Source organism: Sediminicola arcticus (assembly GCF_040566695.1).
Classification (GTDB): domain Bacteria; phylum Bacteroidota; class Bacteroidia; order Flavobacteriales; family Flavobacteriaceae; genus Sediminicola; species Sediminicola arcticus.
Window position 1 is genome coordinate 57,672 of the sequence record NZ_JBEXAE010000009.1, and the last position, 42,118, is coordinate 99,789.

Consider the following 42,118-nt stretch of genomic DNA (forward strand, 5'->3'; position numbering starts at 1 on the left):
AGATTTTAGCACCTGTAGATGGTAAAGTTGTTGTTATTGAAGAAGTAGAAGAAACAGAATTCTTTAAGGACAAAAGAAAACAGGTATCTATTTTCATGTCCCCTATTAATGTTCATGTAACCCGCTACCCAGTTAGTGGAACGATTAAATACTCCAAATACCATCCAGGAAAATATTTAGTCGCTTGGCATCCAAAAGCGAGTACTGAAAACGAACGAACCACAGTTGTCATAAGAACTCCAAAATTTGGTGACATTTTATACAGACAGATCGCCGGGGCAATGGCCAAAAGAATTGTTAATTATGCCATTGAAGGTGAGAGTGTTCGGCAGGGTGAAGATGGTGGTTTTATTAAATTTGGTTCTAGAGTAGATTTGTTCTTACCTTTAGATTGTCCCATTACCGTAAAATTGAACCAAAAAGTTACAGGAGCCAAGACCTGTATTGCCATACTTAAAAGTCAGGATGACGAGTGATAAATTAAATATTAAATTTTCCAAGGCAGTAGCCTTTGTGAACGACTTTACGGAACCTCTCCCTGCTGATCTTCTATTAAAGCTTTACGCCTATTACCGCATTGCAAATGAGAATTTCAACCACCCCGGAAGCAGCACTCCTCTAATCAACGCTTTTAAGTCAAATGCACTTATACAAGCTCAGAATGTAAAACCAAAACAGGCCATGAAACTCTATATTGCCCTTGTTGATAAGGAACTTAGGAATAAGGTGTAGTTCTACTTTCAAATCGAATGTTTAAGCAACAATAGGAGCATCTAGCTTTTCTTTATCCAAATAAGTAAAGTATATTCCACAAAATATGGTGGCCAAAAAATAACCCATCATCACAAATTTACCAATAGGCATAAGGCCGTTGACCCCAAACCAATCCCCGCTATAAAGGATAAACCCAAGACCAAACAATCCTCTTGCCACTTCAATATAAATAGCAATTTTACTCCTATCCATTAAGGAAGAATATCCATAAATGCCCACAAGTACAAAAGCGCCGAATAGCAATAGCCCTTCAAAACCAATATTACTATAATTATAAAGCATAAATAGTAAAAGAAGTACACTGAATAACAATTGAAAAATTATATAGCCCTTAAGCTTCAAAGATGCTGCTGTATTATATCTTTTAAATTGATAAACATCCTCTATTATGGTTATGGGATATTTTTCTATAACATCTATTGGCCTCCATCCCGTAGGCATAAACCAAATTCTTATTTTATCCCAATAGTTGCTAGTTCTCCAAGCGTCCTTTAACAAGTTCCAAAAATGTTGAAAATTAATATGCACCGGATTCCATGTTGCAGCCTGTTTTAAAACCCCATATTGAGGTGGCGTATCTTCCATTTCTTCCTGAAAAGTTCCAAACATCCGGTCCCAAACAGACAAAATCTGACCGAGGTTTTTGTCGATATACTCTGGATTAATAGCATGATGAACCCTATGCTGGGAAGGTGTTACCAAAACGTATTCTACCCAACCCATTTTACCAATATGTTGGGTATGATACCAAAATTGGGCAAATAAATGTACTGGAGCCAAAATAGCTATTACTTTATAAGGCACACCCAATAGTGCCGCTGGTAACAATAGGATAGAGAAATACCCAATAAGATTGGATATCGGTTGTCTCAGAGCGCAGGCAAGATTAAATTCCTCACTACTGTGATGAATGACATGTTGATTCCAGAAGATATTTATTTTATGACTTAGTCTGTGGTTCCAGTAGCCCGCAAAATCCAAGATTATAAAAGCTACCAACCAAACCACCCACGAAGCTCTGATCTCTGTAATAGCCAAATGTTCCAATAAAAAAGGATAACTAATAACAATAAAGGCAAGACCAAGGGAATCCTTAATGATATTGGTAAGCCCTGAACTGATGCTCGAAACTGTATCCATGACCTTGTACATCTGATTCTTTATGAAATACCCATAGGATATTTCTACCGACAGAAGAATAATAAAAAAAGGAATAGCATATAACAATGCCTTGGCATAGGTTTCCATAGCAGGATACTGTTTCAATAGTCCTAAATATACTAAAATACTTTTTTATGGTTATTATATATTTTCTTACTTAAATACTATCTTGTATTTAACTTACTTTTAAAATAAACCCCTGATCATGGACATTCTCAATTTTTATACGGACATCTTTGCTGAGATAGCCACGTAAATGAGATATAAATACATTTAGGCTCTTTCTATTAAAGTAATCACTTCCCCCATAAATGGATAAGAATCTCCTTATGGGTGCAGAGTTTGTTTTGATGGTTCACTAAATAAACCAAAAGCTCGTTCTCTCTACCCGTTAATGATAAAATCTCTTTATCAAAAATCAATTCCTGGTTGACACTGTTAAATTGATATCGGCCAATCGTATAATTTTCTTTTTCTTGTGAAACTATGGGTTGTTTTACAAGTCTAGACAACAAATTTTTAATCCGCACCACAAGTTCCTCTTCGTCAATTGGTTTTTTGAGATAATCCAAAGCCCCCAAGGCAAAACCCTTCAACACATCAACTTTGAATGATCGGGCCGTTAAGAAAATAAAAGGAAGCTCGGGAGCTATAACCTGAATTTTTTCTGCCAGCGTAAAACTATCCATTTCAGGCATCATGACATCCAAGATAGCTTTCCACAACAAGCTTTTCGAGATCCTTTTTGATAAGGAGGTCTTTAAGTTGTTTCAGCTTTTTCTGAAGGGCTTTGATACAGCTTATTTCATCATTTGTTTGCGCGGTTACACAGGTGTTCATTAAATCCTTGTGGTCATACTTTTTGAACCATTGATTAATAGTACTGGCTTGCACTCCGTACGTTAATCCAATTTGTCTTTTGGAGTGGTTACCTTTGGCAAGTTCTGCCAATACTTTGAGTTTAAAGCTTTCGCTGTAACGTCTCATGTATCCGTCATTTTTATAAATCTACAATTGATTTTTTGTATACATATTTCAGGACGAGTCACTTGGAAACGTCCTATCCATTGAGCCTGGTGTTGCTTATATGAAAAATAATTTTACTTTAACCCTCAACCTTCCGTTTGCTTTACGAAGGGAAGGTCCTCAAAGTGTTACAGACAGACAAACAGAGATAGCCACTGGTCAGCCAAGAAGCGGTGATGCCGCCTTTGCTGATTATCTTATAAATTTGGGGATATCTTATAGATTTTCCAAAAAACAGACTCTTGAACTGGATCCGTCCCTTCAGGATACGTTTAAGTAAATCAACTTAATGCTACCAATCTATTGGCCTGTAATCTTTTAGAAACTTGCCTGTCCAATGCTTACCAGTATTAATTCCATCAATTAAAGGATCCAATACTCTGGCAGCTCCATCAACTATATCAAGCGGAGGTTGAAAATCATGAACCTCCACTTTTCTTTTGGAAAGTTCCACTGGATCTTCATCGGTTACCCAACCTGTGTCAACTGCATTCATATATACACCGTCCTTGGCAAAATCGAGAGCAGAAGTATGGGTCATCATGTTTAAGGCCGCTTTCGCCATATTAGTGTGCGGATGACGGTCTTCCTTGTAAAAACGATGGAATTTACCTTCCATGGCTGATACATTGATAATATGCTTTTTCCCCGTGTTTTCCTGACGCATCAATCTAGACAGTCTATTGCACAAAACAAAAGGGGCTATGGCATTGACCAGCTGAACCTCTATCATTTCAGGAGTTTCTATTTCCCCTAATTTTAAGCGCCAGCTATTGGTCTTTCTCAAATCTACTTGCTGCAAATCTGCATCTAACTCCCCTTCAGGAAATACTTCTTTAGCAGAAAGTGAATTATCGAAACTATAAGGTATTTGTGATAATTTGGCAGAAGCACGTATTCCGATTCCAGGTTCCGGAGCATGCCAAGTGACTGGTAAGGCGTTATTCTCTTCGGAGGAAGCCCCTATCCCTAATGACTTTAACTCTTGTAAACAATAATTATGATCGGATAATACTTCTTTTGCAAATTTCGGTAATGACTCAAAAGGAATCTCCTCGTTAATCATTAGATGCTGATAAAACCCTGCAGGTCTCCTTACCGTCTGAGCTGCATTATTAATCAGAATATCCAATCTATCGTATTGTTGTTCTATGAAATTGCAGAAAATTTCCACACTCGGGATATGACGTAAGTCCAGACCATGGATCTTTAGTCGATCTCCCCATTGCATAAAATCCTCTTCTTTTGAAAAACGCAAGGCTGCATCCACTGGAAAACGTGTAGTAGCAATTACTGTTGCTCCAGAGCGTAAAAGAATTAAAGCAATATGGTATCCTATTTTTAAGCGTGATCCAGTAACTAAAGCGACTTGGCCAGTAAGCTCCGCCGTTTGAAATCGTTTGGCATAATTGAAGTCCCCACAATCCTGACACATAGTGTCATAAAAATGGTGCAATTTGGTGTAGACCGTTTTACAGACATAACAATTTCTTGGTGATTCCAATTCCCTTTCTTCTAACTGCTCCTTTGAAGGAGCCGCCAATAATTTGGGAGCCACAAATACTGTTGCCTCCCTTGCACTCCGTATTCCTGTTTCTTTACGGGCATGTTTGTCCCGTTCTATCATTTTTCTTTTGGTTGCTTTGGCAGAATCTTTTTTGCGTTGTTTAAATTCATGCCTGTCAGGTCTGGAAAGGGTTCCTGCTGCTTTCAACAGTGCCACCCTTTTATCTTCTGGCAATTCCAATATCTGATGCGCATTGTCCACCAATCTATCCAAAATAGAAATACACTGTTCTATTTCCTTAAGACTCACCTCAGAAGTCATCAATTTCTTTAGCTCTTTTGGGTTTATAATACTCATATAATCAGGATTATTCCAATCTTTTAAAACGGTGCAAATGTACAGTTAAAATCAACTTCATTGGCGATAAAAACAAATCAATATATGTATTAAGAAATTGTATTTATTACCTTGAAGAAGCTGCTCTGGAAGATTATCTTAGATTGAAATAAAATTGAGGCTATCCTTGTTTTTTAATTGGGCCCTATCATGATATGTGCCCTATATGTACCTGGATCCATTAGCCAAGGCATACCAGGGGCATGCGGCTTATCAGGAAGTCCAGTAGACTCCGTGGTGGCAAAAGGAATATAGATGACATACCTAAACTTCCCATTTTTTAATTCTCCAGTAGTTTTGTCATATCCTTCCTCATCTCCAGAATAAATATATAACATACTGGGGTCTTTTGGCATTTTTAGTTTTCCCGCAGCAACCTCTGCCCCCCTTATATCAAATTTTTCTTTAGCATCCATACCCTTAGCGCCCAACTTCCGCCCCCGATTCATAAAAGGTTCCAATTGATCGGAATAACAAGCTACATTAATCCCATCCTGATTAGGATTATCTGCAATGCAAACCAAATTGTTGGTACCTTCCCGTAAGACTACAAAATTTCCTTGAGGATCATAACCATAGACCATGGCACCACCCTTTTTTTCATATGGTGCTGGTAGCACAGCTGTTTTAATTTGAATCTCTTTTGGTACTATTTGAGTTTTTGACTCTTGTGCCGCTACTATAGACATCATAAGGCCAAATGCTAGGGTGAGTACAGTTTTCATTGGAATAGTGTTTCCTTAAAGATACTCATCCCCTTTGAATTTTTCAAAAAGGAAGCCTTTTATTTTATATAATCAGCACAAAATAAGATACTTATCTTAAAGTATAAATAGATAAACCCCCAATAAAAATAAAAAATTAATTCATCGTATTTAAAGGGCTATCTTATTAATGGTAAATTCAATTTCTGAGATTTCCCCTTTTACCTCGTTGATTCTAGAATTCGTGTAGTATAAAAATCCATTATAAATACTAAAGGTATCTGCCCATTTTACGACATCCCCTTCCAATAAGGTTTTTAGATCTCCCGAAGGGGTCAAATAGTTTATTTTGTTGTGTTCCAAGTCAGCCAAATACAAATTGCCCTTATCATCAAAGATCATCCCATCGGGAGCTCCTGTCTTTTTTATGAACTGAACCTCTGTATGGATAGGATTTTTATCTGAAGCCAAAACCTCGGTATCAATAGCATAAAGACTATAACCCGTTAAGGCATGATAGTATAATTTATTGTTCTTGGTATCTAACGCTATTCCGTCTGAGTTAATGGTATTGTTCCATTGGCCATTATCAAAGGTAAGATGATCCATTTCGGCCATAGTGGAGGGATGATCTCCCAATACCCTTTTGCTTTTACCAGAGACAATATCCAACACCAAGAGTCCTCCGGCACCCGAATCCGTAAAATAAATTTTACCATTCTTTTTATCCACCCGAAGATCATTGATATAGGAATTAGGTTTTGCGACACCTTTAGGAATTATATAAATATTCACCAATGCATCTGTCTCCAAATTAAACACAAAGACCCTAGGTTCGTCCAAAATAGGCTCAAACAGAGCACTACGGGTATCCAATACATATAAAATATTTTCAAAGGCTACCACAGACTGCACTCCGACAAAAGCGTTTGGTGTAACTTCCTCTCCAATTTCCCACATATTCATCTCCTTATTAGGATAAGGTGTATAAGAACCATCTTTTCCATTGACCTCCACTACGGAAAATGGAACTCCTTTACGCCATCTTGGAAAGTTTGCGAATATTCTCCCTTTGTCACTAACGGTAACACCCGTAACCTGTTGCCCTTTAAAAATAGCAACTTCTTCTATGCTCTGCACCGCTTCGGATTGCAAATTGCTATCTACTTTAGGCTGCTCCTTTTTTGTTTTTTCTCCACAAGAACAAAGAACTATGGCGGAGAGTAATGCAACTATTTTTTTCATAACACTAACGTAACGAGGATGATGATGATGATGATGATGATGATGGAATGTGCCTATAAAACTTAACGTAGTTTTATAGGCACATGAAAGAAAGTTCAACACCTTGGTCAATTACATTCCAAAGCATAAGAATCTGTTTGATCTTTGGTCCATTGAGATGGGATATTGCTCAATGTTTCCTCATTAACCTTAATGCAGTCAAGTGGATTTTTCTCAACAGAAAAAGTATTTAATTGCAAATTGTTAGGAATCTTTGAGATATCAATATTCTGCACTGCATTATCGGTTAGTCTCAATAATTGAAGGGCAGTATTATCTGCAATATCCAATATTGTGAGCGCATTGTTAGAGACCTCTAATTTTTCCAAAATGGTCAAATTGGAAACATTTATACTGGTCAAACCATTATTTTCTATGAACAGGAATTTTAAGCGTGTATTTTTAGATACGTCTAAGGTGGTGATTTGATTGCCATTTACCCCTAGATTTTCTAAAATTGGAAAATCTGCAATTCCCGTCAAATTTGTGATTCCTTTGTTGTTCATTACTAGAGAAGTGACCATTTGAATGTCACTTTTATCCACAAAGCCATCTTCTACATCATCAATCCGCAATTCAATTAGGGCTCGTTCAAAGGCCATATCTGGAATCTGAGTTCTAGCAACAGGTGGGAGCATTTCATTTTCTTGGATTGCATTATTATTATCACTAGAGCAATTGCTCAATAAAAGCACAAAACAGCCCAAAAGTAGAATGCGAATGTTTCTCATCATTTTTTCTTTAAATATATCACAACCTACTTAAAATGTGATCTTTATTAGCTTTTTGTTATGATATTAGAATGTATTATGCCAAACTTGCCAAACTCTTTTCCAATGTTTCAATTTTGGCAACGGCATCGGCTTCTTTTTGACGCTCTATAGCAATTACCTGATCTGGTGCATTACTAACAAAACGCTCATTAGAAAGCTTCTTTTGCACAGACACTAAAAATCCTTTGGTATACTTCAACTCCTCATGAATTTTTCTTATTTCCGCTTCAATATCAATAGCCCCGCTCATCGGAATAAAATATTCATTGGATTTTACCCTGAAAGTTAAGGCGCCGTCCAAAGGAGTCTCCATGTAGGAGATTTTTACAACATTAGTAAGTTTCCGAATTATAACGTCCCAATCTTTTGCAATTTGACCTTCATTTAATACAGACAGCTCTAACGACTCCTTCATTGGAATGTTTTTTTCCTTCCTAATAGTTCGGACTCCAGCAATAACTTCGGCTGCAAAATCGAATCCTTCTATAAGACCATCATTCACCGTGTTTTGCTTTGGCCATTTTGCCACTACTAGGGCTTCCTCTGGTGAACGCTCCGCTATATGCTGCCAAATTTCTTCCGTTAAGAAAGGCATGAACGGGTGCAATAATTTTAGGTTGTTCTCAAATATTCCAATAACTGCATCAAAGGTGATTCTATCTATAGGCTTTTGGTAGGCAGGCTTAATAATTTCTAATAGCCAGGAACTATAATCGTCCCAGACCAATTTATAAATGGCCATCAGGGCATCAGAAATTCTGTATTTATTGAAATGGTCCTCTATCTCTAATAAGGTCTTATTGAATTTGGAATGATACCATTCAATTCCCAATTTGGAGGCTTCCGGCTGCGGCAAATCTGCGACCTCCCATCCTTTAACCAACCTGAAGCCATTCCAGATCTTATTGGCAAAGTTTTTACCTTGTTGACAAAGTGCTTCATCGAACATTAAATCATTTCCAGCAGCAGAACTCAATAAAAGTCCGACCCTCACTCCATCAGCACCGTAATCTTCTATCAATTGCAAGGCGTCTGGAGAATTCCCTAACGATTTGGACATCTTACGTCTTTGCTTGTCCCTTACTAAACCAGTTAGGTATACATTTTCAAAAGGTTTCTCTCCTCTGTACTCATATCCAGCAACTATCATTCTGGCCACCCAGAAAAACAATATGTCCGGACCGGTCACTAAGTCATTTGTCGGATAGTAATATTCAATTTCTTTATTCTCTGGTTCCAAAATTCCGTTAAACACACTAATTGGCCATAGCCAAGAAGAAAACCAAGTATCTAGGGCATCCTCGTCTTGTCTTAAATCCTTGCTGGTCAAGGCAGTGTTTCCTGATTTTTTCTTAGCAAACATCAAAGCATCTTCCTTGGTTTCGGCTACCACAAAATCGTCTTGCCCGTTTCCAAAATAATAGGCCGGGATTTGTTGTCCCCACCATAATTGTCTAGAAATATTCCAATCGCGAATATTTTCCATCCAATGACGATACGTATTTTCAAACTTTTTAGGGAACAATTTTATTTCCTCATCCTCTAAAACTGCTTTGATGGCAGGCTTTACCAAATCTTCCATTCTAAGGAACCATTGGTCAGACAAACGGGGCTCTATAACTGCCTTGGTTCTTTCAGAAGTCCCCACCTTATTAAGGTGTTGCTCTGTTTTTACTAAAAACCCTTTTTCTTCCAACTCTTTGGAAATGTCCTTTCGTACCACGAATCGGTCCAGGCCTTCATAATGAAGGCCATAACTGTTTAAGCTGGCATCGTCATTAAAAATATCTATGGTTTCTAAGTTGTGTTTTTCCCCTAATTCCTTATCATTAATATCATGGGCGGGAGTCACTTTTAGGCATCCAGTACCAAATTCCACGTCTACATAATCATCCTCTATGATTGGGATGACCCTATTGCAAATAGGCACAATTGCTTTTTTACCTTTTAGGTGGTTATAACGTTCATCATTTGGATTGATACAGATGGCGGTATCCCCTAATATGGTCTCCGGTCTGGTAGTAGCGATGGTCACCGTTTCATCCGAACCTTCAATGCTGTATTTCAAATAATATAATAACCCTTGTTTTTCCTCATAGATCACTTCCTCATCGGAAAGTGTTGTTTTAGCTTCCGGATCCCAATTCACCATGCGATACCCCCTGTAGATCTGACCTTTATTGAATAAGTCCACAAACACCTTAATGACGGAAGCCGACATATTGTCATCCATTGTAAACTTGGTCCTATCCCAATCACAAGAACAACCCAATTTCTTCAACTGCTCCAAGATTACGCCTCCATACTCGTTAGTCCAATCCCAAGCATGTCCTAAAAATTCCTCTCGAGTTATATCGGCCTTATTGATTCCCTTTTCTTTTAATCTAGCCACTACTTTAGCTTCTGTGGCTATGGAGGCATGGTCTGTTCCGGGAACCCAACAAGCATTTTTGCCCATAAGTCTTGCCCTGCGTATCAAAACATCCTGAATAGTATTGTTCAGCATATGACCCATGTGCAGGATTCCAGTAACATTTGGAGGGGGAATTACAATGGTGTAAGGCTCTCGTTCATCTGGGACGGAGTGGAAATATTTGTGTTCCATCCAGTACTCATACCAGTGGTTTTCGGCCTTTTGTGGCTCATATTTTGATGGGATCTCCATTATTTGGTATAGTTTTTGTCTTACCCATTACAGGTATTGTTCAATTTATATGAATAGGTAATGTTAACTCAATACATCCATTGCTCATTTTATAAGTTGGAAATACGAAACAAAAATAAGTAACGTTATTACATAACAAAAGAATTTTGGAGGTTGATGTGAAAACATTTACATTTGAAATTTACCCAAAACTAAAAATGATGAAAAAAATAGTACTATTATTATGTATTGGACTATTAGGAATTAGCCTAAATGCGCAGGATAAAACTGCAAAAATTAAGTTCAATTCGGATACCGTAGATTACGGTATGGTGGAAAAAGGTAGTGATGGAGTTCGCGCTTTTGAATTTACAAATACTGGAACTGCTCCTTTAATCATCAGTAAAGTTAGTTCTAGCTGTGGGTGTACCATCCCGAAAAAGCCAGATGGACCTATAATGCCAGGGGAGAAAGGTGAAATCCAAGTAAAATATGACACCAACAGGGTTGGTCCTATTAGAAAAGCAATAACGGTCATTTCCAATGCAGATGAGCCAACAATCATCTTAAAAATTAAAGGCGAAGTAAAAGCCTAATACATATTAAATTATAATAAAAAGAGCCTGCTATAGCAGGCTCTTTTTATTTAAAAACTTTTTTCAACACAAATGAAAATAACAAATCCTTATTGTATCGTTCTATAACCAACTTCACCCTTTTTCCCTCCCTTTCATTCATCATTTGAAGCACTTCTTGGAGCTTGTACTTGTAAACACTCTTGCCGTTGACTGTGAGTATAAGGTCTCCCTCCTGCAATCCTGCTTCATAAGCTGGACTACCTGCTCTTATTGAAGAGACCACTATTTCCGGTACCAAACTTAATCTCGTCCTTCCCTCCATTAATATTTGTACATTCCCAAATGATTTTTCATCTCCTTTTACAATACCCCTTGAATCTGTAAGTTGTTCTGCAATAAAACGCATTCCTGCGTGCATGAGCTCTATACCACTAAGGTTATAATGAAAGGGCGTCTTAAAATTACTATTCCTTTTAATGAAGATCTCATTTTTAGTATAATTGAATACGATGTTAAATCTTTTTAAAATTTCCCCACCAATACTTCCATTCCGCTCTCCTAAATTTTTAATAGAATTAAAAGATTCCATATCAGGAAATGCAGTTTTCGGCCCCTTTAGACTATAACTCCCCAACCTAAATCCTTCTACCATGGTCCGCTTGCCAAATATATTACCACTTAATCCTTTTCCTAGATAATCCTCATAGTGCTTTTCAGGAATATCCAAGCCCTTAGCCTTATCTTCAAAAAGCCATATGGCATCTGAGCTACCAGTATCCACTAACAACCTGACAGGTATTTCCAATTCGTTCCCCATATAAACCTTACCATCCACATAAGCCTTTTTATTTTCAATAATTAGAGGAATCCTTTCTTGGTTTTTTTTGAGCGTAGCCTCGTAGATCTTCGGATCATGAAATTTAATGAATTTAGCCCCGTAATTTATTTCTACCACAAAATCCTTAAAAAGATCATAGCCAATAATTCCGTGTACTGGGATACCCAAACTAGGGGAAAAATTCATGTCCTTATCTAGAACCACATACAATTTCTGACTTCTATTTGCAATGGAATTTATTCTAAAGGTATTACCATCTGAACTAAGCCCTTTCATGGCAGCTCCTTCACCTAAACCCTTGATCGTTATCTCCTTAACGTTTTTAATTTGTATGGAATCCTGATTGGAAATATTAAACAATATAGGAGTGCTTACTCCTGAATCTAGAAGAAAGGACAGCTTTGCCCCATTCACCTCAACAGGAATAATCATTAAATTATTGATAAGCTCGAACTTTACTTTTTGAAATTTCTTCCCTTTCTCCAATTTAAATCCTTGGGCGAAGGAAATAAATGGAAAACAAAAAATAATAAGTGCTATGTTTTTTAAAAAGTAACCCAAATTTTAGTATTTAATCTCTATAAACCTTTTTAAATTAGTGAATTAACTATAGCCAGCATAATATATTAACATTTAACTGATGGAATAAATTAAATCTAATCTTATTGCTTGGTATGGTTTGATTTCTCATTTTTGTGGAAAATTTGAATTCATGCCGACAATTTCTCAAAAAGGGTTATCCATGCCCGAATCTCCAATTAGAAAATTAGTGCCATTTGCTGAAGAAGCAAAAAAAAGAGGCATCAAGGTTATACATTTAAATATTGGGCAACCAGATATAAAAACCCCAAAAGTAGCATTGGATGCTGTTAAAAACAACACCCTTGAGGTATTGGAGTATAGCAGAACGGAAGGTTCAGAAGAATACCGTGAAAAATTGGCCAAATATTACGCAAAATATGACATCCATGTCTCCGCTTCTGAAATAATCATTACAACAGGTGGTTCTGAAGCTTTGGCATTTGTGATGGGAAGCATCATGGACAATGATGACGAAATCATCATCCCAGAACCTTTCTATGCCAATTACAACGGATTTGCAACCGCAGCTGGAGTTAAAGTAGTACCAGTTGTTTCTAAAATCGAAAATAATTTTGCTTTACCCCCCATAGAGGAGTTCGAAAAACTTATTACCCCGAAGACGAAAGCTATTTTGATCTGTAATCCTGGAAATCCAACGGGCTATCTTTACAGCAAAGAAGAGATTGAAAAATTAGCGGTAATCGCAAAAAAACACAATTTGTTCCTAGTTGCCGATGAGGTTTATAGGGAATTTACGTACGAAGGTAAAGAACATTATTCCGTACTACAAGTAGAAGGCCTAGAAGAAAATGCTATTGTGGTAGACTCTGTATCTAAAAGATATAGTATGTGCGGTGCTAGAATAGGTTGTTTGGTTTCTAAAAACAAGGAAGTCATTAAAACAGCCATGAAATTTGCCCAAGCGAGGTTATCTCCTCCTACCCTTGCACAAATAGCCTCCGAAGCAGCACTAGAGACCCCTCAGAGCTACTTTGACGATGTTAAGGTAGAATATGTATCGCGCAGAAACCTACTTATTTCCGAATTAGAAAAAATAAAAGACTTAAAAGTAGCCAAACCTCAAGGTGCGTTTTATTGTATAGCAGAGCTTCCTATAGCAGATGCAGACCATTTTGCACAGTGGCTTTTAGATTCTTTTGAACTTAATGGCGAAACGGTAATGGTGGCACCTGCCGCTGGTTTTTATGCTACTGAAGGCCTAGGAAAAAACCAAATAAGAATAGCCTATGTCTTGGATAAGGAAAGTATCACTAGGGCCGTTCAAATACTAAAGACAGCATTGGAAGTCTATAAAGGATAATGACAATACAAGAGAACATATCCTTAAAACCATTCAATACCTTTGGTATAAATGCCAACGCAAGATTCTTCTGTGAGATTACCTCCTTAGAAGAATTGCGGGAAGCCCTTAGCTTAGATGGCTATCCAGAAAAAATCATCTTAAGCGGTGGCAGCAATATGCTAATCACCCAAGATCTGGACGCTTTGGTACTTTATATTCATATCAAAGGAATTGAGATAGAACAAGAAGGCACAAACCATGTCTTAATAAAAGTAATGGCCGGCGAGAACTGGCACGAAATGGTACTTTGGACCTTGGACCACAATTATGGAGGACTTGAAAATTTATCTTTGATACCCGGGTTTACAGGTACAGCCCCTATTCAGAATATTGGCGCTTATGGGGTGGAATTAAAGGATTGTTTTATAAGTTGTGAAGCAATGGATACAGACACTTTGGAACTCAAAACGTTTACAAAGGACCAATGCAAATTTGGGTATAGAGACTCCTATTTTAAAAATGAAGGCAAGGGTAAGTATATCATTACTTCCGTGAAATTTAAATTGACAACAAAAGATCATCGGCTGAATACCTCTTATGGGGCTATCGAAACGGAAATGGAACAACAGCAGGTAGTAAATCCTACTATCAAAGATGTTTCCAATGCCGTTGTAGCCATCAGAAAAAGTAAGTTGCCCGATCCCAAAGAATTGGGAAATAGCGGTAGCTTTTTTAAAAACCCAGTGCTCACCAAAAATGAGTTTGACCTATTTATAAAACAGAACCCAGAAGCACATTATTATAAGTTATCAGATGAGGAGTACAAGGTTCCCGCAGGGTGGCTTATAGAACAAAGCGGTTTCAAAGGAAAGAGATTTGGAGATGCAGGTGTACATAAAAACCAAGCCTTGGTCTTGGTTAATTACGGTAATGCCAGCGGAAAGGAAATCATTGAATTGGCCCAGACGATCCAAAAAAAGATATGGGACAACTTTCAAATTGAAATTGTGCCTGAAGTTAATATTATAAATAACCCCCGATGAAAAAATCAACGGGGGTTAAACCAAACCAAACTAACCAAACTTAAATGTACAATTACCAGTTGTACACTTACCTTATTAAAAACAGGTTATAAAATTATGTTTAACCATCAATTTTATACCTTAGCGTCTAAATGTATTTACGGTACTAAAGAACACTTGGATTTTTCAATAGCGTTAAAATTCTCTAAACGCATATAATTTTATGAGCGTACTTCTTGAAAAACATATTGTTGAATTATTGCAGGAGAGAAATGAAAAAGCTATTTCACTTCTCTATGAACACTACGGTGACACCTTATTTGGAGTTGCCTATAAAGTAGTTAAAGATCATGACCTCGCCCAAGATATTGTTCAAGAAAGTTTTGTGAAAATTTGGAAAAAATCCGACTCCTATGATTCTTCCAAAGCCAAGCTTTTCACGTGGCTGTTTCGCATTACCAGAAATACCGCTATTGACAAATTGAGAAGTGTTCAAACAAAAACTGACAAGGAAATCCAAATGGATGTTTCCGACGTATATAAAATAGGCGTAGATAGCACTAAGCCTGAGCTAATGGACGTTCGAGAGAATTTGGACAAATTGGAACCAAAGTATCAAATTGTATTAGATGCCTTATTTTTTCAGGGAATGACGCAACAAGAGGCCAGTGACGAACTGGATATACCTTTGGGAACTATTAAGTCAAGATTGAAAATTGGGCTTCGGGAATTAAAGAAAATTTACGGCTCTTCTATGGTGCTGTTGTCTCTAATAAGTATGTTGTCATGAAAGAAAAAATAAAAATATTCCTTGATTCCGATCTGTTGGAAAAATACCTAATCGGGGTAACTTCAAAAGAAGAAACGTTACAGGTAGAAAGATACGTAGCTATGTATCCAGAAGTAAGGGAAATGTACCTTGAGCTTCAGGAAAATTTAGAGGTCTATTCAAAATTACACGCTGTTAAAACACCAGATGGTCTAAAAGAAAAAATCTTGAGCAGCATTAAGACCCAAAATTCTTTGAGAAAAAGATTCACAAGGTACGCCATTGCTGCTAGCGTTGCCGTATTCATATTTGCAGGATCTTCTTACTTCTTTTGGAACCAGAATCAAAGTCTTATGGAGGAAAACACCATTGTTTCCAATAAAATCAAGTCGCTTGAGGAAGACATGAGGGAACAACTAGAGGATGTAAGGAACCAATTTATTGTACTCAACAATCCTTTGACTAAAAAATATACCGTAAAAGGGAATAAAAATGCTAAAGACCTGAAGGCCATAGCCTATATTAATCCTGTAAAAAAACTATCCTTTATAAACGTGAGGAACCTACCCCTACTACCTGAGGATAAATGTTTCCAAATGTGGGCAGAGGTCAATGGCGAAATGGTAAACCTTGGCGTTATCAAAGAAATTACGGACAAAGACAAAATGTTAGCTCTTCCGTACGCTGATAATGCCATAGGGTATATTACCATTGAACAAAAAGGAGGCAATATGGCTCCCACTGTCGAAAATATAGTAGCCAATATCACGTATTAAATAGTTCAAATCTTAAAGTAGTTCTAAATACACTTTTAGAGGCCATTAATTTTATATCTTTGACCAAAATTTAGATATGAAACTATTACTATTGACTATTGGTCTATTAGCTATAGGATTTGCTGGAATAGCAATAAAAATATGGTCTAAGAAAGATGGAGAATTTGCTGGTACTTGTGCCAGCCAAAGTCCTTTTTTAAATCAGGATGGAGAAGCTTGTGGCTTCTGCGGGAAATTACCGAGCGAACAAGACTGCAAAAAAGATACAGCTACGGAAATTCAGTAGTGTACCTTCTGCCTATTTTTAAGAACTCCATTTGGACAAAATTAAAGACACCCTTAAAATCACCATTGAAAAGGCCAAGCTGGGGAATCAGATAGCCTTTAGTACCTTATTGGACACTTTCTGGAATGATGTCTACGGTTTTCAGCTTATCAGGACCAGAAACGAAAATGACGCAGAAGACATCACCATCCAAACATTTTCAAAAGCTTTTGACAAAATTGATACCTACGATGACACCTACGAATTCAAAACCTGGTTGATCACCATTTCCAAGAATTTACATGTTGACCTCATTCGAAAAAGGAAGCGGAATATTTTTGAAAATTCTGGTAACAGTAGTATTGAGGCCATTCAAAGAGTTTTGGATGATGCCCCATCAGCGGAGGACCAGCTGATTAGGGAGCAGGACCTGGCCACCCTTTTATATTACATTAAAAAACTCAAGCCCCACTATCAAAAAATAATCAACCTTAGGTACTTTAATGAAATGAGTTATGCCGATATTGCGGTGGAACTTAAAGAGCCCCTCAATAATGTAAAGGTAAAATTACTCCGTGCCAAGAAATTATTAGCAGAGGTCATCCAGAACAAAAAATAAGGGCTTATCGCCTATCTTTTACTTATTGTGTTGCTAATTTATTAACATCCCGAAAATAATAAAGTATTATAATTTTTGGTTCCTCTTCCAATATGAAATAATACAAATACCATTTCGTACCTTTATAAAAAATTTGAGCATGAGCATTGAAACCGTAGAAAGTGTAAATCCACCTAAAGGCAAACCAAAATGGCTACGTGTAAAACTCCCCACTGGGAAAAAATATACCCAACTAAGGGGACTCGTAGACAAATATAATCTACATACCATATGTACTTCTGGAAGCTGCCCCAATATGGGGGAATGCTGGGGAGAAGGTACAGCAACCTTTATGATCTTAGGTAACGTTTGTACCCGATCATGCGGATTCTGCGGCGTAAAGACAGGCAGGCCTGAGGATGTAGATTGGGAAGAACCAGAAAAAGTTGCCCGTTCCATAAAAATAATGGGAATAAAGCATGCCGTAGTTACCTCTGTTGATAGGGACGACATCAAAGACATGGGTTCTATTATTTGGGCTGAAACAGTAAAGGCAATCCGAAGAATGAACCCAAACACCACCTTGGAAACCCTAATACCTGATTTTCAAGGAATAGAAACTCACATAGACCGCATAATAGCTGTCTCTCCAGAAGTTGTTTCCCATAATATGGAAACGGTAAAAAGACTAACTAGGGAAGTACGTATCCAAGCCAAATACGAAAGAAGTTTGGACGTTTTGAGATATTTGAAGGATAATGGTGCCAAAAGGACCAAATCTGGAATAATGTTAGGCCTTGGAGAATTGGAAGAAGAGGTCATAGAGACTATGGAAGATCTCAGAAAGGCAAATGTAGATGTGATCACCATAGGTCAATATTTACAGCCGTCTAAGCGACACTTACCCGTGAAAGAATTTATTCTTCCAGAGCAATTTAAGAAGTATGAAGAACTAGGGTTGCAAATGGGCTTTAGACACGTAGAAAGTGGTGCATTAGTCCGCTCGTCTTACAAGGCGCATAAGCATATTCACTAATAAAAACTACATAAAGTATTAAATACATCCCGCTAATGCGGGATTTTTTCAAATGAAAAAAGTAAATATTGGTATAAATGGTTTTGGAAGAATAGGAAGAACGGTCTGCAGGTTAATATTAGACAATCCGCACCTAAACGTTGTAGCAATTAATGATCTGGCAGATGCCAAAACATTGGCTCATTTATTGAAATACGACAGTATCCATGGAGTATCCTCCAAACAAATTGGACACGATGGGAACTCTATTTTGGTGAATGATAAAAAAATAGCGTTGTTAAATCATGACCATCCTAAAAAAATAGATTGGTCAACATATGGGGTTGATATTGTCATCGAGGCCACTGGAAAGTTTAAAACCCAAGCCGACCTTCAGCATCATTTGGACAACGGATCAAAGAAGGTCATCTTATCCGCACCACCTTTGGATGAAAACATAAAAATGGTAGTCTATGGTGTAAACGAAGGCATTATTACAAAGGATGACCATATCATCTCCAACGCCTCTTGCACCACTAACAACGCAGCTCCCATGATCAAGGTCATCAATGACCTTTGTGGGGTAGAACAAGCCTATATCACTACGGTACACTCCTATACTTCTGATCAAAGTCTTCATGACCAACCTCATCGAGATCTGAGAAGATCTAGGGCGGCCTCTCAATCAATTATACCCACAACTACTGGAGCGGCAAAGGCATTAAACACTATTTTTCCAGATTTAGCGAACGTTATAGGAGGATGTGGGATACGCGTTCCTGTGCCAAATGGTTCATTGACTGATATTACCTTAAATGTAAAAAAAGAAACCTCTATTGAGGAAATCAATTCGGCATTTGAGAAAGTATCCCATAAAGAATTAAAAAATATTCTATTTTATACGGAAGACCCTATAGTTTCCATTGATATAAACAATAGTTCTTATTCTTGTACGTTTGATTCTCAGATGACATCCGTAATTGGAAAAATGGTTAAGATCATTGGTTGGTATGACAATGAAACGGGATACAGTTGCAGAATTATTGACCTAATTAATTTATTGATCAAGAATAAGTGCGTTTGATAATTAAATCTAGATATAAAAGGATTTTAAAAATCCTATTAATGATGGTGGTCATGACCACTTCTCAATTCATATCCGCCCAGGATAATACCCCTCCTGAGAAGGACATAAATGCGTATTTATCAGAAGCAAGAAAATTCAAAAACCAAAATCAAATTGATCTTGCATTAAAGGCCATGGCTAAGGCTGCTGATCTTGCAGAGGTAGATGATGATATCAAGACCGTTATTGATAGCTATCACGAAATCTCTTTGTTAAATTTAAAGTTGGGACAAGAAGAAAATGCACTTTGGTACTATGAACGTGCAGGCGTTTCCCTTGAGGATATCACATACCCACAAGGTAGTGCTACCCATCTCTATATTGAGGCCCTAAACTATTTTAAAAATGAAAAACCGCATCAAGCCTTAATCTTACTAGAAGAGGCTAAGAAACTTAATAACGATAGACATCTTTTAAACGGAATTTCTTTGTTGGAGGGAAACATCTCCCTGAAAATTAAAAAATATAGTGTTGCCTCCAGAAATTTTAATTCTTTAGTGGTTAATAGTGATATTTATGAGAAAGCGTATTTAACCACTAAGGCTTATTTGGGACTAGCACAATTAAATATAGCCTTAGATAGTTTAGATTCAGCAGCAAAAAATGGAACAAGTGCGTTAAAACTTGCTGAAGAAAATAATTTCCATCAAGAAATATTAGAAGCAAATGAATTGTTGGGTAAGGCCTATGAAAAATTAGGCAAATATGATTCTGCATTGATCTACAATAGAAATCTGCTACAGATTAAAGATTCTTTATTAGCCTTCGAAAGAATTAATGCTCAGGTTAAAACTGCTGATCAGTTACGAGGAGAATTAATGGATAGTACTATTAAAAAGCAGGATATTGAAATAAAGGATTTGAATGAATCTTCTAGTCGCTCTGAAATTACGGCCATCTTGACCTCAGCGTTTTTGACAATTATATCACTTTTGGCCGTTTCATTGTATAGGAATAATCAGATTAAACTGAAAACAAACGACCTCCTGCACACCAAAAATAGAGAGCTACAAAGCGCAAGGGATGCCGCAGTGCAATCTATGGAAGCCAAGACCAATTTCCTTTCTACGGTAAGTCATGAATTACGGACACCGTTATACGCCGTTACCGGACTCACGCATTTACTTTTAGAAGAAAATCCAAGTAAAAAACAAGAAGAACATTTAGAAGCATTAAAATTTTCGGGCGATTATTTATTGAACTTTATCAATGATATCCTGCAAATCAATAAAATTGATGCGGATAAAATGGAACCTTTAAATATTGAGTTCAATCTTAAAAAGGTATTAACTGAAGTAATTAATTCCTTGCAACAAAGTGCGAAAGCCAACAAGACTATCATTACTTTGGATTACGATCAAAATATACCAAGCCACCTCCTAAGTGATCCTTTAAAATTATCCCAGATTTTCATAAACCTGGTCGGAAATGCCTTAAAATTTACTAAAAAAGGAGAAGTAACGGTTATTACCAAACTGCAGGAACAACGTGAGGACGAGGTCACTATTTATTTCGAAATAAAAGATACAGGAATTGGAATCGCCCCTGAAAAACAAGAAAACATCTTTGATAGTTTCGAACAGGGATCTATTCAGATCAATAGAGAATATGGTGGTACTGGACTTGGACTCACCATAGTAAAAAGCTTAATTGGCCTATTTGAAAGTACAATCAGGTTAAAAAGTGAACTTGGAAAAGGTAGTTCCTTCTTTTTCGAGCTTGCACTTAAAACCACAGAAAGCAGTGAAATTGACGATATTAATTTCCAAATTACGGAAAGAGAATACGACTTGACTGGCCTGCATATTTTAATTGTGGAAGACAACAAAATTAACCAGGTAATCACCAAAAAAATGTTGGTAAAAAAAGAAGTGACTTGTGATATTGCCAGCAATGGTACCGATGCTATAGAAATGGTCCGGACCAATACCTATGATGCAGTTCTTATGGACATTCATATGCCAGGAATCAGTGGTGAAGAGGCTACCATTGAAATTAGAAAATTCAACACTGTCTTACCAATTATTGCATTGACCGCCATTTCTTTGGATGACAGTTTGGAAAGTTTCTATGCGGCAGGAGTTAATGACGTGGTAACCAAACCATTTAAGCCAGAAGTCTTTTATCAAAAAATTGGTCAAAATGTCTTCTCTCCAAAAATTACAAATCCAGCATCATAAGGATTCCAGAGCCTTAGCCAATTGTTGCCTTCCATCACCAATAAACCGATGTTTTATTCTTATATAATAAAGATTAGCAACCTTACCCTGAAGTCTAACAAAATCCTTTTCCGTAGTTAAAATCAACTCTTTGGAACTGAAAGATCTTATTTCTTTTTCCGTAAAAAAATGATGGTCACCAAATTCTAGATGCTCCAGTGATACTGAAGCCTCCTTTAAATAAGTGACCAAGGGCTCGGGATTAGCAATGCCCGTAACCAATAAAACCTTTTTATTACGCAATGCCCCAAGGTTTAGCGTATCTCCTTCACCTTGCAAAACAGTATCATAGACCAAACTACTGAACAATACCTTTTGATGATTTAAGGGATTTAGTTTTTTGATGATCTCCTCTTGGTCCTCCAGCCTTAAATTAGTTGGACATTTAGTTACCACAATGAGATTAGCTCTTTTAGCTTCCCTTTTACTATCCCTTAAATTTCCAGTTGGCAAATACCAATCATCTACATATAATTGGCCATAGGCGGTTAAAAGTATAGAAAATGTTGGCGTTACCTTTCGATGTTGAAAAGCGTCATCTAACAAAATCAAATCTGGATTTTCTTGGGCTTCTAAAAGCGAAATCCCATGCCTTCTATGGGCATCTACGACAACGGTGACTTGAGGATATTTTTTATAAATCTGAAAAGGTTCATCACCTATTTGCTCCACTGTGGTAGACGGAACTGCTTTTAGATAACCGTGGCTTTTCCTTCCATAACCCCTACTTAAAACAGCTAGTTGGCTATTTTCCTTTAAAAGTTCAATAAGATATTCAATCATGGGCGTCTTTCCCGTTCCCCCAACACTCAAATTCCCCACACAGATTGTTGACGTGCCATATGAAAGAGATCTAAATATACCTCTATCAAATATCATATTTCTAATATAGACCACTAATCCATAGACCAAGGAAATGGGAAATCCTATTTTTCTGAGTAGCTTCATCGGAACGAAAATATAATATTTTATCTTTGAAGGGCTATAAAATTCAAAAATGATCGTAAACGAAGTTACAAGAATACTTGAGGAATTGGCTCCTTTGGCCTATGCAGAAGATTTTGACAATGTAGGGTTGCTCATAGGGGATAAAAAAATGGAGGTAACTGGCATTTTAGTAACCTTGGACACCCTGGAAAATGTCGTGGACGAGGCCATTGAAAAAAAATGCAATCTCATTGTGAGCTTTCATCCGATTATTTTTAGCGGATTGAAAAAAATTACGGGTAAAAACTATGTGGAACGCGTAGTGCTCAAGTGCATCAAAAATGATGTAGCGCTATATAGTATGCATACCGCTTTGGACAATGCACCAATTGGTGTCAATGCTAAAATATGTGAGGTTTTAGGAGTAAAAAATCCAAAAATTTTAATCCCCCAAAAAGGGACCATTAAAAAATTGACAACCTACGTACCCAAAGCCAATGCACAAGAACTTAAAGAAGCTCTTTTTTCAGCAGGAGCAGGAAATATTGGCAATTACAGCAATTGTAGCTTTTCCGTTAATGGAACAGGTAGTTACATGGCCGGACCAACTGCGATTCCAACCATAGGGGAACTTGGAAAGGTCCATTACGAAGAAGAGACACAGATTAGCGTTACCTATTCCAAAGGAAATCAGGCCAATATCATCAATGCCCTATTACAAACGCATCCGTATGAGGAAGTTGCCTACGAAATACAGACTTTAGAAAACAAAAATCAGCACATAGGCATTGGAATGGTAGGAACTCTTGAAACACCTATGAGAGAAGAAGATTTCATGCAATGGGTAAAAGAACAAATGAATGTTTCCTGCATACGACACTCCAATCTATTAGCCAAAAAGATCAGAAAAGTTGCTGTCTTAGGCGGCAGTGGTTCTTTTGCCATATCTGCTGCCAAAGGGGCAAAAGCCGATATTTTTATTACTGCTGACCTAAAATATCATCAATTTTACGAGGCCGAGAACAAAATAGTACTTGCTGATATTGGACATTTTGAAACAGAGCAGTTTACAAAAAATCTATTAGTAGACTATCTTACAAAAAAAATTCCTAATTTTGCAATCTCTTTATCGGAGAGTATAACAAATCCCATCAAGTATTATTAACATATGGCAACAAAAACAGAAGCAACAGCAGAAGAAAAATTAAGAGCATTATATGATTTGCAATTAATTGATTCTAGAGTTGACGAGATACGAAGTGTTCGTGGAGAATTACCCTTGGAAGTAGAGGATTTAGAAGATGAGGTACTTGGCCTTAAAACAAGATTGGATAAGTTAAAAACTGATGTTGAAACTGTCAATTATGAGATAACTGCCAAAAAGAACCTTATTGACGAATCTAAAGTTTTGGTAAAGAAATATACTGAACAACAAAAGAACGTTAGGAACAGTAGGGAGTTTAACTCATTAACAAAAGAAGTTGAATTTCAAGAATTGGAAGTTCAGTTGGCTGAAAAGAACATCAAGGAATTTAAGGTCCAAATAGAGCAGAAAAAAGAGGTAATTGCCCAAACTAAAGAACGTTTATCAGAAAGAGATGCCCATCTAAAACACAAGAAAAGTGAATTAGACACTATCTTGGCAGAAACTGAAAAGGAAGAAAAGGCATTGATTAAGAAATCTGCTGAATATGAATCGCAAATTGAAGAGCGTTTGGTGCAAGCCTACAAACGTATCCGCAACAATGTTAAAAATGGACTTGCCGTTGTTCCAATTGAAAGGGGAGCTTCTGGAGGTTCTTTCTTTACCATTCCTCCGCAAGTGCAGGTAGAAATTGCTTCACGCAAAAAAATCATTACAGATGAGCACAGCGGAAGAATCTTGGTAGATCCTATTTTAGCTGAGGAAGAACAAGAAAAAATGAAAAAAATGTTCTCCAAATTATAAGGAGAGTTACCTAAATATAAAAAGCCAGCTTTATAAAGCTGGCTTTTTATATTTCTACCGAAATTGATTTAGAGTAATTTTAATATGCGTTGCTCTACCTCTTCGCTATCCCATTTTTCTTCAATCTTGGGCATCTGCATTATTTGTTTCATAATTTCTTCCTGAGCGTCTCCAATGGCCAAGGCTTCAGCATAGGACCCATCTGAAAAGGTCACTCTTGAATAGCTGGGTATCCATTTTTTAGGATGTTTTTCTGAGAATCGGCGTTCGATCTTTTTTTGCAATAGAAATTTAGGGTCTGCCGTCTTACTGCTCATTTCCATAAAATTACGATAACTCAATTCGGCAATAGCATCTGCATTGGGCTTTCTTAATTCTTGATAGGCCTGGAATGCAGCACTCCAATCATCACCGCTATTATCAAGTAAATCACAGAGCACGTAAATATCTTCAAAGCCAGCATTCATTCCCTGCCCGTAAAAGGGTACTATAGCATGTGCTGAATCGCCCACTAGAGCTACTTTGTCCCAATAGGTCCAAGGATAGCATTTTGTGGTCACCATGGCGCTGGTAGGATTGCTAAAAAAGTCATGGGTGAGGTTTTCAATGTCTTGCATCACATTGGGAAAATAAGTAGTGAAGAAATGTTTCGCGTCCTCTTTTGTTTTAATGCTTTCAAATGAAACCTCTCCTTCAAAAGGTAAAAATAACGTGCAAGTAAAACTGCCGTCCAAATTTGGCATTGCTATTAACATGAACTTGCCTCGTGGCCAAATATGAAAGGAGTACTTGTCTAATTTATGTGTACCATCTATATTGGCAGGTATGGTAAGTTCCTTATATCCAACATCTATAAACTCCTGAGAATAATCAAAACGACTTCGGCGTTGCATTTTATGCCTTACCCTGGAGAAAGCACCATCACAACCAAAAATAACGTCATAGGAATATTCTTCCCAGAATCCTTTCTCTGTCTCTCCAGTAAAAATTTTGGCACTGGATAGATCTACATCCCATACCTTCTCCTCAAATCGGAATTCAACTCCAGCTTCTTCGGCTAAATCAATCATTCTTCTATTCAGAACTCCTCTGGAAATAGACCATATGGCCTCTCCGTCTATACCATATTTCTGAAAGTAGAGTGGTTGTCCCACAACATGCATTGCTCTTTTGTCTAAAGGAATTGCAATCTTCTTAACCTCATCTTCTATTCCTACTTTCCTTAAGGACTTCCATCCCCTATTGCTCATTGCCAAGTTAATGGAACGGCCGGAAAATTGTATGTTTCTAATATCTGGCCTACGATCAAATACCGTAATAGAATGCCCTGCCTTTCTTAAATAAAGCGCCAATAAAGAACCAACTAGTCCTGAACCAACGATCGCAATGTTTTTAGGAGTTTTTGCCATGTTCGCCCCAAAGGGGAAATAATGTTAAGTTGTAAAAATACTAAATTTAAAAAACACAACTCTTAGTTAGCATAGTATATCATATAGATTTAAATACCAATCATCCTACATATGCATTTTTGTTTAATTTATCATTACATTTGTTCAACATAAAAATAGTATGATTCATTATTCCGAAGAACAGCTTGCATTATTAAATTCCAGGTTTAGGGCTAACCTAATCACTAGTTGTACAGGTTATAAATCATCCAATCTTTTAGCCACAAAATCTAAGGAAGGAACAACAAACGTGGCTATTTTTAATTCAGTAGTGCATATAGGTAGTAATCCGCCAATGCTAGGGTTTATTCTGCGACCTTTAACGGTAAAAAGAAACACCTATGACAATTTTAAGGATTCTGGGTACTTTACTGTAAATCAAATACATAAAGATATCATTAAAAATGCACATGATACCTCTGCAAAATATGAAAGTGATGTTTCCGAGTTTAGCAAAACAAATCTGACTGAAGAATATATGAATGAATTTCAAGCCCCCTTTGTTAAGGAGAGCCATATAAAATTGGGGTGCAGGTACATCAACGAATACGAGATAAAAGAAAATGGTTGTCTTCTTATCATCGGAGAAGTTTTGGATGTATATGTACCTGAAGATATTGTTCACGAAGATGGCTGGGTACAATTGGATAAAGCCGATACCGCTGCAATCATTGGCTTAGATGGGTATGCACTACCACAACTCTTAGATCGATTTTCATATGCCAAGCCAGATCAAAAATCATATTCCTTAATCTATGGCTCATAAGAAGTCAAATTTACCCAGTAAAATTTGCGTTACATGCGGTCTTCCTTTTACGTGGCGGAAAAAATGGGAGAAAAACTGGGAAGAAGTAAAATATTGCAGTGAGCGTTGTCGCCGAAATAAATAATTAAAATCTTTAACACCCCACAATACCTTGCCTTTAATGAACAATTTAGTCTGGTTTAGAAATGATCTAAGAATTTACGATAACCAGTCTTTGTCTAAAGCCTGTGCAGTCAAAGACCACAAAGTCATTGGTTTGTATTGTTTTGATCCCAGACATTTTGACTTTGGCCCTTTTGGATTTAAAAAGACAGAAAAGTTTAGGGCTAAATTTTTATTGGAGTCAGTTTTTGATCTTAAAAAGAACCTAGAAAAGCTCAATATTCCTTTATTTGTTTATCAGCAGCGACCAGAAGATATTATACCTTCCATGACCAGCCAATTTAAAATAGATAACATCTTCCTTCAAAAGGAATGGACCTCGGAAGAAAACGAAGTGCTTTCTGCTGTAACCTCCAAATTATCACCTACAATTCCTTTGGAAGAAAGTTATGACCAATTTCTATTTCATCCAGAGGATATCCCTTATGACCACTTTAAAAATATTCCTGAGGTATTTACCGCTTTTCGTAAAAAGTGCGAGAAATACGCCAAAATAAGCCCTTGTGCCCCTATACCACAACCTAGATCATCTGAAGACGTATTAAGAAATACCACATTGCTCCCATCCCTTAAAGATTTGGGATTTCAGGAATTTACATTAGACACGAGATCTGCCTTTCCTTTTGAGGGCGGAGAAACACAAGCACTAAAACGCATACACAATTATTTTTGGGAAACTAAAAACTTGGCTATCTACAAGAAAACAAGAAATGGACTTGTGGGTGAAGCATACAGCTCAAAATTATCGGCTTGGTTGGCTAATGGAAGTATTTCACCGAGAACGATCTATTGGGAGATAAAACGTTTTGAACAGGAAATTAAAAAAAACCAAGACACCTATTGGCTCATCTTTGAACTCATTTGGCGCGATTATTTCAAATATGTTTCCCTAAAGCACGGAAATAAAATTTTTAAAATAGAAGGTATCCTAAATAAACATTACCAATGGGGAACGGACAAAGAACTGAGAAAGCAATGGGTTTCAGGAAGCACTAAATATCCTTTTGTCAATGCCAACATGCACGAATTGGCATTCACCGGGTGGATGAGTAATCGCGGCAGACAAAATGTTGCCAGTTTTTGGTCTAAAGAAGTATGCCAAGATTGGCGTATTGGAGCAGCCTATTTTGAAAGTATATTGATTGATTATGATGTACATAGCAATTGGGGCAATTGGATGTACAATAGCGGAGTGGGCAATGATCCAAGAGATCGAAAATTCAATATTGGTAGACAAGCCGAAATGTATGACCCATCAGGAAAATTTCAAAAATTATGGCTACAGGAAACCTTATTTTAATAGTACAATTTAATACGGAAGGATGAAGATATTACGATTGATCTTAGGGGACCAGTTGAACTTAAAGCATTCATGGTTTAATAAAGTGGACCCAAACATAACCTACCTAATGGCCGAGATGCGGCAAGAAACAGATTATGTTACCCACCATATCCAAAAAGTCGTGGCCTTTTTTCAGTCTATGAGGGAATTCTCTGAGGATTTAAAAGAAAAAGGACATCAGGTATACTATTTTAATATTAACGATTCTAATAACCTCCAGGCATTGGATAAAATTATCCAATGGCAAATAGATGCTATTAATGCAAACAAATTTGAATACCAATGTCCAGATGAGTACCGATTAGACCTACAATTAGTGGGTATTTGTAAAGGTCTTTCTATAACTACGGAGGCTTTTGAAAGTGAACATTTTTACACTTCCCGTTATGAACTAAAGGATTTTTTTGAAGGCAAAAAGCAATTGATCATGGAATCCTTTTACCGAATGATGCGTAAGAAGCATGACATTATGATGGTGAACGGACAGCCTGACGGGGGGAAATGGAACTTCGACCAGAGCAATCGAAAAAAATGGAAAGGAGATCCCAAAATACCTCATGAAAGGGGTTTTAAAAAAGATGTAAATGCTTTGGTAGATGAAATTAAGACCTCTGGAATAAAAACCATTGGTACCATAGCACCCGATAGTTTTAATTGGCCCACTTCTAGGGCTGATTCTCTTTCTGTTCTAACCTACTTCTGTAAAAATCTATTAATTCATTTTGGGGATTACCAAGATGCCCTGCATACAGATGAATATTACCTTTTCCACTCCAGGCTTTCCTTTGCCATGAATAGTAAGATGGTCTCGCCCAAAGAGGTTATTGATATGGTTTTAGAGCATTATTACGACCACAGCGACCAAATCCATATTTCCCAAGTGGAAGGATTCGTAAGGCAAATTCTAGGGTGGCGGGAATATATGCGCGGTATCTATTGGAAAGAAATGCCTCAATACAAAAAAAAGAACGAGTTGGATAACCACAACAAACTGCCAGAATTCTATTGGACAGGAGAAACAAAAATGAATTGTTTGCAACACGCCATAAAACAAAGTTTGGACACTTCCTACGCCCATCATATTCAGCGGCTAATGATCACTGGTAATTATGCACTTCTCACACAAACGCATCCTGATGAAGTGGATGCCTGGTATTTAGGAATTTATATGGATGCCATAGAATGGGTGCAAATCACCAATACTAGGGGTATGAGTCAGTTTGCAGATGGCGGTATCGTGGCAACAAAACCCTACGTAAGCAGCGCTAATTACATCAACAAAATGAGTAATTATTGTTCCGATTGCCACTATAGCCACACTAAAAAAACAGGAGCGGATGCCTGCCCGTTCAATGCCCTATACTGGAATTTCTTAGATGAAAAGAAAGAACATTTTAAAAATAACCAGCGAATGGGAATGATGTTAAATCTTTTAAATAAAAAAGATAAAACTGAAATGAAGGAATTAAAGGAAAGAGCACAGCAAATAATTGAGTATCCGGAAAAATTCTAAAGACATTGCACTCCTAATTTTTACATTCTATCATCCAAGAGTAAAGGTTAAAACGTATCTATCTTGATTTTTCCGCTCAGGCGTTTATATATAGAAAAAGTCCTTCCCAATAAATTGGAAAGGACTTTTCACTTTTTATGGTCGTTTGAATTATTTTATAATTCCGTCAACTATGCCGTATTCCATTGATTCTTCTGCGTTCATCCAGAAATCCCTGTCAAAATCTTTCATTACCTTTTCAAATTTCTGACCACAATTATCAGCTAAAATATGAGCACTAAGCTCACGTGTCTTTATTATTTCACGAGCTTGAATTTCTATATTAGAAGCTTGGCCCCTTGCACCACCACTTGGTTGGTGAATCATTACCTGTGCATGTGGCTGAATAAAACGTCTCCCTTTTTTTCCTGCCGATAATAAAATAGAACCCATGGAAGCAGCTAATCCAGAGCAAACAGTAGAAACCGGACTTTTCAAAGATTTAATGGTATCATATATAGCAAAACCAGAAGTGACATATCCACCCGGACTATTGATGACCAATTGTATTTCTTTATTATTCTCTAAATCCAAATATAACAGACGGTCAATTACATGTTTTGCAGAATTGTCATCTACCATTCCCCACAAAAACACTTTTCTTTCGTCTAGTAATTTTTCGTCTATAGCTTCTTGTATCTTACCTTTTTTTGAACTCATTGTTAGTTTTCTTTATTGCTCCCAAAAATAATCAATTTCTTGGGATTTGTTATCTTAAGAAACGTAGTGATTTCTCAAATATATACCTAAAAGAATTTATATTTGTGAAAAGTTAAATTTTATGAAAAAATATACCTTCCTTTTTATCCTGGCTACTGTACTCATCGTAAGCTGCAAGTCCGATAAAAAAAACGAAAAAGAAACTGAAGTAGCTGAACTAACTGTTTTAGAAAAAATCGCAAACGCCCATGGCTTTGAGAAATGGAACAATTTAAAAGAACTTGAATTTACATTTAATGTGGATAGGGATACAACCCATTATGAGCGTTCTTGGATCTGGAATACGAAAACCAACAATGTTACGGCCATCAGTGCTATGGATACTCTTTCTTACAATAGAAAAAGTGTAGATAGCCTATCTATGAAAACAGATGGTGGCTTTATAAACGATAAATACTGGTTATTGGCCCCTTATAATTTGGTTTGGGACAAAGACAATTTTACTTATGACCAGACTACTGAGGCAATTGCGCCAATTAGCAATGCTCCAATGCAAAAATTAACTATTATTTATGGCAATGAAGGTGGATACACCCCAGGGGATGCCTATGATTTTTATTTTGGAGATGACTATGTCATCAAAGAATGGGTGTTTAGAAAAGGAAATACACCTGAACCATCTACTATGACCACTTGGGAGGATTATATGGATGTAGATGGGCTAAAAATAGCTAGGATGCACCAAAACAAGGATGGGAGCTTTAAACTTTATTTTACAAATATTAAGGCTGTTACCAGGTAGAAAAACTCACTTCTTTTTTCTTAAGCCAAATGTTGCAAGAAGGACTATAACACAACATCCTAACAGCGTCATAAAACTTAATCTTAACGAAGAGGCTTCCGCTAAATAACCAAGAATTACAGGACCCAAAAGGAATCCAGAAATTCCCGTACCGGCAATAAAGGCAACACCCTGGGATGTTTTAACGCCCTTGATGTTGCCTCCAATTCGGAAAAGTTCTGGAACAATTGCGGAAAAGCCAAATCCAATAAAGGCGAAACCTATTATTGCCAAATACATATTAGTGGTCAATACCATAAAATATCCTAGTATAGCCACAAAGGCGCCAAGGCCCACAATTTTTACAGAACCTATTTTAGCACTAATGCTATCTCCCAAAAACCGACCTAAAGTCATTGTTATGGAGAATGCCAAAAAGCCAGCACCTATTAAGGATACGGGTGCATTACTTATTTCCTGTAAAAAAATACCACTCCAATCTACAATAGCGCCTTCACTTCCCATGATCACAAAGGAAACAATACCTATTAAAAGCAAAGGCCTAAAATTATTCAATTTAAAGGGTTCCTTTTCTATAGGCGGAGAAATAATATGGAAGTAATTTTTATAGAAGAATAAATTGATACCAAGTACCAATAGAATAGCTAGGACGATGTGCAGCACGGGATTGTCCAAAAACAATATCATAAAACTACCCAGCCCAGCTAATACGCCACCAAGACTAAAAAACCCATGGGCAGCTGACATGAAATTCTGACCATCCGCCTTTTCAATCTCGGTCACCAAGGTGTTCATAGAAATATCCAAAAATCCATTAGCCGCGCCGTATAAAAAGAGGCCTCCCAACAAAACGTAATAGTTGGGAGCTAAAAAAGGAAGTAGGGCCGCTACACTTATTAAGAGGACCCCATACCAAGTTGCCTTCCCTACCCCTACCGTATTTATGATTTTGGAAGCTAAGGGAAAAATAGTAAAGTTTCCCAACGAAAGAAAAAATAGCGCAAACCCCAAGCTAGCCTTATCAATACCCAAATCTCCCTTTACCTGTGGAATATAAATGGCCCATGTTCCAAAAAGGATGTTTAGACTAGCAAAGGCCCACGAAGGGGCAAAATATCTTGGATTGGATAATATTAGCCGTAAGGATTTCATGAATTACAGAGTATTGACCGGCCAAAAATACTTTATTTCTTTAATACACCCGACTTTAAAATTTGTCCAAACCTGTACATATCCTCGTAGGAGCAATAAAATGGTGCTGGAGCCAATCGTATTACATTGGGTTCACGCCAATCTGTAATCACCCCATTTTTCATTAAATAATCAAATAAGGGTCGCCCCTCTCCATGCAAGAATACCGATAATTGACAGCCTCGTTCCTTAGGGGTAATAATTTCGAAGGTGCTATCTACCTCCTTATCGATCTCCTGAAGTACAAATTCAAGATAGGCCGTAATCTTGTTACGTTTTTCTATAAGGGCATCCATGCCCACCTCTTCGAAGAGCTCCAAACAGGCCAAATATGGGGCAACGGACAAAATAGGAGCATTGCTCAATTGCCATGCATCTGCGTTTTCCATGGGCTCAAATTCTGGCTTCATCAAAAAACGGGTATCCCTTTTGGTTCCCCACCACCCTTCGAATCTTGGAATATCCTTACGATTCAAGTAGCGCTCATTCACAAATACCCCAGAAGCATTCCCTGGGCCACTGTTCATATATTTATAACTACACCAGGAGGCAAAATCCACATCCCAATCGTGTAATTGTAACTCTACATTACCCGCAGCATGAGCTAAATCCCATCCCACGAAGGCACCTTGTGCCCTACCGGCTTTGGTAATGGTTTCCATATCGAACACCTGTCCATTATAGTAATTGACACCTCCAATAAGCACTAAGGCCAACTCATCACCTACTTCCTCTATAGTTTTTAAAACATCCTCTGTCCTCCAAAAATGCTCCCCATCCCTCTTCTTTATTTCTACTATAGCGTCATTGCTGTCGAATCCATGAAAACGAACTTGACTCTGCAGCATATATTGATCTGAAGGGAATGCCTTTTCCTCACAGATGATCTTATACCTTTTTTTCGTAGGCCTATAAAAAGAAACCATTAATAAATGAAGGTTTACGGTAAGCGTATTCATTACGGTTACTTCTTCTGGTTTTGCACCCACTACCCTTGCTAAAGGGGCAGCCAAACGTTCGTGGTAATCCCACCAAGGCTTGTCTGCATAAAAATGCCCTTCCACAGCCATCTCTTTCCAATCGGTCATTACCTCATCCACAAATTTTTGCGTCCGTTTAGGCTGAAGTCCCAAGGAGTTTCCTGTAAAATATATGACCTGCTTCCCGTTTACCTTTGGGAAATGAAATTCGTCACGATACTTACGCAGCTTGTCTTCTGCATCCAATTGTTGAGCGTATTCGAGGGTATTTTCAAATTGCATAGGGTAGTTTTTTGGTAAAAATACAATATCAGAAAGGAACTAATTCTTAATATTTAGGTAAGATTTAGTTCGTGTTATTGGGTGTTCAATCTCATTTCTATAATATGCTTTTTAAATCCGACCCTTTCGTATGCCTTGATGGCCGGAATATTATCATCATAGACCGTCAACCTAATTTCTTTCATTCCTTTTGCAGCAGCCCATTTTTTTAATTCATCAACAACCAATTTATTGACCCCTCGCCCTCGAAACTGGGGATGCGTATACATAAAGCCCAAATAGGCGTACTCCTTATGATCCAAATAAGGCCTGGCTGTCTTAATTAACGCATATCCTGACGCAATTACAGTCCCATTATTGGCCTCAACTACGACCACCTCTACATCCTCTGAAAGTATATATTCCCGCAAGTCGTAATACGTGATAGGGTCCTCCTTAATAGTAGGGTCAAAAGGACGTTCTGCCACTATAATGCCTTGTTCGAACTCTAATAATATCTCCAAATCATCAATTGTAGCCTTTCTACATGTAAAATTCTCCATCTTCCTTTAATTTTTAGGATATTAATCAATAGTGAGTGCCGTCCAAAAATAGTATAATATTCCATAATTTTGCAAAAACGTATTCATGCATTTCTTATCCCCTTTATTAGAAAATTATATTGCCGACCATTCTGAACCGGAGCCATTGGTACTTCAGGAACTTACCAGGGAAACGCATCTTAAAGTGATACAGCCCAGAATGATTACCGGACATTTTCAAGGGAGGGTATTAAGCATGCTCTCCAAGATTATTTATCCTAAGAACATCCTTGAAATAGGTACATATACAGGCTATTCCGCCATATGTCTTGCCGAGGGCATGCAAAAAACAGGAACGCTGCACACCATTGATGTGAACGAGGAATTAGAGGGTGTTCAACGCAAGTATTTTGACAGGAGTGGTTATGGGTCTCAAATCATACAACATGTGGGAGATGCTCTAAATGTAATCCCCACTTTAAATGTAGTCTTCGACCTAGTTTTCATTGATGCGGGAAAAACGAGTTACGACGCCTATTTTGAAAGTGCCCTTTTAAAAACGAGGCCTGGAAGCATCATACTTTCCGATAATGTACTTTGGTCTGGGAAAGTTATAGAACCTTTGCAGCCTAATGATAAAGCAACAAAAGTGTTATTAGATTACAATAGAAAACTAAAGGAAGATCCTAGAGTAGAAACTGTACTGCTCCCTATAAGGGACGGGTTGACGCTAAGTAGGGTATTATAAATCTGCGGTGCAGTTTGTAAAACAATAAGGCCGAAAGAATCCCGACTATTGCTCCTACTATAATATCAATAGGGTAATGAACCCCTAAATATATTCTACTGGTAGCGAACAAAAGGGGCCATACAAAAAAGACCCATGCCCAATTATATTTTGGCCTAAGGAAAAGAAAAACTAGTGTGGTTATGGAAAAAGAACTGGAAGCATGCCCGGAGAAAAAACTATAACTACTAGGACTTCTTAAAATACGAATAATTGTTTTGATTTCCTCATTATTATTAGGCCTTAACCTTGCTACAAATTCCTTTGTAAGATCTGTGATTCCTAAAATAAAACCTACTAAAATAAAAACAGTAAAGGTCATTAATAAAGCCTCCTTTTTAGGATACTTAATCCATATCAAAATAAAGAACAGAATAAATAATGGGATCCAAGTAGTTATATTGGTAACCGTAGACCAAAACACGTCGTACTCTTCAATCCCTAGACTATTTAGGTAAATGAAGGTATTTCGGTCCCATTCCGCGATTTTTTCAAGCATGCACTAACTTACTTTCTCTTAATAACACCGGTTACATCATCCACGCTGTCCTTTACCTTATCAATCTCCTTTTTGATATCCTTAGTAAAGCTAGTGTCTATGCCCTGCTTATCGGCTGTTTTATAAATTTCTTGTTTAATATCTTCAGTTGCATCCTTCAATTGACGCATACCTTTACCCAGACCTCTAGCGATATCCGGAATTTTATCAGCACCAAATACCATTACCACAATGAACATGATAAAAAATATCTCGGCACCGCTTATGAACAACAATACATTTGCATACATACAACAAATATAATGAGAAGTTTGGCAGTTGAATAAAAAAGGCTGCCAATTTATTTAAAAATTATTTTGACATTCCAAGGCAAGAATGCCCTGATATTAATTTGGTAATTCTATTGATTTCTAACATAAAAAAAGCCCCAACCACCACTAAAGGCAATTGGGGCTTTATTTATACAATCTACTATTATTCTCCTTTGATATTTTCTTTAAACTGGTCAAAGTCTGACTTCTCATCCTTTTTAGGCCAAGAATTATTGGTTGTATCTATATCAGCAGTCTCTGCTTTAGGATCTACCATAATGCCTACCAATTCTTTTTGGGTAGCCATTACCCTTTTCACCTCTTTATCACTTTTTCTCCAAATTTCTGGAGGATAGGTGATATTTTCCTTGGTACCATCTGCATAAGTGTATTCCACAATTAACGGCATTGGTATTCCTCCTGGTTTATTAAAAGTAATCTCATAGAAATACTTAGGCTGTTTAACGGCAGCTCTTTCAACAGCCGTCATATTATCCATCATGTATTCATTTAAAGTCTTAGAGTTTTCTGAAGGCGCTTTTCCTTTTAGGTCTGCATTAAAGTCCTCACTTTCCTCATCAGCCAAATAAACCAACGGTGGCAAGTCTGCTTCCGTTACATTTCTTTCGGCCATATACTCCTGCATCTTCTTGGTTGGCTTATTGGACACAAAGTACTTTTTAACCTCTTTTACTCCTATATCTACGTAATCAGTAGTATAGAACCATCCTCTCCAAAACCAATCCAGATCTACTGCAGAAGCATCTTCCATGGTTCGGAAGAAATCTTCAGGGGTCGGATGTTTAAACATCCAACGGTGAGAATATGTTTTAAAAGCATGATCAAACAAATCCCTACCCATTACAGTCTCTCTAAGGATGTTTAACGCTGTAGCTGGTTTTCCATAAGCATTGTTCCCTAATTGGTATACATTTTCTGGATTCTCCATAATAGGAGAAATGGTGCTTTGATCTCCACTCATGTAAGGAACAATCTTGGAAGGGTCGCCCCTTCTTGAAGGGTATTTAGCATTAGGTGCAATATCATCTGGAAAGGCTTCCCCAAATTCTTGTTCAGCCATATATTGCATAAAGGTATCTAAACCTTCATCCATCCATCCCCATTGACGCTCATCGGAATTTACGATCATCGGAAAAAAGTTGTGTCCAACCTCATGGATGATCACACTGATCATTCCGTATTTCACTCGGTCAGAGATATTTCCATTCTCATCTGGTCTTCCGTAGTTCCAGCAGATCATTGGATATTCCATCCCTTGATTTTTAGCGTGTACAGAAATCGCTTTGTGATATGGATAATCAAACGTATGTGCAGAGTACGATCTTAGGGTATGTGCCACAGCTTTAGTAGACAGGTCTTCCCAAAGTGGATTCCCTTCTTTTGGGTACATAGATACCGCCATAACGTCTCTAGCGCCAAATTTTACCGCTTGCATGTCCCAAATAAACTTACGGGAAGTAGCAAAGGCAAAATCCCTTACATTTTGGGCTTTTAACTTCCAGGTCTTGGTCTTCTCAGAAAAGCCTTTTTCTGCAGCTTCTGCTTCTGCTTGGGTTACTATGATCACAGGCTTGTCATACGATTTTTTAGCTTTCTCAAAACGATCCATCATCTCTTTAGAAAAAACGTCTTTTCTGTTTTGAAGTTCTCCTGTACCATCTAAAATATGGTCTGCAGGAACCGTAATGTTCACCTCATAATCTCCAAAGGTCAGTGCAAACTCTCCACTGCCCCAGAATTGATGGTTCTGCCATCCTTCTACATCACTGTAAACAGCCATTCTTGGAAAGAATTGAGCAATCACATAGGCTCTATTTCCATCTTCAGGGAAATACTCATAACCAGATCTTGCTCTGCTTACAGTATGATCTGGGATATTGTACCACCATTTAATTGAAAAAGAAACTTGTGCCTTACTTTTTAATGACTGCGGTAGATCTACACGCATCATCGTTTGGTTAATGGTATATGGCAACTCTTTACCAGAGGCGTCTTTTACATATTCAATATTGAAACCCCCATCGAAATTCCCTGTCATATACTTTTGAACGAAACCTTCCGTAGGCTCCGCCAAAGGAACTCCATCCCCATCCTTTAAGAGGGATTTAGAATCCTTTGTCCTTACGTTTTGATCCAATTGAAGCCAAAGGAATTCTAAGTCGTCAGGAGAATTGTTAATATAGGTAATGGTTTCCGTACCATAAATTTTGGTGTTTTTGTCATCCAACAAAATATCCATCTTATAATTGGCCTGCTGCTGGTAATAGTCAGGTCCCGGAGCCCCGGATGCAGACCTATAGGTGTTGGGAGTGGCAAACTCTTGGTACATTTGCCTAAATTTACTTTGGGCCGTATGCCCTTGTTCCCGTTCTACCTTCACTTCTTCCTGTGCGGATACAACTGCCGCAAACAAGAATAAAAGAGAAGCAAAACAATACTTTAGTTTGTTCATTTTCTTAAGATTTTTAGTCGTGGGAAATTACCTCTTTTTTAAGAAATCGTTTGAAGAAGTTATAATTTTAACATTCCTTTATCACTATCCTTCATCAAAACAAAACTCTTCTTTTTACCATTCATTTTAAAATGCAAGACATTTTGCTGCTCTTCGTAGATATCGGTAAGCACTTCATTTTCTAATTCTATGGTCTTTATTTTGGATAATTTAATCTTAGGAACTTCTAGATAAATGATCATAATATCATTATCATATTTCTTACCCAAGAACTTGTATTCCATTAGCTTACCGTCTATTCTAATAAAAATTTTGGACCTAATGTATTTCTCAATATAGGTGTCTGCAGTTTCTGTTTCAAGGGGCGTTGCAAGGTTAGGATGCACTCCATAACGCTCTTCTAGGACGTCCTCAAAATCATCAATAAATATCCTAGAGGTAATTTGAACGGCTTCATCCTTTTCCGAATATTGGACATTGGTAACACTCAAATAAAATTTATGCCCTGCGGTAAATGCACACAACGGTAATAGTAACAACAATAATCCCTTCTTTAAACCTTTCATCTTCATTTCCAATTTCTTATAAGTAAGCAATTTATGTGCCAAAGCTTTTTAGCTAACGCCACCACCCTTCTATTATTCCAAGTCGTTATTTTCCCTATACACAACACTTTTCTTTCTGAAAAAACTCCAAATTTTTAATTTATCATGTGTATCCACAAGACCGCTAAATGCCTCATCTGCTTCACAAAAATACATGAAATCATCTATTTTGGTGATCGGAATCTTTAGATCTTGTGCATAAATAGAATCTGCATAAAAGGCCCTAACCCGTTCTGTTCTGGCATATTTTTCTTCTATTGCCAATCGTTTCTTCAACATTTTTGTGCGTCCAGATATCCCATTTAAAATAGGGTTTAAGGGAATAAATCCACCTCCAGAGGTGGCCTCATTTAATATCCTTTCGGTCTGGGTCATGGGGATTACATAGGCATTGGGCAGCCCTAAGGTAGATGCCGTGACCACGGGCTCTGTTTTCAGAGTTTCTAAATCTTTAGTAATATCCCCAGACAGGTTATAGGGCCTTACTACCACCTCATCTAGCTCTGTTAACGCATCTTCCATAGTTATAAAAATACTTTTGCTCTCTAAAATGGACCGGGTGACCACTACTTCCTTCTTCTTGAATTGTACCGCAGAAAAAACCAAGGTGTCATTTAAGTTTACCCCTATTTTAAAAAACCCTTCTACACTGGTTATGGTGGCCCTGTCTGTGGTAATATTTATTACATGGGTAGCCGCCACATCTCCACTTTGATTTATAACGCGGCCTTCCAATTCCTTGGAAAAAAAAGTTTGTGCTCCCACGGAAACACCCATCATTATGAAACTTAGTAAAACGACCTTATTTTTCAGTGCCCCGCTCTTTTAAATACAATTTACTGTACGTCACTAAAAAGTCGATCAACTGAAACTCGTTGTCTTTTTTTAGTAAGGACTGGGCAGGAATTTTGTCGTCACAATAAATTAAGAAATTATCAATTTGATCCTGGGGTAAATTTAGGTCTTCCACAAAAAAGCGGTCATCGTACACCTGTCTCATCACATCGCTTAATTTTAAAGCTGGCCTATCTACAGCCTCCTCTTTGTTGTTTGACTTAGTCAATGCCTTAAAGATATTGACAAAATTTAATCCATTCTGCATTCCTCGATCTTGTTGGGATAGGGCAATATTTTCTACCTCCGTGGAACGGTCTATTTCGTAATCGTATTGCTTTTGAAGACCTTCATTCTGCATTTGAAGAAATTTCTCTTGGTTTTCAGGACTCACCACCACCTCGTCCAATTCGGTCACCTTCTCGTTTACCTCAACCACCAACCTATTATTCTCTATCATTTCTTGGGTGACCTTCAATAATAACATCTTGTAATTCACGGCGGTAAAAACCAGCTCGTCCCCCACCTTAACTCTGATTCCAAATTCTCCATCATTATTGGTGATTGTAGCAAATTCGGAAGTAGTATTGATCACGTTTTCATTGACCACATTTGAGTTCCTATACAATACCTTTCCCCTTAAAAGGATGCGATCATCCTCCTGTGCATTTGATATTCCGAAGCCAAGTAAAAGAAGAGCAAGTACAAATAGATTTTTCATAATAAAATTTTAACATCAAATATCGGCCTTTTGAACATAAATACAACGAATACTGTCCTACTTAAAGTTACGAAAAAAAAAGAATGGTGTATTCCCATATTTCCATGGTTAAAGAAAATGCAAGTTGTGATCAAAAAAAATATATCCCCATTAAACTTTTGTTAATTTGTAATTCTATTGTTAATCAGAAATCATGAAAAAGCTACTATTAGCAAGCACCTCTACCCTATTTGGGGAAACCTATTTATCCTATCTGACTAAAAATTTGGAAGTATTCTTCAAGGATGTAGATACCATAACCTTTGTTCCCTATGCCCGGCCTGGTGGTATTAGCCATGATGCTTACACCGCTGTGGTAATAAAAGCATTTTCTAAACTGAACAAAAAAGTAGTGGGCCTGCACTCTTTTTCCGATCCCAAGGTTGGGATAGAAAAGGCTGAAGCTATTTTTACTGGAGGAGGAAACACCTTCTTATTGACAAAACAACTCCATGAACAAGATCTAATAAAGGTGATTAGAGAAAAAGTGGAAAATGGCATCCCCTATATGGGTGCTAGTGCGGGTAGCAATATAGCCGGACCATCCATGCAAACCACGAATGATATGCCTATTGTTTATCCACCTAGTTTTGAAACTTTGGGTTTGGTCAATTTTAATTTAAACCCACATTATATGGACCCTAATCCAAATGGACGACATAATGGGGAAAGTAGGGAAGTCAGGATCAAAGAATTCCATCAATTCAACACCACGCCAGTTGTGGGTCTCAGGGAAGGTGATTTTATTTGGGCAGAAAATGGAAAGCTCCTTTTAAAAGGCAAGGGTACGGCCCGTATTTTTGAAGTGGGAAAAGTCCCTTATGAATCCGAAAATATTCCGTTTTAAGTCCTTTCATCGGATAAGTTTTCCGTTAAACCACTAGTACGCGTATTTTGGCTTTTTAATTTATCTAGATGGGCATATAGTCTTATTTTTGTTTTCTCCTATTTTTTAGGATAAAACCCTTTATGTAATGAAATTAAAAGTTGTCTTTCTATTATTTAGCCTTGCGATTGGAACCTTGGCTAACGGACAGATAAAAATTGGTGACCAGCCCCAAAACATAGACCCCGCGTCTGTTTTGGAATTACAAAGCACCGCTAGGGCACTGGTCTTAACAAGGGTAAACAACACCCAAATGAACGCTATTACCCCTTTACAAGGGGCCTTGATCTACAATACGGAGACCAAATGTGTTCATTATTATGACGGAGGCCAATGGTTGAATATTTGTGATGCTCTTACCAATAGCGTTAATATTAGCATGGTGGACAATGGAGATGGGTCTTATACGTTTACGGACGCCGTGGGAGTTGAAACGATCATAACTACGACTACCAACACTACTTTTGAAGTGGCCAATGACAGCTTGGTATTGACCGATAGCAATAATAACGCTCTAAGTGTGGCCTTGGATTCTTTGAACAGGCATACCTACAGTACGGATGCTATAGTGAATGTTTTTACGATTAATAATACCACCGTGACTAATGACAGCACCATTGTAATCAGAAGAACGGGGAACAATTATAATTTTGAAGTAGGGGAAATTACGGGATCTAATATCCAGGATAGAAGTATTAGAAATGTAGATATAGGACCTACTTCCATTAATGGGAATTTCCATATACAAGACAGAACTATCCCCCCTATAAAATTTATAGGAGGTCTTAACGGTCAAATTCTTCAAACACAGCCGTTTGGATCGCAAAATACAGAAACAGCAGTTTGGGTCTCTAAAAACGGACTCTTCACTTCCGCCGAAATTAGTTATAACCCGGTAGATTCAGGATTGGCGGCTACCAATGTGAAATTGGCGATAGATGAAATAAGTGCAGCGAATAGCAATGTTAATCTTATTGATAATGGAAATGGGACTTATACCTTTACAAGGTCAAATGGAACTA

At 37.5% G+C, this 42,118-nt stretch carries 44 protein-coding genes (1 of these 44 running past the window's edge); 23 read left to right on the forward strand and 21 right to left on the reverse strand.

Features of this window, described 5'->3' with window-relative positions; all coding sequences use genetic code 11:
- Positions 1-476 carry the 3' portion of a phosphatidylserine decarboxylase family protein gene (locus tag ABXZ36_RS14810; protein ID WP_354616457.1) on the forward strand. The gene continues 193 nt to the left of window position 1, outside the view, so only the last 476 of its 669 coding nucleotides appear in the window; its start codon lies off the left edge, out of view; its stop codon occupies positions 474-476.
- Positions 466-732, forward strand: coding sequence for an acyl-CoA-binding protein (locus ABXZ36_RS14815; RefSeq protein WP_354616458.1), 267 nt, complete (start codon positions 466-468; stop codon positions 730-732). The genes ABXZ36_RS14810 and ABXZ36_RS14815 overlap by 11 nt, the downstream gene beginning before the upstream one ends.
- Positions 733-753: 21 nt before the next feature.
- Here the strand turns inward: ABXZ36_RS14815 and ABXZ36_RS14820 are convergent, their stop codons facing one another.
- The 3 genes from ABXZ36_RS14820 to ABXZ36_RS14830 all read right to left on the reverse strand — a co-directional run bounded on the left by ABXZ36_RS14820 (position 754) and on the right by ABXZ36_RS14830 (position 2,922).
- Positions 754-2,022 carry a sterol desaturase family protein gene (locus tag ABXZ36_RS14820; RefSeq protein WP_354616501.1) on the reverse strand — a complete coding sequence of 423 codons (1,269 nt, stop codon included), beginning with the start codon at positions 2,020-2,022 and terminating at the stop codon, positions 754-756.
- A 209-nt stretch (positions 2,023-2,231) separates the two neighbouring features.
- Positions 2,232-2,663, reverse strand: coding sequence for a response regulator transcription factor (locus ABXZ36_RS14825; protein WP_354616459.1), 432 nt, complete (start codon positions 2,661-2,663; stop codon positions 2,232-2,234).
- Positions 2,626-2,922, reverse strand: coding sequence for a transposase (locus tag ABXZ36_RS14830; protein WP_354616460.1), 297 nt, complete (start codon positions 2,920-2,922; stop codon positions 2,626-2,628). The genes ABXZ36_RS14825 and ABXZ36_RS14830 overlap by 38 nt, the downstream gene beginning before the upstream one ends.
- Before the next feature lie 100 nt (positions 2,923-3,022).
- Between ABXZ36_RS14830 and ABXZ36_RS14835 the strand changes: the two genes are divergently transcribed.
- Positions 3,023-3,241 (forward strand): hypothetical protein, encoded by a 219-nt coding sequence (locus ABXZ36_RS14835; protein ID WP_354616461.1) that lies wholly within the window; start codon positions 3,023-3,025, stop codon positions 3,239-3,241.
- Positions 3,242-3,253: 12 nt separating this feature from the next.
- Here ABXZ36_RS14835 and ABXZ36_RS14840 read toward each other — a convergent pair whose 3' ends face one another.
- The 5 genes from ABXZ36_RS14840 to ABXZ36_RS14860 form a co-directional block, all read right to left on the reverse strand.
- Positions 3,254-4,825, reverse strand: coding sequence for an SDR family NAD(P)-dependent oxidoreductase (locus tag ABXZ36_RS14840; protein ID WP_354616462.1), 1,572 nt, complete (start codon positions 4,823-4,825; stop codon positions 3,254-3,256).
- Positions 4,826-4,998: 173 nt separating this feature from the next.
- Positions 4,999-5,589: a hypothetical protein gene (locus tag ABXZ36_RS14845; RefSeq protein WP_354616463.1), complete on the reverse strand. Its 591-nt coding sequence runs from the start codon at positions 5,587-5,589 to the stop codon at positions 4,999-5,001.
- Between the two features lie 150 nt (positions 5,590-5,739).
- Complete coding sequence (locus ABXZ36_RS14850; RefSeq protein ID WP_354616464.1) at positions 5,740-6,813, reverse strand: L-dopachrome tautomerase-related protein; 1,074 nt, start codon at positions 6,811-6,813, stop codon at positions 5,740-5,742.
- A 107-nt stretch (positions 6,814-6,920) separates the two neighbouring features.
- Positions 6,921-7,586, reverse strand: coding sequence for a leucine-rich repeat domain-containing protein (locus ABXZ36_RS14855; protein WP_354616465.1), 666 nt, complete (start codon positions 7,584-7,586; stop codon positions 6,921-6,923).
- A 73-nt stretch (positions 7,587-7,659) separates the two neighbouring features.
- Positions 7,660-10,290 (reverse strand): valine--tRNA ligase, encoded by a 2,631-nt coding sequence (locus ABXZ36_RS14860; protein WP_354616466.1) that lies wholly within the window; start codon positions 10,288-10,290, stop codon positions 7,660-7,662.
- Positions 10,291-10,487: 197 nt separating this feature from the next.
- On the opposite strand from ABXZ36_RS14860, the gene ABXZ36_RS14865 reads away from it, so the two are divergent.
- The gene (locus ABXZ36_RS14865) at positions 10,488-10,865 is read left to right on the forward strand and encodes a DUF1573 domain-containing protein (protein ID WP_354616467.1); all 378 of its coding nucleotides are present in this window, start codon (positions 10,488-10,490) and stop codon (positions 10,863-10,865) included.
- Between the two features lie 46 nt (positions 10,866-10,911).
- On the opposite strand, the gene ABXZ36_RS14870 is transcribed toward ABXZ36_RS14865, so the two are convergent.
- Positions 10,912-12,246 carry an aspartyl protease family protein gene (locus tag ABXZ36_RS14870; protein WP_354616468.1) on the reverse strand — a complete coding sequence of 445 codons (1,335 nt, stop codon included), beginning with the start codon at positions 12,244-12,246 and terminating at the stop codon, positions 10,912-10,914.
- Positions 12,247-12,397: 151 nt separating this feature from the next.
- On the opposite strand from ABXZ36_RS14870, the gene ABXZ36_RS14875 reads away from it, so the two are divergent.
- From ABXZ36_RS14875 to ABXZ36_RS14915, 9 genes are all read left to right on the forward strand, one after another.
- Complete coding sequence (locus ABXZ36_RS14875) at positions 12,398-13,588, forward strand: pyridoxal phosphate-dependent aminotransferase (protein WP_354616469.1); 1,191 nt, start codon at positions 12,398-12,400, stop codon at positions 13,586-13,588.
- Positions 13,588-14,613 carry a UDP-N-acetylmuramate dehydrogenase gene (gene murB / locus ABXZ36_RS14880; RefSeq protein WP_354616470.1) on the forward strand — a complete coding sequence of 342 codons (1,026 nt, stop codon included), beginning with the start codon at positions 13,588-13,590 and terminating at the stop codon, positions 14,611-14,613. The genes ABXZ36_RS14875 and murB overlap by 1 nt, the downstream gene beginning before the upstream one ends.
- 202 nt (positions 14,614-14,815) lie before the next feature.
- Positions 14,816-15,382 carry an RNA polymerase sigma factor gene (locus tag ABXZ36_RS14885; protein ID WP_354616471.1) on the forward strand — a complete coding sequence of 189 codons (567 nt, stop codon included), beginning with the start codon at positions 14,816-14,818 and terminating at the stop codon, positions 15,380-15,382.
- Positions 15,379-16,137 carry an anti-sigma factor domain-containing protein gene (locus ABXZ36_RS14890; protein WP_354616472.1) on the forward strand — a complete coding sequence of 253 codons (759 nt, stop codon included), beginning with the start codon at positions 15,379-15,381 and terminating at the stop codon, positions 16,135-16,137. The genes ABXZ36_RS14885 and ABXZ36_RS14890 overlap by 4 nt, the downstream gene beginning before the upstream one ends.
- Before the next feature lie 76 nt (positions 16,138-16,213).
- Positions 16,214-16,423: a membrane or secreted protein gene (locus tag ABXZ36_RS14895; protein WP_354616473.1), complete on the forward strand. Its 210-nt coding sequence runs from the start codon at positions 16,214-16,216 to the stop codon at positions 16,421-16,423.
- Between the two features lie 31 nt (positions 16,424-16,454).
- Positions 16,455-17,021 carry an RNA polymerase sigma factor gene (locus ABXZ36_RS14900; protein ID WP_354616474.1) on the forward strand — a complete coding sequence of 189 codons (567 nt, stop codon included), beginning with the start codon at positions 16,455-16,457 and terminating at the stop codon, positions 17,019-17,021.
- 139 nt (positions 17,022-17,160) lie between these two features.
- Positions 17,161-18,036, forward strand: coding sequence for a lipoyl synthase (gene lipA, locus ABXZ36_RS14905; protein WP_354616475.1), 876 nt, complete (start codon positions 17,161-17,163; stop codon positions 18,034-18,036).
- 52 nt (positions 18,037-18,088) lie between these two features.
- On the forward strand, positions 18,089-19,099 hold the full coding sequence (gap, locus tag ABXZ36_RS14910) for a type I glyceraldehyde-3-phosphate dehydrogenase (RefSeq protein ID WP_354616476.1): 1,011 nt from the start codon (positions 18,089-18,091) through the stop codon (positions 19,097-19,099).
- Positions 19,096-21,321, forward strand: a complete 2,226-nt coding sequence (locus ABXZ36_RS14915) for a tetratricopeptide repeat-containing hybrid sensor histidine kinase/response regulator (RefSeq protein ID WP_354616477.1) — start codon at positions 19,096-19,098, stop codon at positions 21,319-21,321. Before gap ends, ABXZ36_RS14915 begins: the two co-directional genes overlap by 4 nt.
- On the opposite strand, the gene lpxK is transcribed toward ABXZ36_RS14915, so the two are convergent.
- Positions 21,316-22,308 (reverse strand): tetraacyldisaccharide 4'-kinase, encoded by a 993-nt coding sequence (gene lpxK, locus ABXZ36_RS14920; RefSeq protein ID WP_354616478.1) that lies wholly within the window; start codon positions 22,306-22,308, stop codon positions 21,316-21,318. The two genes, ABXZ36_RS14915 and lpxK, sit on opposite strands and share 6 nt — an antisense overlap.
- Before the next feature lie 49 nt (positions 22,309-22,357).
- On the opposite strand from lpxK, the gene ABXZ36_RS14925 reads away from it, so the two are divergent.
- Both ABXZ36_RS14925 and ABXZ36_RS14930 read left to right on the forward strand, forming a co-directional pair.
- Complete coding sequence (locus tag ABXZ36_RS14925) at positions 22,358-23,452, forward strand: Nif3-like dinuclear metal center hexameric protein (RefSeq protein ID WP_354616479.1); 1,095 nt, start codon at positions 22,358-22,360, stop codon at positions 23,450-23,452.
- Positions 23,453-23,455: 3 nt separating this feature from the next.
- A complete protein-coding gene (locus tag ABXZ36_RS14930; RefSeq protein ID WP_354616480.1) occupies positions 23,456-24,235 on the forward strand; it encodes a zinc ribbon domain-containing protein in 780 nt (259 codons plus the stop codon).
- Positions 24,236-24,303: 68 nt separating this feature from the next.
- Here the strand turns inward: ABXZ36_RS14930 and ABXZ36_RS14935 are convergent, their stop codons facing one another.
- Positions 24,304-25,644, reverse strand: coding sequence for an FAD-dependent oxidoreductase (locus tag ABXZ36_RS14935; RefSeq protein ID WP_354616481.1), 1,341 nt, complete (start codon positions 25,642-25,644; stop codon positions 24,304-24,306).
- A gap of 160 nt (positions 25,645-25,804) precedes the next feature.
- On the opposite strand from ABXZ36_RS14935, the gene ABXZ36_RS14940 reads away from it, so the two are divergent.
- Genes ABXZ36_RS14940 through ABXZ36_RS14955 form a run of 4 tightly spaced genes read left to right on the forward strand, consistent with a single transcriptional unit; the run spans position 25,805 to position 29,466 of the window.
- A complete protein-coding gene (locus ABXZ36_RS14940; RefSeq protein WP_354616482.1) occupies positions 25,805-26,449 on the forward strand; it encodes a flavin reductase family protein in 645 nt (214 codons plus the stop codon).
- Positions 26,439-26,573, forward strand: coding sequence for a DUF2256 domain-containing protein (locus tag ABXZ36_RS14945; protein WP_354616483.1), 135 nt, complete (start codon positions 26,439-26,441; stop codon positions 26,571-26,573). The genes ABXZ36_RS14940 and ABXZ36_RS14945 overlap by 11 nt, the downstream gene beginning before the upstream one ends.
- Before the next feature lie 36 nt (positions 26,574-26,609).
- Positions 26,610-27,911 carry a DASH family cryptochrome gene (locus ABXZ36_RS14950; RefSeq protein ID WP_354616484.1) on the forward strand — a complete coding sequence of 434 codons (1,302 nt, stop codon included), beginning with the start codon at positions 26,610-26,612 and terminating at the stop codon, positions 27,909-27,911.
- 22 nt (positions 27,912-27,933) lie between these two features.
- Positions 27,934-29,466: a cryptochrome/photolyase family protein gene (locus tag ABXZ36_RS14955; protein WP_354616485.1), complete on the forward strand. Its 1,533-nt coding sequence runs from the start codon at positions 27,934-27,936 to the stop codon at positions 29,464-29,466.
- A gap of 150 nt (positions 29,467-29,616) precedes the next feature.
- Here the strand turns inward: ABXZ36_RS14955 and ABXZ36_RS14960 are convergent, their stop codons facing one another.
- Positions 29,617-30,165, reverse strand: a complete 549-nt coding sequence (locus ABXZ36_RS14960) for a ClpP family protease (protein WP_354616486.1) — start codon at positions 30,163-30,165, stop codon at positions 29,617-29,619.
- 121 nt (positions 30,166-30,286) lie between these two features.
- Between ABXZ36_RS14960 and ABXZ36_RS14965 the strand changes: the two genes are divergently transcribed.
- The gene (locus tag ABXZ36_RS14965) at positions 30,287-30,967 is read left to right on the forward strand and encodes a hypothetical protein (protein ID WP_354616487.1); all 681 of its coding nucleotides are present in this window, start codon (positions 30,287-30,289) and stop codon (positions 30,965-30,967) included.
- Between the two features lie 6 nt (positions 30,968-30,973).
- Here the strand turns inward: ABXZ36_RS14965 and ABXZ36_RS14970 are convergent, their stop codons facing one another.
- From ABXZ36_RS14970 to ABXZ36_RS14980, 3 genes are all read right to left on the reverse strand, one after another.
- Complete coding sequence (locus ABXZ36_RS14970; RefSeq protein ID WP_354616488.1) at positions 30,974-32,119, reverse strand: MFS transporter; 1,146 nt, start codon at positions 32,117-32,119, stop codon at positions 30,974-30,976.
- A 32-nt stretch (positions 32,120-32,151) separates the two neighbouring features.
- Positions 32,152-33,420, reverse strand: coding sequence for a kynureninase (kynU, locus tag ABXZ36_RS14975; RefSeq protein WP_354616489.1), 1,269 nt, complete (start codon positions 33,418-33,420; stop codon positions 32,152-32,154).
- A 74-nt stretch (positions 33,421-33,494) separates the two neighbouring features.
- Complete coding sequence (locus tag ABXZ36_RS14980) at positions 33,495-33,962, reverse strand: GNAT family N-acetyltransferase (RefSeq protein ID WP_354616490.1); 468 nt, start codon at positions 33,960-33,962, stop codon at positions 33,495-33,497.
- Between the two features lie 85 nt (positions 33,963-34,047).
- Between ABXZ36_RS14980 and ABXZ36_RS14985 the strand changes: the two genes are divergently transcribed.
- Complete coding sequence (locus ABXZ36_RS14985) at positions 34,048-34,689, forward strand: O-methyltransferase (RefSeq protein WP_354616491.1); 642 nt, start codon at positions 34,048-34,050, stop codon at positions 34,687-34,689.
- Here ABXZ36_RS14985 and ABXZ36_RS14990 read toward each other — a convergent pair.
- From ABXZ36_RS14990 to ABXZ36_RS15015, 6 genes are all read right to left on the reverse strand, one after another.
- Positions 34,652-35,227 (reverse strand): phosphatase PAP2 family protein, encoded by a 576-nt coding sequence (locus ABXZ36_RS14990; RefSeq protein WP_354616492.1) that lies wholly within the window; start codon positions 35,225-35,227, stop codon positions 34,652-34,654. The genes ABXZ36_RS14985 and ABXZ36_RS14990 overlap by 38 nt on opposite strands.
- An 8-nt stretch (positions 35,228-35,235) precedes the next feature.
- The gene (locus ABXZ36_RS14995) at positions 35,236-35,517 is read right to left on the reverse strand and encodes a Sec-independent protein translocase subunit TatA/TatB (protein ID WP_354616493.1); all 282 of its coding nucleotides are present in this window, start codon (positions 35,515-35,517) and stop codon (positions 35,236-35,238) included.
- Between the two features lie 184 nt (positions 35,518-35,701).
- Positions 35,702-38,011, reverse strand: coding sequence for a M1 family metallopeptidase (locus ABXZ36_RS15000; protein WP_354616494.1), 2,310 nt, complete (start codon positions 38,009-38,011; stop codon positions 35,702-35,704).
- A gap of 59 nt (positions 38,012-38,070) precedes the next feature.
- On the reverse strand, positions 38,071-38,619 hold the full coding sequence (locus ABXZ36_RS15005) for a DUF6702 family protein (RefSeq protein ID WP_354616495.1): 549 nt from the start codon (positions 38,617-38,619) through the stop codon (positions 38,071-38,073).
- A gap of 30 nt (positions 38,620-38,649) precedes the next feature.
- Complete coding sequence (locus ABXZ36_RS15010) at positions 38,650-39,396, reverse strand: BamP family beta-assembly machinery protein (RefSeq protein WP_354616496.1); 747 nt, start codon at positions 39,394-39,396, stop codon at positions 38,650-38,652.
- 22 nt (positions 39,397-39,418) lie between these two features.
- Positions 39,419-40,171, reverse strand: a complete 753-nt coding sequence (locus tag ABXZ36_RS15015; protein WP_354616497.1) for a BamP family beta-assembly machinery protein — start codon at positions 40,169-40,171, stop codon at positions 39,419-39,421.
- Between the two features lie 193 nt (positions 40,172-40,364).
- On the opposite strand from ABXZ36_RS15015, the gene pepE reads away from it, so the two are divergent.
- Together pepE and ABXZ36_RS15025 are read left to right on the forward strand one after the other, a co-directional pair.
- Positions 40,365-41,057, forward strand: a complete 693-nt coding sequence (gene pepE, locus ABXZ36_RS15020; protein WP_354616498.1) for a dipeptidase PepE — start codon at positions 40,365-40,367, stop codon at positions 41,055-41,057.
- A 127-nt stretch (positions 41,058-41,184) separates the two neighbouring features.
- Positions 41,185-42,118, forward strand: a 934-nt coding sequence (locus tag ABXZ36_RS15025; RefSeq protein WP_435602601.1) for a phage tail-like protein, incomplete at its 3' end; no start/stop codon positions are given.

Bases quoted from the DNA above. Each gene is read 5' to 3' on its own strand.
- ABXZ36_RS14815 (WP_354616458.1), top strand. From the start codon at position 466: ATGACGAGTGATAAATTAAATATTAAATTTTCCAAGGCAGTAGCCTTT.
- ABXZ36_RS14820 (WP_354616501.1), bottom strand. From the start codon at position 2,022: ATGGAAACCTATGCCAAGGCATTGTTATATGCTATTCCTTTTTTTATT.
- ABXZ36_RS14830 (WP_354616460.1), bottom strand. From the start codon at position 2,922: ATGAGACGTTACAGCGAAAGCTTTAAACTCAAAGTATTGGCAGAACTT.
- ABXZ36_RS14835 (WP_354616461.1), top strand. From the start codon at position 3,023: ATGAAAAATAATTTTACTTTAACCCTCAACCTTCCGTTTGCTTTACGA.
- ABXZ36_RS14840 (WP_354616462.1), bottom strand. From the start codon at position 4,825: ATGAGTATTATAAACCCAAAAGAGCTAAAGAAATTGATGACTTCTGAG.
- ABXZ36_RS14845 (WP_354616463.1), bottom strand. From the start codon at position 5,589: ATGAAAACTGTACTCACCCTAGCATTTGGCCTTATGATGTCTATAGTA.
- ABXZ36_RS14850 (WP_354616464.1), bottom strand. From the start codon at position 6,813: ATGAAAAAAATAGTTGCATTACTCTCCGCCATAGTTCTTTGTTCTTGT.
- ABXZ36_RS14855 (WP_354616465.1), bottom strand. From the start codon at position 7,586: ATGATGAGAAACATTCGCATTCTACTTTTGGGCTGTTTTGTGCTTTTA.
- ABXZ36_RS14860 (WP_354616466.1), bottom strand. From the start codon at position 10,290: ATGGAGATCCCATCAAAATATGAGCCACAAAAGGCCGAAAACCACTGG.
- ABXZ36_RS14865 (WP_354616467.1), top strand. From the start codon at position 10,488: ATGATGAAAAAAATAGTACTATTATTATGTATTGGACTATTAGGAATT.
- ABXZ36_RS14875 (WP_354616469.1), top strand. From the start codon at position 12,398: ATGCCGACAATTTCTCAAAAAGGGTTATCCATGCCCGAATCTCCAATT.
- murB (WP_354616470.1), top strand. From the start codon at position 13,588: ATGACAATACAAGAGAACATATCCTTAAAACCATTCAATACCTTTGGT.
- ABXZ36_RS14885 (WP_354616471.1), top strand. From the start codon at position 14,816: ATGAGCGTACTTCTTGAAAAACATATTGTTGAATTATTGCAGGAGAGA.
- ABXZ36_RS14890 (WP_354616472.1), top strand. From the start codon at position 15,379: ATGAAAGAAAAAATAAAAATATTCCTTGATTCCGATCTGTTGGAAAAA.
- ABXZ36_RS14895 (WP_354616473.1), top strand. From the start codon at position 16,214: ATGAAACTATTACTATTGACTATTGGTCTATTAGCTATAGGATTTGCT.
- lipA (WP_354616475.1), top strand. From the start codon at position 17,161: ATGAGCATTGAAACCGTAGAAAGTGTAAATCCACCTAAAGGCAAACCA.
- gap (WP_354616476.1), top strand. From the start codon at position 18,089: ATGAAAAAAGTAAATATTGGTATAAATGGTTTTGGAAGAATAGGAAGA.
- lpxK (WP_354616478.1), bottom strand. From the start codon at position 22,308: ATGAAGCTACTCAGAAAAATAGGATTTCCCATTTCCTTGGTCTATGGA.
- ABXZ36_RS14925 (WP_354616479.1), top strand. From the start codon at position 22,358: ATGATCGTAAACGAAGTTACAAGAATACTTGAGGAATTGGCTCCTTTG.
- ABXZ36_RS14930 (WP_354616480.1), top strand. From the start codon at position 23,456: ATGGCAACAAAAACAGAAGCAACAGCAGAAGAAAAATTAAGAGCATTA.
- ABXZ36_RS14935 (WP_354616481.1), bottom strand. From the start codon at position 25,644: ATGGCAAAAACTCCTAAAAACATTGCGATCGTTGGTTCAGGACTAGTT.
- ABXZ36_RS14940 (WP_354616482.1), top strand. From the start codon at position 25,805: ATGATTCATTATTCCGAAGAACAGCTTGCATTATTAAATTCCAGGTTT.
- ABXZ36_RS14945 (WP_354616483.1), top strand. From the start codon at position 26,439: ATGGCTCATAAGAAGTCAAATTTACCCAGTAAAATTTGCGTTACATGC.
- ABXZ36_RS14950 (WP_354616484.1), top strand. From the start codon at position 26,610: ATGAACAATTTAGTCTGGTTTAGAAATGATCTAAGAATTTACGATAAC.
- ABXZ36_RS14955 (WP_354616485.1), top strand. From the start codon at position 27,934: ATGAAGATATTACGATTGATCTTAGGGGACCAGTTGAACTTAAAGCAT.
- ABXZ36_RS14960 (WP_354616486.1), bottom strand. From the start codon at position 30,165: ATGAGTTCAAAAAAAGGTAAGATACAAGAAGCTATAGACGAAAAATTA.
- ABXZ36_RS14965 (WP_354616487.1), top strand. From the start codon at position 30,287: ATGAAAAAATATACCTTCCTTTTTATCCTGGCTACTGTACTCATCGTA.
- ABXZ36_RS14970 (WP_354616488.1), bottom strand. From the start codon at position 32,119: ATGAAATCCTTACGGCTAATATTATCCAATCCAAGATATTTTGCCCCT.
- kynU (WP_354616489.1), bottom strand. From the start codon at position 33,420: ATGCAATTTGAAAATACCCTCGAATACGCTCAACAATTGGATGCAGAA.
- ABXZ36_RS14980 (WP_354616490.1), bottom strand. From the start codon at position 33,962: ATGGAGAATTTTACATGTAGAAAGGCTACAATTGATGATTTGGAGATA.
- ABXZ36_RS14985 (WP_354616491.1), top strand. From the start codon at position 34,048: ATGCATTTCTTATCCCCTTTATTAGAAAATTATATTGCCGACCATTCT.
- ABXZ36_RS14990 (WP_354616492.1), bottom strand. From the start codon at position 35,227: ATGCTTGAAAAAATCGCGGAATGGGACCGAAATACCTTCATTTACCTA.
- ABXZ36_RS14995 (WP_354616493.1), bottom strand. From the start codon at position 35,517: ATGTATGCAAATGTATTGTTGTTCATAAGCGGTGCCGAGATATTTTTT.
- ABXZ36_RS15000 (WP_354616494.1), bottom strand. From the start codon at position 38,011: ATGAACAAACTAAAGTATTGTTTTGCTTCTCTTTTATTCTTGTTTGCG.
- ABXZ36_RS15010 (WP_354616496.1), bottom strand. From the start codon at position 39,396: ATGATGGGTGTTTCCGTGGGAGCACAAACTTTTTTTTCCAAGGAATTG.
- ABXZ36_RS15015 (WP_354616497.1), bottom strand. From the start codon at position 40,171: ATGAAAAATCTATTTGTACTTGCTCTTCTTTTACTTGGCTTCGGAATA.
- pepE (WP_354616498.1), top strand. From the start codon at position 40,365: ATGAAAAAGCTACTATTAGCAAGCACCTCTACCCTATTTGGGGAAACC.